The sequence below is a fragment of the Calothrix sp. CBUCES-K 9914 genome, assembly GCF_059640475.1.
Genome location: NZ_JBXXZH010000058.1, coordinates 1 through 42131, shown reverse-complemented (window position 1 = coordinate 42131; position 42131 = coordinate 1). Strand labels below are relative to the sequence as shown.

Below are 42131 nucleotides of genomic sequence, written 5' to 3'. Positions count from 1 at the left end.
GTAAGATTGAAGTTTTACTAATAGCTGATTTATTGTATCGTTATTCTTTTGTGCTAACTTATCTTGATTGGGTACATTAACCACCAGTAAATTTGGGTCAGTGTCTTGGTCTACCTTATCTTCGTAACTAAGACTTTGATAAAACTCAGTTGTAAACCGTAACCGCATCATTCGGTCGTAAGCTGCGAGTTCCAATGGTTGGAGTAATTTAAGTTCGCGAACTCCCAAAACTAATGCTGTGGTAACTAGCCAACTGATGCCAATAACACTTAAACCACTACGGAGAAATTGTTTCCAAGTGTACTGCTTACTTGCTAAGGACGGATTTGTTAATTCGTGTAAAGCTTGTAGTACTTCCGTTGCAGATTGATAGCGCGTGCGAAAGTCATAACGCACCATTTTATCGATGATATCCGCAAGCTTGTTGCTAACTTTGGCTTCATGGCGCCAAACTATCTCCCCAGTGTTAGGGTCTTCAGGCAGCTTTGAGGGACGTAACCCGGTTAGAGCTTGAATTGCTACTATTCCAAGTGCGTAAATATCGCTATTAAATCTTGGTTTACCAGCAGATTGTTCATTCGGCATGTAACCTTGAGTGCCAATTGCAACACTCATTTCCGATTGACCGGAATTTTCTACAAGCTGAATACGAATTTGTTTAACTGCACCAAAGTCTATTAAAACTAATTTACTATCACTCGCGCGCCGAATTAGGTTACTTGGTTTAACATCGCGATGAATGACTTGATGCGAGTGGACGAATTGTAAAATACCAAGAACGTCTTGCAACAGCAAAATCACTTGAGCTTCATCAAACTTAGTATGACTGTGAATTTCATCTGAGAGCGAAATGCCATCGATAAATTCCTGAACTAGGTAAAATTCCTCGTTTTCCTCAAAATATGCGAGTAGTTGAGGTATTTGCTCGTGCCGACCGAGTTCTTCAAGAATTTCTGCTTCGGTGTTGAATAGGCGCCGCGCCAGTTCCAAAAAATTTAACTCTCTGCTTGCAGGCTGGAGGTGCTTGACAACACACCTAGGGTTGCCAGGACGCCGTGTGTCTTCTGCAACATAAATGCGCCCAAATCCCCCGCCTCCAATAGCTGCGATTATTCGATAGCGTCCGTCTTGTAGACTGTTTAGCATCGCGCGCTCGTTTCAACCACGTTGAGTAGGATATTCAAAGATAAATTCAATACCTCTAATCTCATTTTCGGACTTTTGGTAGCAATAGTACAGTCATGTACACGTTAAATCTTAGTAACATTTGTAGTTTCAATTCGTAGTTATGCTTACCATAATATATACGCTATAGATTTTATCGGATTGTGCTTGTAGTTAATTAAGACTCTTTAAATAAACTAAATGTCAAATTTTGATTTAGTTCTTAGGCTATTGCTGCAACTGACTGTAATTCTGGTCACTTGCAGAGTTGTGACTATATTAGGGCGGCGCTACCTGGGGCAAACCGATGTTGTTTGTGAGATGATTGCTGGTATAATGCTTGGACCATCGCTATTTGGTTTATTGGCACCAGCATTTCAGCAATGGCTGTTTCCCAAGGCACCGCTTATCTTGGCAACAGGGGCAAAAATTCCAAACCCATCAATGTCAATTTTATTTGCCATTAGCCAAATTGGACTTGTGATCTACATGTTTCTGATTGGCTTGGAGTTTAATACCGATTTGATACGGCGGCGCCTCAAAAGCGCTTTTTTTGTCTCTTTTGCAGGAATAGCGGCGCCGTTTTGCCTGGGTGCAGCAGCAACTTTGTTTCTATACGCACGAGGTGATTTGTTTAAGTCTGGTGTTGGAGTCGGTGAAGCTGCGCTGTACTTGGGTGCGTCAATGTCAATAACCGCTTTTCCAATGCTCGCGCGAATGCTATACGAACGTGGTATCGCCAAAACTAGCTTTGGCACTTTAGCACTGGCAGCGGGTTCTATTGATGATGCCACAGCTTGGTGTTTGCTGGCGATTGTGTTAGCTAGTATCAAAGCAAGTGCGGGTATTGCTGCATTTGCGATTGGTGGTGGTATTGGTTATGTACTTGTTACTATATTTATTGGTCGTCCGGTTCTGACTATTTTTTCACGGATGTTAGCGCGTGATGGCATGACGACTCAAATTCTCACGCTTGTTTTAACAGTTTTGATGTTTTGTTCCTGGTTAACCGATGCCGCAGGTATCTATGCAGTATTTGGGGCATTTATTTTAGGAACTGCTATGCCACGGGGAGAATTTGCAAAAGAAATAAGCTCCTCCGTTGAATCTCTAACGACTGGATTTTTGCTACCAATATTCTTTGTTTATTCAGGATTAAACACACAAATTGGACTAGTAAATACTCCTGCTTTATGGGGAGTAACTACAATAATTGTTCTTTTGGCAATTTTAGGTAAAGGAATTGCTTGTATGCTTGCTGCAAAAATTGCTGGTGAGAGTTGGCGGAAAGCTGCAACTATTGGCGCCTTAATGAACGCGCGTGGGTTAATGGAGTTAATAATTCTTAATATTGGTTTAGAGCAAGGAATCATTACTCCAACATTATTTACAATAATGGTAATCATGGCAATTTTGACGACGCTGATGACATCTCCGCTGGTCGCATTTTTACTTCAAGGAACAAGCCACGAAAAAGCATTAGCTTAGGAACTTCCAAAAATTTAATTCTGTATCTCTTGTGGAATAGACACTTGTGGAATGGGCATCCTTGCCCGTTCATGTGTAAGGTGGGCAGGGATGCTCACCCCACAAGATTCCTGAGATATATAAAAATTGTCATGCATTTTAGCTTAACACATTAAAAAAAATAACAAAAAGTAAACTAAATTATTAATATAAAATTAAGCTCAAATTAATCTCGATTTTTTCCAAAACTGATAACTAATTAACTCGACATAAAAATTTATTCATGTTAGAAAGTGGACAAAGGTTAAGAATTATCAGGAAGAATTAAAACACTATGATTGTTACTCAAACGAGTAACTGATAATAGTTGACTTTACGACTGTTTTCCAGAATTATCTAAGAACACCGGATTGAAGAAGGGTGAGGTTCATATGCACGTAGTTGTTCTGGTTTTATTTGAAGTACTAATAGTGATAGGATTATCACGGTTTGTAGGGGTAGCATTCCGGTGGATTAATCAACCGTTAGTAATCGGTGAAATTGTCGCTGGTATTATGCTGGGTCCTTCACTGTTTGGTATGGTTGCTCCTGGGTTAGCGTCTGCTTTATTTCCTCCTGAAACTGTTCCTTTTTTGAATGTGCTGTCACAGGTAGGGTTGATATTTTTCATGTTTTTGATTGGGTTGGAGCTAAACCCTAAATACCTCACAGGCAACTTAGAAATAGCAATTTTGACTTCGCACGTTAGTATATTAGTCCCATTTAGTTTGGGAACGTTCTTAGCGGTAATACTGTACCCTTTAGTATCTACCAGCAGTGTACCATTTACCGCGTTTGCCTTGTTTTTAGGCGCTGCGATGTCAATTACCGCGTTTCCGGTACTAGCGCGTATTATAACCGAGAATAACTTACATCGAACGCGGTTAGGAACGTTGGCATTAACTTGTGCAGCAGTTGATGATGTAACGGCTTGGTGTGTTTTAGCAGTTGCGATAGCTGTGGCACGTAATGGTAGTATCGACCAGAAGGCGGTTTTGACTATCATTGAGAGTTTAGTTTACATCGGGTTTATGTTTACGGTCGGGCGCTGGTTTCTAAAACGTCTTTCCAATCATTATCAGCGCGCGAGACGATTAAATCAGTTGATGATGGCAATGATTTATAGTGGTGTCGTTGCGTCAGCGTTAATCACAGAATACATCGGTATTCACTTAATTTTTGGTGCATTTCTGCTAGGGGCGGTTATGCCCAAAGACGAGGGTTTAGTACGCGAACTTGCCGTTAAAACAGAAGACTTTGTTTTAATATTTTTGCTACCAGTATTCTTCGCTTACAGCGGATTGAAAACACAAATAGGTCTACTCAATAGTCCACAATTGTGGGGATTGTGCTTGCTCGTATTGGCTGTAGCAATTGTCGGAAAGTATGTAGGTACTTATATTGCTGCACGTGTTTGTGGTATCAACAACCGTGAAGCTTCTGCTCTCGGTTGGTTAATGAATACCCGTGGTTTAACTGAGTTAATAGTTCTTAATATTGGATTAGAACTGAAAGTGATTTCGCCATTACTATTTACAATGTTAGTAATTATGGCGTTAGTGACAACGTTTATGACTTCGCCGTTACTAGAATTGACATATCCTAAGCATTTGATTCGTAAAGATATTGTCGAACCTGAGAGTGAGAGCGAAGTTGGAGATACAGCAACAGTTAATATAGAATTACTCGACCCTGCCTACAGAATTTTAGTGCCCGTTGCTAACCCCAGTACTCAAAAGGGATTGTTACATCTAGCAACCGCAATTGCAATTAATCGGCACCAAAACGCAATTGTAAATCCCCTCAGCTTAATCGAACTTCCTGAAGATTATGCATTTGAAAGCACTCCTGCTGAAGCAGAGAAAATGATTAGTCAGCGTCGGCAAGAATTGGAGGAATTAATTTATCGTCTCGAACCAGCAATTCGTTCACAAGTTAAGCCAATAGTTAGAATTACCAACAATGTCGCGCGTGAAACCTCGATAATTGCAGCTATTGAACAAGCAAACTTAATACTACTTGGATGGCACCGTCCAGCCTTCAGTACAAATCGTTTAGGTGGTAGAGTCGGTCAAATACTTAGTACTGCTAACGTTGATGTTGCGGTTTATATAGACAGAGGTAAAGAAGATATAGAACGTTTATTAGTACCGTTTTCTGCTAATATTCACGACGATTTAGCTTTAATCTTAGCACTGAGATTACTCATAAATAAAGACACTTGCACTTTGAAAATACTTCAAGTTGTCACAGATAAACATGTTAAACCAGAACTAAGTTATGAAGTGCAAACAATCATGGAAAAACTGCCATCGGATATACAAGAGCGTATCCACATAGAAACCGTCGAAGCAGTTGAACCAATTCAAGCCGTAGTCGCAGCATCCGCAGGAGTTGATTTGACGATTGCAGGCACAAGTCGTACATGGGGTATTGAACGGCAAACTCTAGGTAGATATACTGACCAACTGGCTATTCATTGCCATTCTTCTCTTTTAATTACCCGTCGTTATAGCCAAGTCACAGCACATCTTGCTTCTGCACTTGCAGATATGCATTCAGAAGTAGCTTTATAGGAAAAGGTTCCATCATCATGCATGAATTTAATATCAAATCTCTAGCCTTTTATGCTGTTGCGATCAGTTCAGTTCTAATTATCTTCAAAGTTGTAACAGCTTATGGAGAAAGCAACCTTAAAGCGTCGAAACCAATAAGCGGCAAATACAATCTTGTACTCGCTGACAAATTATCCAACTGCGAAAAAAACACTTTGGTATTAAATATTCAACAATCAGGAATTTTCCTAAATGCGTCTTTGTTATCAAGTTCGACGAACAAAGAAATATCTACTAACGAAGAAAATAATCTTCTGTTAAATGGCAAACTCAACAATAATTCTCTAAGCTTATCGGGGAAAGTAGATAAAATTAACTTATGTGATGTTGAAGCAACTGCAACCCGTGCTAAAGTAACATCTCATAATCACAGTTTTGCTTTCTTGAAGTTACAAGCTAGCTTAGAGCCTCAAGGAGGGTTTTCTGGGCAAATCACTTTAAATGATTTACCAAAATCCATAAAATTTAATGCTATTCCCCAGAAACCTCAAGAACCATCAAGACAGTCATAACAATAGCGAATCGGTTTCTTTGTGATAGCAAAGGATAGTAAAATGCTAAAAATGCAGAAGACAAGTAAAAGTAAACTATTTTCAAGTTTGCGATTTGGGCGCCTCCGAAAAGTTGGCAATTGGTATCAGCGATTATTATCAATCAGCATAGTAAGCTTGTGTGTAGTGTTTGCGCTTCAAAGTATCAGTATAGCCGTTGTGCCAAATGCTCAACTTCAAAATTGGCGCTTTTCTCCCGAAATTGCACAACTCGAATTTACTCTTTCTGCTGCTTCTGCTCCAAAAGTTTCCTTTCTTTCTCAACCATCACGCTTGGTTGTAGATTTACCTGGTACTAAATTAGGGTTAGTTCCTACCCAACAAAGTTACTATGGCGCCATTCAACGTATTCGCCTTTCCCAATTTAATGCAAGCGATACACGTATTGTCATGGATTTGGCGCCAGGTACACAAATTAATCCCAACCAAGTATTTCTAGGGCAAACTTCTGCGACTGCTTGGGTACTACGTCCGTTTGTTACTAGCTATGTAAATAATGGAATAAATAACGGAATAAATAATGGGGCGCCGGGAATCTATCCACAACAGCCAAACACACAGTTCAGAGAAATCTATCCACCACAACCAAACATACAACAAGGTATTTACGCACCACAACCAAACATACAACAAGGTATTTACGCACCACAGCCAAATACACAACAAGGTATTTACGCACCACAGCCAAATACACAACAAGGAATTGCTCCATACCAGCAACCCCTACCTACACAACCTGGAACGAACTTGCCTACAGTAAATAATAATAATCCGCAACAACCGTTTGTCAGTGTACCCCCACTAACTACAAATAACCCTTCTATAAGTAATCCTTCACAAATACCTGGCGGTTCAATGCTCCCACCAGCAACCTTTCTAAATCAACCACCAGGAGGAATTATTAGTACTCCACCATTGATTTCACCTAATTTCACAGTTCCAACTTATCCTAGTAACCCAAATAACATAAACAACCCAAGTAACATAAACAACCCAAGTAACATAAACAACCCAAACAACGACAATGGTTCAGGAGTCGTTCCTTGGGGTCAAAGTTTACCAGTTCAAAGATGATTAGATTTTAGATTTTAGATTTTAGATTTTAGATTTTAGATTTTAGATTTTAGATTTTGGATTTTGGATTGAATCTAAAATCTATTCATGTCCCTATACCGGGAAAATCCAAAATTGAAATAATCCAAAACATTTAAAATCTATCCGTTTCTTGGGGTGTCCCAACTGCCCCTGGTTGTGTAAGGAAGAAGTTTTGAGCTGCTTCGTTTTGATAGATACAGCGAATATCAGGTTTTTCATTGTCCAAGTTGCCTGTAAAACCAAAAGTGTTCAAACGGTTTTTACAGTCATTAACTTGTTGAGAAGTTATAAGTTTTCTCTGCTCTAAAATAGCCCAGTTGTTTTGCCGAATAACACATCCGGGACGCATACTCGGTTGAGCAACGTAGACGTTAAATGGGTTGAGCGTTACAAACAACCGTGCGTCCATAACCATTGCGCTAGCTCCATACTGAACGCAAATCTCTGGGTTTGGCGCCTTGGTGTCAATAAATTCGCGCGATGCGACGTTCGAGGGAGTTAATGTAGTTGTCGAACTAAAAGCTATACCAATCCCAATCCCCAGCACAAATACCCCTCCCAAAATAGCAATGGTGGTGAAATTGAAAAGTGGAGATTGAAAAGCAGATGGTTTAGAAGAAGAAGTAGCCTGTCTACCAGGAGGTTTACGTCTCATTGTTACTTTATAGAAGTTTAATGTATTCGGGAGTAAATGGTTCTCCCTTTAGTATCAGTATGACTATTATTTAGCGCATTTGTGCTGAAGAATGTCTGTTTCATTAATTTTGCTCAGTCGTAGCATAGGCGTCCCGCCTGTGCAGTCATATAGTTTTTTACCACTGAGACACAAAGTACACGGAGAGGGGAATGAACCACAAAGCTTTCCCTTGAACGAAGTGAAGGGACACAAAGGGCACAAAGAAAGAGGTCAGAAGAGAGAATAGCCAAGAATTAATCACATAAACTACTACTTACTATTAGCGCCTACACACCAAAACTTTTGACTTAAATTTCCAAACAGTCTGCAGTAGTCAGGCAAGATGCCTAACATACGTTTATATTATGGTCAGGCAGGATGCCTGACCCACATTTATGTTATTAGCTTGCTACAGCCAAGGTTTTTTCCAAAGGTGTCCAACGGAAACTGCGGTCTCCTCCCCTTTCGATAATTACTTTGACTTTTGGTTCCATGCTGGGTAGCGCTGCTAAGTATTCCAACTCTTGGTCAGAGAGAATATGTCCCTCAATGATCCACAGTACTAAACCTTTCGATTTGGGTGGTAACTGTTCTATTTGATACGTCAAAATTGGTGGTAAGTAGTATACAGCACCAACTGCCGCACCCGAAGCATTACTTTTTTTACCAAGGTGTGGAGGTCTCACACCGTGGATACGAGTTAGATATGCAGCTACGTCACCCAAACCGCGCGCGGTGAAGTTAAGGGTAGTGTAACCGTTTGCGCGTATGCGGCGCCGATACCGACCCTCGAAACCTCCCTCTAGGGGTACGTAAACGCCTAGGGCGCCGTATTTCTCTAAATCGCGGATTAATCCTTTACCAGTGGTTATTAGTGCCATAGATTTTTAGTCATATCCCACTTAAATATATCTATTATCAACTCCAAACTGTTAATTTAAGTTAGGCAATAAACTTATAGTCAGCATTAGGTATTAATGATTGGGTGCGGTTGGAGAAGAAAGCCGCAAATCAGTTTCAAAAAAATCTGGCAAAAAAATCTGGACAAAAACTAATCAACAAGGTATCATATTAGATTGTGACCAAAATAAAATAAATTCAGTATATGACTTGTGCCCAAAAGTCATAGAAAAATAAGCGTGAATAAATGACTAAGATATACTATAATGTCTAGGTCACGAATTGCGGATTTGGTTGAAGCTAAAGTGAAGGCGAAAGCTAAGTGGTAGTGTTGGTTTGGAGCATTACGCAACTCTTAGTAAAAGGATACTGGAAGCGAATAGCTGTCTAAGTCCATTTGAAGGCGCCACAGAGAAGAGAGCAGTTGCAGCTTATGCTGTGTCACTGCTGTACTAAAAGCAAAGTTAATTTAGCATTGCTTGAAGCATGACGAAGGTTTACTTTGATAGTGACTCTTCATCATACTGGCGCGACCAGAGGAAGGATTTACCAAGCGTGGGCAAAGTGTTAGTAACTTAGCCCGAAAATCCGAATCAAGAGAATCAGTACAAAAGTACGTATTAAAAAGGAGAACCAGTAACTGTGTCTGTAGGTATTCTCGGCACCAAACTGGGCATGACCCAAATATTTGACGAAGCGGGAATTGCAATTCCTGTAACAGTCATTCAAGCGGGACCATGCACTGTTACACAAGTAAAGACAAAACAGACCGACGGTTACTCTGCCATTCAGGTTGGCTATCGTGAAGTGAGAGCTAAAAGTTTAAACAAACCGAAGTTGGGACATTTGGCTAAGTCAGAAGCCCCTTCGTTGCGTCACTTACGGGAATATCGCATTGAAAATTCCAGCGAGTATTCTTTAGGTCAACAGATTAAGGCAGATATTTTTAGCGCAGGTCAAATTGTAGACGTATGCGGTACTAGTATTGGTCGAGGTTTTGCGGGAAACCAAAAACGCAATAACTTCGGTCGAGGTCCCATGTCACACGGTTCTAAAAACCACCGTGAACCAGGTTCGATTGGTGCGGGTACAACCCCAGGTCGCGTTTTCCCTGGTATGCGGATGGCTGGTCGTCTTGGTGGTAAGCAGATAACTGTTAAAAAGTTAACTGTCATTAGAGTCGATAATGAACGTAATTTGTTGCTAATCAAGGGAGCTATTCCTGGCAAACCTGGAGCTTTAGTAAACGTCGTCCCAGCCAATTTAGTCGGCAGACAAAATTAACTGTCGGTTATTAGTAATTGCTTACAAAGGAAACAGAAATGTTTGAGTGTACAGTCAAAAATTGGCAAGGTGAGCAGGTCGGACAGAAGACGTTCGAGATGAAGGTTGCCAAGGAAAAAACAGCTTCGAGCATCGTGCATCGGGCTTTGGTTCGACAAATGACCAATGCTCGTTCTGGAACGGCTAATACTAAAACCCGTTCGGAAGTACGAGGTGGTGGTCGCAAACCTTGGCGCCAAAAAGGAACCGGTCGCGCGCGTGCTGGTTCGATACGTTCACCGTTGTGGCGTGGTGGTGGTGTCACTTTTGGCCCTAGACCGCGCGAATTCAACTTAGATATGAACCGCAAAGAGCGGAAGTTAGCACTGCGAACAGCATTTGCAAGCCGGATTGACGATTTAATCGTTGTAGAAGAATTCGGTGAGCAAATGTCTCGTCCCAAAACCAAAGAATTGGTGCAGGCAGTAACACGCTGGGGTTCTGAGCCAGAAAACAAAACTTTATTGATTACTTCAGAACGTAACGACAACGTATATTATTCAGCTCGTAACGTTGAAAATCTAAAGTTGTTGGCAGCAAACCAACTCAACGTTTACGATTTGCTAAACGCGGACAAAATTATTGTTACCGCCTCAGCTTTAGAAAAAATTCAGGAGGTTTACAGTGCCTAGGTTTGACACCCGTGACTTACCTGACTTAATACGTCGCCCGATTGTGACTGAGAAAGCGACTATTAATATGGAGCAAAATAAATACACGTTTGAAGTTGCTCCAAAAGCTGACAAACTGCAAATCAGAGCGGCAATCGAAAGCTTATTTGATGTCAAAGTTGTAAAAGTAAATACTGCCAATCCACCGCGTAAAAAGCGCCGTGTTGGTAAGTTTATTGGATATAAGCCCCATTACAAACGCGCGATAGTCACAGTCGCTCCTGGGGATGAAGAGAAAATCAGAAAAGTCTTATTCCCAGAAGTGTAAAGAAGCAAAACTATGGGTACTCGTTCTTTCCGTCCCTACACTCCCAGTACGCGACAAGTCACAATTTCCGACTTCGCAGAAATTACTAAAAAGGATCCTGAAAAGTCTTTAACGGTATACGTACACCGTGCGAAAGGTCGTAACAACCAAGGACGTATTACAAGTCGTCGTCGTGGTGGTGGACACAAGAGACTTTATCGGATTATCGATTTTAAACGCGACAAGCGTAATATTTCGGCAACGGTTACAGCGATTGAGTATGACCCAAATCGTAACGCTCGGATTGCTTTATTGCAATACGAAGACGGCGAGAAGCGTTATATCATTCAGCCTGCTGGTTTAAAAGTTGGAACAAATATAATTGCTGGTCCAACTTCTCCAATTGAAATTGGCAACGCTTTACCTTTAGCAAATATTCCTTTGGGTACAACTGTTCACAATGTCGAGTTGAAAGCTGGTAAAGGTGGACAAATTGTGCGTTCCGCAGGCGCCGCTGCCCAAGTAGTAGCGAAAGAAGGCGATTATGTAACTTTGAAGTTACCTTCAACTGAAGTCCGTATGATACGTCGCGAATGCTACGCAACAATTGGACAAGTAGGTAACGTCGAAGCGCGAAACCTCAGTGCTGGTAAGGCTGGGCGGAATCGTTGGAAGGGTCGTCGTCCAAGCGTTCGTGGTAGTGTAATGAACCCAGTAGACCACCCACACGGTGGTGGTGAAGGTCGGGCGCCAATCGGTCGTTCTGGACCTGTAACACCTTGGGGTAAACCAGCGTTGGGTATGAAAACCCGCAAACGTAAGAACCCAAGTTCTAAATATATTGTACGCCGCCGTCGTAAGACATCGAAACGTGGACGTGGCGGACGCGAATCGTAAAAAGAGTTAAAAGTGCTGAGTGCTGAGTGTAAAGTAAAACATCACTCAGCACTCAGCACTCAGAACTCAGCACTCAGCACTCATTACTCACTACTAAATTTTGTTATGGGTCGTTCTCTAAAAAAAGGTCCTTTTGTTGCAGACCATTTGCTCAAAAAAGTAGATAGACTAAACGCTTCCAATAGAAAAGAAGTTATTAAAACTTGGTCGCGCGCTTCAACAATTTTGCCGCAAATGGTTGGACATACAATTGCTGTACACAACGGTAGACAGCATGTTCCTGTGTTTGTAAGTGACCAAATGGTCGGTCATAAATTAGGAGAGTTTGCTCCTACACGTACCTATCGTGGTCATGCTAAGAGCGATAAGAAAGGTGGAAGATAGAATTTTGGATTTTAGTTATGGCAAATGAAGTTACGAGTCCTGAAGTAAAAGCTGTCGCACGCTATATCCGGATGTCACCTTATAAAGTGCGTCGCGTTCTCGACCAGATACGCGGTCGTTCTTACCGCGATGCTTTGGTAATTCTAGAATTTATGCCTTATCGCTCGTGTGACCCAGTTTTAAAGTTACTGCGAAGTGCCGCAGCTAACGCGGAACACAATAACGGACTTAACCGCGCGGAACTAGTAATTACTCAAGCTTTTGCTGACCAAGGTCCAGTTCTCAAGCGTTTTCAACCTAGAGCGCAAGGTCGAGCATATCAAATTCGCAAACCTACTTGTCATATTACTCTTGCTGTAGCTGCGGGTGCAGTTGCGGAATAAGTAAATGAGCGTTGATTACACAAGTAATTAAACTTCTACAGTAAGAAATTTTTAGAGGAAGTATTTGTGGGACAGAAGATTCATCCAGTAGGTTTTCGCCTAGGGATTACACAAGAACATCAATCTCGTTGGTTTGCCGACCCAAATCGTTATCCAGAGCTTTTACAGGAAGACTATAAGCTTCGTAAGTATATAGACGAAAAGTTGGGTAGATACGCACAAAACAACGCTGGGATTTCTGAAGTTCGGATTGAGCGTAAGGCTGATCAAATCGACCTTGAAGTTCGTACTGCTAGACCTGGTGTTGTTGTTGGTCGTGGTGGTCAAGGTATTGAATCACTACGAACTGGTTTACAACAGCTTTTAGGCAGCAACCGTCAAATTCGTATCAACGTTGTTGAAGTACAGCGAGTTGATGCTAATGCTTACTTGATTGCTGAGTATGTTTCACAGCAGCTCGAACGTCGGGTTTCGTTCCGTCGAGTAGTGCGTCAAGCGATTCAACGCGCGCAACGTGCTGGTGTGCAAGGTATCAAAATTCAAGTTAGTGGTCGTCTCAACGGTGCTGAAATCGCACGTACAGAGGCTTCGCGTGAAGGTAGTGTGCCTTTGCATACCTTGCGTGCTGATATCGATTACGCTTATTGCACTGCGAAAACTATTTACGGAATCCTTGGGATCAAAGTTTGGGTATTTAAGGGAGAAATTATTCCTGGACAGGAAATATCCGAAGCCCCTCCATCAGCGAACCGCGACCGTGGAGACCGTGGAGACCGTGACCAGCAACGTCGTCGAGGTGGTCAACGGCGCCGTCAGCAATTTGAAGACCGTTCAAATGAAGGATAAATCGATTTTGGGTTGGGGATTGTTTGGTACTCAATTATGTTAAGTCCAAGAAGAACTAAGTTCCGCAAACAGCAGCGCGGACGAATGAAAGGATTGGCATCGCGCGGTAGCTCTCTCTCGTTTGGAGATTTTGCGCTTCAGGCACAAGAGCCATGTTGGATAACCAGTCGGCAAATTGAAGCTTCACGTCGAGCCATGACCCGTTATATTCGTCGGGGTGGTCAAATCTGGATACGTATTTTCCCTGACAAACCTGTAACAATGCGTCCGGCAGAAACCCGGATGGGTTCTGGTAAAGGAAACCCAGAATTTTGGGTGGCTGTAGTTAAACCTGGTCGGATTTTGTTTGAAATAGCTGGTGTTAGTGAAGAAATAGCGCGCGAAGCAATGCGTTTGGCTTCTTACAAGCTGCCAATCAAAACAAAGTTTATTTCGCGTTCCCAAATCGAACCAGTTGTTGATGAAGAATCATCAGACGAACCAGTGAGTAGTGAAACGGTTGTCACCGAGGAGTAGGTAATGCCACTTTCCAAAGTTTCGGAAGCAAGAGACTTGAGCGACGACCAACTGTCAGATGAAATACTAGCTGTTAAAAAGCAATTATTTCAGTTGCGGTTGCAAAAAGCCACACGTCAGTTAGAAAAGCCTCATCAGTTTCGTCATGCTCGCCACCGTCTGTCACAGCTATTAACTGTAGAAAACGAGCGTAAACGTGCAGCAGCGAAACAAAGTCAGGAGTAATTATGGCAGTAAAAGAAAGAGTTGGTTTGGTGGTTAGCGACAAAATGCAAAAGACGGTAGTTGTTGCCGTTGAAAACCGCGCTCCCCACCCTAAGTACAAAAAAATTGTTGTGAAGACCAAGCGTTATAAAGCTCACGACGAAGAGAATCAGTGCAAAATCGGCGACCGCGTTCGTATTTCTGAAACTCGACCTTTGAGCAAAACCAAACGCTGGCAAGTCACAGAAATCCTCAAATAAATTGATTAGTCATTCAGGTAAATCGTGATTTCACGGTTTAACAAGCGAAGGAGAGCAAATCGTGATTCAGCAGCAAAGTTATTTAAATGTCGCAGATAACAGCGGCGCCCGGAAATTGATGTGCATCCGCGTACTGGGTGCAGGTAATAGTCGTTACGGTTTTATCGGCGACCGCATTATCGCAGTTGTCAAAGATGCTTCACCCAACATGGCAGTGAAAAAATCTGATGTTGTTGAAGCAGTTATCGTTCGGACTCGTCACACTATCCGTAGAGATAGCGGCATGAGTATTCGTTTTGACGATAACGCCGCAGTAATTATCAATAAAGATGGTAATCCTAGAGGTACTCGCGTTTTTGGACCAGTAGCTCGTGAACTGCGCGATAAAAGCTTTACCAAAATTGTTTCGCTGGCGCCGGAGGTGCTGTAATGGCTAAAACAAAGGAAAAGCCGAAATTTCACAAGATGCACGTCAAAACAGGTGATACCGTTCAGGTAATCTCAGGCAAAGACAAAGGCAAAGTTGGGGAAATCATCAAAGCGCTTCCTCAAGATAGCAGAGTCATTGTAAAAGGCGTGAACATCAAAACAAAACACGTCAAACCTCAAGCAGAGGGTGAGTCAGGAAAAATTGTTACCCAAGAGTATCCCATTCATAGTTCTAACGTGATGCTGTACTCCACCAAGCAAAATGTCGCTAGTCGCATTTGCTACACAACAACAGCCGAAGGGAAGAAAGTAAGGATGCTCAAGAAAACTGGGGAAATAGTTGATAAGTAGTTAGGAGTTAGGAGTTAGGAGTTAGGAGTTAAGAATTAATACTCAGCACTCAGCACTCAGCACTCAGCACTCAGCACTTATCACTCATTTACTTTCCTGACAAAGACCAGGGACTAACAAGACTATTCATCCAAGATTATGCCAAGCAAACTCAAAACTACATATCAGGAAACAATAGTTCCTAAACTGATTAAACAGTTTGAATATACGAATGTTCACCAAGTCCCCAAGGTGATTAAAGTTACTGTTAATCGAGGAATGGGAGAAGCTGCACAAAATGCAAAATCTCTCGAAGCTTCATTGGCTGAAATAGCTTTAATTACAGGACAAAAGCCCGTTGTAACGCGCGCGAAAAAAGCGATTGCTGGTTTCAAAATCCGCCAAGGGATGCCTGTTGGTATCATGGTGACATTACGTGGCGACCGGATGTACTCTTTCTTAGAAAGATTTATCAATTTGACACTGCCAAGAATCCGCGACTTTCGGGGTGTTAGCCCTAAAAGCTTTGACGGACGTGGTAACTATACCCTAGGGGTTCGTGAACAATTGATTTTTCCAGAGGTAGAGTACGATAAAATCGAACAAATTCGCGGGATGGATATTTCTATTATCACAACAGCGAATAGCGACGAAGAAGGTCGCGCATTATTAAAAGAAATGGGTATGCCGTTTCGCGAGCAGTAAGTTCATGACATTGAGGTAAAGATGGCGGCAAACGATACAGTTGCAGATATGCTCACGCGCATCCGCAATGCTAACATGGCACGGCATCAAACAACAGAAGTGCCTGCGACAAGAATGACTCGCAGTATTGCAAAAGTACTGCAAGAAGAAGGTTTTATTGGCGAGTTTGAAGAAAAAGGTGAAGGTGTAAAGAAGAACTTGGTGATTGCCCTGAAATACAAGGGTAAAGGTCGCCAACCTTTAATAACCGCTCTCAAACGAGTTAGCAGACCCGGACTGCGTGTTTATTCAAACCGGAAAGACCTACCAAGAGTTCTTGGTGGTATCGGTATTGCAATAATTTCAACGTCAAGCGGCATTATGACCGACCGCGAAGCACGCCGTCAAAATGTTGGTGGTGAAATACTTTGCTACGTATGGTAAGGGTAGGTAGGTAAACATTATGTCTCGAATTGGAAAACGTCCGATTACAGTTCCTGCTAAAGTCCAAGTCACTTTGGATGGCGCCAAAATAGTTGTCAAAGGTCCAAAAGGCGAACTTTCTCGCGAATTGCCAGTTAACATTTCAGTTGCTCAAGAAGGAGAAACGCTTAATGTTAACCGTCGCGACGAGTCGCGGACATCGCGTCAGCTACACGGTTTGTGCCGTACACTTGTCGCCAATATGGTAGAAGGTGTATCAACTGGTTTCCAACGGAGGTTGGAAATACAAGGGGTTGGTTATCGTGCTGCCCTTCAAGGTCGTAATCTTGTATTAAGCATGGGTTATAGCCATCAAGTGCAAATTCCACCTCCTGAAGGAATTCAATTTGCGGTAGAAAATCCAACAAACATTATTGTTAGCGGTTACGACAAAGAAATCGTTGGTAACACTGCCGCACGTATTCGCGCGGTTCGACCACCCGAACCCTACAAAGGTAAAGGTATCCGTTATTCGGGTGAGGTGGTTCTTCGTAAGGCTGGTAAGACTGGTAAGGGTAAGAAGTAGAATATGAAACTCACTCGCAAAGAATCGAAAACTAAGCGCCATAAACGTATTCGTGGCAAAGTGAATGGTTCTCCCGAACGTCCACGTTTATCTATCTTTCGCTCGAACGACCATATATACGCCCAGGTTATCGACGATACTGCTCAACATACTATAGTGGCAGCTTCAACCGTTGAACCCGAAATTAAAGAGAAAATTTCTTCGGGAGGAAACTGCTCTGCAAGTAGCGAAGTTGGTAAATTAATTGCCCTACGTTCACTTGAAAAAGGTATTACGAAGGTTGTATTCGACCGAGGTGGTAATCTTTATCACGGTCGCGTCAAAGCTCTCGCTGAAGCTGCGCGTGAAGCTGGTTTAGATTTTTAAAGCAGTTAGAAAGTAACAGCAAACACAGGAATATAAATATGGCTACAGGTGGTCGTCGTAAAGCGAACCGAGCGAAAAAGGAAGAAACCAACTGGCAAGAACGGGTTATTCAAATTCGCCGTGTTAGTAAAGTTGTAAAAGGTGGTAAAAAACTTAGCTTCCGTGCCATCGTTGTTGTCGGCAACGAACGCGGTCAAGTTGGTGTTGGTGTTGGTAAAGCTTCTGATGTTATCGGCGCCGTTAAAAAGGGTGTTGCTGATGGTAAGAAGCACCTTGTTGACATCCCAATGACAAAATCTAACTCTATACCTCACCCAGTTAACGGTATTGGTGGTAGTGCAAAAGTTCTAATGCGTCCAGCATCTCCAGGTACTGGTGTAATTGCAGGTGGCGCCGTGCGTACTGTTTTGGAACTAGCGGGAATTCGTAACATCCTAGCGAAACAACTCGGCTCGAACAACCCATTAAACAACGCGCGTGCCGCAGTTAACGCACTATCAACTTTGCGTACTTTCTCGGAAGTCGCTGAAGACCGAGGTGTTCCAATTGAAAATCTCTACGCGCAGTAGTAGGAATCAAAAAAAGATCAAAAAAATCTTTCTTCTCCAAGCGTAGTTGTGTAATTAAGGACTAAGTGTAAAGTCATGAGACTTAATGATGTAAAGCCGCAGGCAGGCTCAAAACAACGTGGGCGCCGTTTAGGTCGTGGTATTTCCGCAGGTCAAGGTGCGAGTTCAGGTAAGGGGATGCGGGGTCAAAACTCGCGTTCTGGTGGGGGAACTCGTCCAGGTTTTGAAGGTGGTCAGCAACCTTTATACCGTCGTTTACCCAAATTGAAGGGTTTTCCGCTCGCTCCGCGCAAAGAATACACTACGATTAATGTAGAAAAGCTAGCATCGCTCCCCGCAAATACAGAAGTAACTTTAGAGTCACTCAAACAAGCAGGGATTCTAACAGGTGGCAAAGCTCCACTGAAAATTTTGGGTAACGGGGAGTTAGGTGTTGCACTTCAAGTCAAAGCCGCAGCTTTTACAGGCTCGGCACGCAGCAAAATTGAGGCAGCTGGTGGGAGTTGTGAAGTTATAGGGTGAGCATAAGAATGCTTTTGCCTTATATTCAGGTATCCCAACGGCTCAGGCGCCTGATTCTATTTCTAGGTAACACCCGCTATGATTAGTCGAGATAAACCCCCAACCGCTCAAGAAACTTTTATGCAAATGGCACAAGCAGCAGGACTGAGAGGTCGGCTGCTTGTCACGGTCGGTATTTTAATGTTGATTCGTCTTGGTATTCATTTGCCAATTCCAGGAATCAACCGTGCGGAGTTCGCTCGTGCCGTAGCCAGTAATAATCAGATATTAAGCTTTTTGGATATCTTTTCGGGTGGCGGACTTTCAGCGTTAGGAATCTTTGCTTTAGGGATTCTGCCTTATATTAATGCTTCGATTATTATCCAACTTTTGACTGCCGCCATCCCAGCTTTAGAAAATTTACAGAAAAACGAAGGCGAAGCGGGTAGACGCAAACTATCTCAATATACACGCTATGTGTCTTTGGGATGGGGAATTCTACAAAGTGTTTTCTTGGCATCATTTTGGCTTCGACCATACGCATATGAATTTAGTCCATTCTTTGTAGCTCAAACTGCAATTGCATTGGTTGCTGGTTCGATGTTCGTAATGTGGGCTTCTGAGGTGATCACCGAACGTGGTGTGGGTAACGGCGCATCTTTATTGATTTTTGTCAACATTGTGGCAACGCTACCTAAGTCATTAGGAGACACAATTCAATTTGTTGAATCAGGTAGCCGTGAAACCGTTGGTCGTGTAATTGTGCTACTGCTGCTGTTTTTATTGACAATCGTTGGTATCGTCTTCGTTCAAGAAGGTGTTCGACGTATTCCAATTATCTCAGCACGTCGTCAAGTTGGGCGCCGAATTTTAGCAGAACAACGCAGCTACTTACCTTTACGCCTTAACCAAGGCGGTGTAATGCCAATTATTTTTGCTGCTGCCATTCTCAGTTTGCCTTTGTTGATTGCGAACTTTACCAAAAACGTTGAGTTGGCAAATATAGTCAATACTTATTTGAGTCCTGGTGGAAGCGGTTCTTGGGTTTATGCGCTTGTTTACCTTGTTTCGATTGTTTTCTTTAGTTACTTCTACTCCTCTTTAATTGTTAACCCGATTGACGTGGCGCAGAACCTGAAGAAAATGGGTTCTAGTATTCCCGGTATCCGTCCAGGTAAAGCAACAAGCGAATACATTGAGCGTGTATTAAATCGGCTAACCTTTTTAGGTGCTATCTTTTTAGGCTTGATTGCGATTATTCCTACTGCAATTGAGCGCGCGCTAGGAGTTCCTACCTTTAAAGGATTGGGTGCTACCTCGTTATTAATTCTGGTCGGCGTAGCAATTGATACTGCAAAACAGGTTCAAACCTACGTCATCTCTCAGCGCTATGAAGGAATGGTGAAACAATAGTGACGCGACTAATCTTCTTGGGGCCACCTGGAGCTGGTAAAGGAACGCAAGCTTCATCGCTTGCTGATCACTGGCAAATTCCCCACATTTCAACGGGTGACATTTTACGTCAAGCTTTAAAAGACCAAACGCCTTTAGGTATTAAAGCAAAAGGCTATATGGACAGAGGTGAGTTAGTTCCTGACCAATTAGTACAAGATATGGTGGAAGAACGGCTTACTCAACCTGATACTAAACTAGGTTGGATTCTCGATGGTTTTCCGAGAACTGTTCAGCAAGCAGGTTTTTTAGAAGCTTTGCTTGATAGGTTAGACCACGAAGGCGAAAAGGTTATCAATCTTGACGTACCCGATGAGATTGTGATTGGGCGCCTTCTTGAACGTGGACGTAAAGACGATACTGAAGATGTAATTCGGCGCCGTCTGGAAGTATACCGTTCCGAAACAGCTCCTTTAATTGACTATTACAACGGCAAACAGCAGTTAATAGTAATTAACGGTAATCAGTCCCTAGAAGAAGTCACTGTTGAAATCGACCAGGCTGTTAGCGGTTCATAGAATCAGGATATAAGTCCTTTGTTCGTGCTATCTGTGAACTCATGGTGTGAGGGAATGACAACATGAGCTATCCCTCACTCCCAAGCGCGAGCCGCTCCATAACTATCCCCTTAAGCCACTGCCAATTCACAATTAAATAAGATATATTAATAAACTGTTGATGTGTTTGACAAAAGATATGTGCTTGTAGTATGGACGATACAACAAGCGTTAAAAAAAATCCCTACCAATAGGGAATATTAATTGATTGGAAAGAGGAAATATAACTTGTCTAAGCAAGATTTAATCGAAATGGAAGGTACGGTAACAGAGTCATTGCCCAACGCCATGTTTCGCGTTGACCTGGACAATGGCTTTAACGTACTAGCTCATATTTCCGGCAAAATACGCCGTAATTACATCAAAATTTTACCTGGTGACCGAGTCAAAGTGGAGCTTACTCCCTATGATTTGTCGAAGGGTCGAATCACCTATCGTTTGCGGAAGAAGTAGGGTTTATGTAGAGGATTTTACCACAAAAATACCACAAAATTTTTTTGTCGGTAATATCTACTCGAAAACAGACCTAATATTTTTCTAAAAATGCTATAATTCAACATTTGGAGTCAAAACGATGAAAGTCAGAGCTTCAGTCAAGCGAATTTGTGAAAAGTGCAACGTTATTAAACGCCGTGGCCGAGTGATGGTGATTTGTGTAAATCCAAAACACAAACAACGTCAAGGTTAAAGTTATTTAAGCTGAATTGCACGTTCCTTAAGTACATAGTATCAGGCTGTTCAAAACACAGCGCAAAAAACAAGACAAGAAACTAACGCAAAAAAACAACGCAAAAGGGAGATATTCACAGTGGCACGTATTGCCGGAGTAGACCTTCCACGCGACAAGCGGATTGAAATTGGTCTAACTTACATTTTTGGAATTGGATTATCGCGGTCACAGGCGATATTGTCAGCGACTGGCGTTAATCCAGATACACGAGTTAAAGACTTGAGTGATGCTGATGTTACAGCGTTGCGGGGTGAAGTCGAAAGCAATTACCAAGTTGAAGGTGATTTGCGGCGCCTCGAAGCGATGAATATTAAGCGCTTAGTTGATATCGGAACATACAGAGGTCGTCGTCACCGTATGGGGCTACCAGTAAGAGGACAGCGGACTAGGACTAACGCTAGAACTCGACGTGGCAGACGTCAAACAGTAGCTGGTAAGAAGAAAGCACCAGGCAAATAAATTTCATTCTTGCGGCTAACGCAAGGTATACGCTAACTCAAATGAATTAATATGGCGCGTCAAACACCTAAAAAAGCCGGGAGCAAGAAAGCTAAACGTAACGTTCCCAATGGCATTGCTTACATTCAATCAACTTTCAACAACAGCATTGTTACTATCAGCGACCAAAACGGCGATGTAATATCGTGGGCAAGTGCCGGGTCGAGCGGCTTTAAGGGCGCCAAAAAGGGAACTCCCTTTGCAGCTCAAACCGCAGCTGAAAGTGCAGCACGACGAGCAATTGACTCTGGAATGCGTCAAGTTGAAGTCATGGTTTCGGGGCCGGGAGCAGGACGTGAAACAGCGATTCGAGCATTACAAGGGGCAGGACTAGAGATTACATTGATTCGGGACATTACTCCAATACCACATAATGGTTGTCGTCCTCCTAAGCGTCGTCGTGTATAGAGGCTGCGTCCATTGGTAGTTGCCTTCTGGGCAACATATTCGTGATTGGTTCTCCTCACTCGTTATAGTGGCCGTCCGGAAATAAGGTAAAACCGAAGGCACGTACATTCTTCGGTATAGCCCAATTAATTCGTATCGCCCATTGCTTTCTGTCGTTGAATCAAGCTCACTGTAAGTAATGATATCAACTGAATTATAAAAAGCATTAACCGGGCAACGTTTGTGAAAGAGCGAACTAGCAATCAAAACTTAAAAATTGCTGATTCAGGACTGTTATACAAGGGAGGCTGCTCCGTGGCGCAATTTCAAATTGAATGTGTAGAGTCCAATACAGAAGAAACTCGGAGCCATTACAGTAAGTTTGTCTTGGAACCTCTAGAAAGAGGACAAGGGACAACGGTTGGTAACGCCCTAAGACGAGTATTGCTCTCTAACTTAGAGGGTACGGCGGTTACTGCGGTACGGATTGCGGGCGTTACACACGAGTTTGCCACCGTTCCGGGTGTGCGAGAAGACGTTCTTGAAATCCTAATGCGGATGAAAGAAGTTATTCTTAAAAGCTATTCTTCTCAACCTCAAATTGGTCGCTTACTCGTTAATGGACCGACTAATGTTACTTCGGCGCACTTTGATTTACCTAGTGAAGTTGAAGTGATTGACCCAACTCAGTATGTCGCCACTCTTGCTGAAGGCGCCAAACTAGAGATGGAGTTTCGGATTGAGCGAGGCAAGGGTTATCGTACAGTCGAGCGCGGTCGTGAAGAAGCGACATCGTTAGATTTTTTACAGATAGACTCGGTATTTATGCCAGTGCGAAAAGTCAACTACAGTGTAGAAGAAACGCGCGGCGAAAGTAACATACCCAAAGACAGACTATTGCTTGAAGTATGGACAAACGGTAGCATTAGTCCGCAAGAAGCTCTGTCTTCAGCAGCAAGTATTTTAGTGGACTTATTTAATCCGTTAAAAGACTTCACTTATACCGAACAAGATACGGGTATTGCTGAAGATTTAGACCCAACGGCACAAATACCCATTGAAGAATTACAGCTTTCAGTGCGTGCTTACAACTGTTTGAAGCGGGCACAAGTGAACTCTGTAGCTGACTTGCTCGATTATACTCAAGAAGACCTCTTAGAAATAAAGAATTTCGGTCAGAAGTCAGCTGAGGAAGTTGTAGAAGCTTTGCAGCGACGTTTGGGTATTACTTTACCTCAAGAACGGGGTTCTAAGCATAGCTAGGTGCGCGCTTCAAACGACGGGTTGCCATCGGTAGGTAATTGGTTAACCTTTCATGGTTGATACAAGAATAATTAATAATTAGTAGTTATTCGTAGATGGTTGGTAGTTATTATGAATACGGGTAATAGCTACTAAACTATTACCCACTACCCTCTATCCCCAAACAATTAGTCAACCTTCAAATATTGATTCCATTGTATTTTTTTTCAAATCAATTATTATGCGTCACCGTTGTCGAGTTAAACAACTAAGCAAACCAGCAGACCAGCGTCGTGCCCTTTTACGCGCGCTAACAACTGAAGTAATTCGTCACGGTCGAATTACTACTACTTTAGTTCGTGCCAAAGTAGTAAAAGCTGAAGTTGACAAAATGATTACTTTAGCAAAAGATGGTTCACTTTCATCTCGGCGCCAAGCACTTGGTTACATTTATGACAAAGACCTAGTGCAAGCGTTATTTGAGCAGGCGCCAAAGCGTTACGAAAATCGTCAAGGTGGTTACACCCGCGTTTTACGTACCGTTCCACGTCGTGGTGACAATTCGCCGATGGCAATAATTGAACTAGTTTAAGAGTTCTAAAAAGTTTAATAATGCTTACGTCTCAACCCATAGAAAAACAGCGAATAGCCATAGTAATTCAATACATTGGCACTAACTTTCGTGGGTGGCAACGGCAAGCACAACACCGTACCGTACAAGAAGAAATTGAGAATGCCATCGCTGGTATTGTCGGTCATCACATTACCTTACATGGAGCCGGACGTACCGATAGTGGAGTTCATGCAGCGGCACAAGTAGCACATTTTGATGTTGCAAGTCCACTGCCACCCCATAAATGGGCGTCTGTTCTCAATAGTTACTTGGCGAATGATGTATTGATAAGAGCCTCAATAGAAGTAGATAACACTTGGCATTCACGTTTTAGCGCATTATACCGACGTTATCGTTATACGCTCTATACAGAAGCACGCCCGAATTTGTTTATCAAACCCTTTTGCTGGCATTATTATCATGCACCACTCGACGAGTCATTAATCCAAACGGCGTTAGAACTTTTAGTAGGAAAACATGACTTAAGTGCTTTTCGACGTGCCAACTCAAAGCGCGCGCACTCAATAGTAGAAGTGCAAGCAGCACAGTGTCAGCGTTCGGGTGCGTTTCTTAATATAGAAATTCAAGCAGACGGTTTTTTGTACGGTATGGTAAGGTTCATAGTCGGGATGCTAGTGCAGGTAGGGACAAAAGAAAGAACAGTTTCTAACTTTACAAATCTTTGGAAAAACCAACTCCGAGAGCAAGTGAAACATTCTGCACCTGCACAAGGCTTATGCTTATTGCGAGTAGGCTATCCAGACTTTCCATTTCCAAAAGAAATTTGGTACGACACTCAACCAAAATTTGTGTTTGAGGAATAGCCAAGAGCTAATTAATTGAACGTAACGAGCAAAGAAAAATGACAGCCCAAAAAACATATCTCCCACCAGTTGACACCTTAGTAGGTGACTGGTACGTAGTAGATGCAGCAGACCAACGTCTTGGTCGTTTGGCAAGCGAAATTGCAATGATTCTTAGAGGCAAAAACAAACCTCAATTCACCCCTCATTTAGATACGGGTGATTTTGTTATTGTCATTAACGCTGAAAAAGTTGCTGTAACAGGTAAAAAGCGTACACAAAAGCTTTATCGTCGTCACTCTGGGCGCCCAGGTGGGATGAAAACAGAAACGTTTGCTAAACTCCAAGACCGTTTGCCTGAACGCATTATTGAACAAGCGATTAAGGGTATGCTGCCTAAAAATAGTCTAGGAAAAAGTCTATTTACAAAACTCAAAGTTTACACGGGTCCAACCCATCCCCACGCAGCTCAAAAACCTAAAGAATTAAAAATTAATACAATCCCAGGAGCATAAGGTTAATGCAAGCAACCGATACAAACAGCGGTCGCGCGATGTACTTCGGTACAGGGCGCCGTAAATCAGCAGTAGCGAGAGTTCGTTTAGTTCCAGGTACTGGAAAATTAACAGTCAACGGTAAAGAAGGAGAATTGTATTTCCAATTCAACGCCAACTACCTTGGTGTTATTAAAGGTCCCCTAGAAACTCTAGGTATGGAAAACGACTACGACATCTTAGTAAAAGCCGAAGGTGGTGGACTTACAGGTCAATCAGACGCAGTACGTTTAGGTGTAGCGCGGGCATTGTGCCAACTCGACCCAGGCAACCGTCCCCCTCTCAAAACCGAAGGATACTTAACTCGTGATCCTCGTGCAAAAGAGCGTAAAAAATACGGTTTACACAAAGCTCGCAAAGCTCCTCAGTACTCGAAACGATAAAGAGTTAAAAGTGCTGAGTGCTGAGTGCTAAGTAGAGTTAAGAGTTAGGAGTTATGAGTTAGAAATAATCACTCAGCACTCAGCACTAATTACTCAGCACTCAGCACTCAAAACTCTTCATTAACTGTTATAATTCATATAGATTAACCACAACAGGAAAATGGCAAAAGAAGGTATTCATCCTCAGTGGTATCCAGAAGCAAAAGTGTATTGCAACGGAAAAGTTGTAATGACAGTAGGCTCAACCAAACCCGAATTACACGTAGACGTTTGGTCTGGAAACCACCCCTTTTACACAGGAACACAGAAGATTATTGACACTGAAGGTCGCGTAGAACGCTTCCTCCGTAAATACGGTATGTACGATACATCAGCCGCTGCTAATAAAGACGAAGACCAGAAGTAGCTGGATAGCTTTGCTTTGAACGACCCCGCACAGAGTGCCGGGTCGATTTTGTGTTCTTTGCATTTAGCTAACAAGTTATTTTTGAAGTAGCGTGAGGCACGCATCATGGCTGAACAATATTTACTAGAGAAATTAAAATCTGTCGAACAAACTTTTCAAGAGTTGACTCGGCGCCTAGCTGACCCAGATACCGCCAAAGACCAAGATGAGTATCAACAGGTTGCTAAGGCACGGTCAGGTTTAGAAGAAGTAGTAAATACTTTCGATACTTGGAAAGCTGCTACCGACGACTTGGTAGGAGCGCGTCAAATATATAAAGAGTCTGCGAGTGACCCAGAAATGCAAGAAATGGCAGGACTGGAAGTAAAAGAACTCGAAAAAAAGATTGAGTTTCTAGAGAATCGCTTAAAAATTTTACTACTACCGCGCGACCCTAACGATGATAAAAACATCATGTTAGAAATTCGTGCGGGTACTGGTGGTGATGAAGCCAGTATTTGGGCTGGCGACTTAATGCGAATGTATACTCGTTATGCTCAAACCCAAGGTTGGAAAGTCTCGTTGGTGAGTGAGTCACTGGGAGACATGGGTGGTTGGAAAGAAGTCATCCTCGAAATAAAGGGTGATGACGTGTATAGTCAATTAAAATTTGAAGCTGGAGTACATCGTGTCCAGCGCGTCCCCGTTACAGAAGCGGGTGGACGAGTACATACATCAACAGCGACAGTGGCAATAATGCCGGAAGTCGATGATGTAGAAGTACATATTGATCCCAAAGACATCGAAATGAAAACCGCGCGAAGTGGTGGTGCCGGTGGACAAAACGTCAACAAAGTAGAAACTGCTGCTGACTTATTCCACAAACCGACTGGTATCCGAATCTTCTGTACAGAAGAACGAAGCCAGTTACAAAACAAAGAACGAGCGATGCAAATCTTGCGCGCGAAATTGTACGAGATGAAACTGCAAGAACAACAAGCAGCTATCACCTCAGCAAGGCGCCTGCAAGTAGGAACAGGTTCGCGTTCTGAAAAAATTCGCACCTACAACTACAAAGACAACCGCGTTACCGACCATCGTCTCAACCAAAACTTCTCACTGAACCCAGTATTAGAAGGCGACTTAGAAACAGTAGTACAGTCCTGTATCTCCCAAGACCAACAAGACCAACTAGCCGAACTCGCCGCCAGTGCTGGAAACAACTAATATTATGTAGGTTGGGTGGAGCGCCAGCGAAACCCAACAAACCCAACATCTTACCAATACCTTCGCCAAATTTATGAACTGGTAGAACACGGATTGGCTGGGTGGATACGCCCTAAATTGGTCACTCTGTGGAAAATTTTTGCAAGTAAAACTGGGTCTGGTTTTTCGGGAAGGAGTTTTATAGTTTCCTCAACATACTTATAACCTCGGAACAGCGCTTTCATATCTGTAATGCTAAAATCTGGGTTTAATTGGCGAAAGGGAGATAGCAATACTTGGGATAAATTAACCATGAAAAAGGCAAGATTTGCAGCATTTGTTACAGCAGTTTTACCGACATTCATAAAATCTTCTAGACCCCAAAACTGTTTAGCATCGCGAAAATTAAATTCAATTTGAAATCTCAGACTGTAATAATCAATTAACTTGTCATAACTTAAATCTAAGTTAGTTGAAAATAACACAGCACGACTTTGATGAGAGGTTTTAGTATTTGTCCGTACTAAAATGACAACGTTTAATGCCTGAGAAAATTCTTTGTGAAGAAGTTGTGCTTGATAAATATCTGTACGAATATTATCGACAGTCTCAGTTTTTTTGAAAAATTGTGATGGTATAAAAGAATAGTTAATTTTATCTCCATACTTACGGCGACATTTACGGCTAGGGTCTGGATTCTCAAAAGGAATATACAATGCCGAGTCATAACGCATCTTACTAATTAGCTGTAAACCTAACTGCCGAGCCATAACCAAGGCATTATTATTTCCAAAATGACCATCCAAAACTAAGTAAGTCAGGGGTAAAAAATTACCTATTTTTTTAAGTAAGTCCTGAATTAAATGACGAATACGTAGAAGCTCTAAAGTAAAAATTACTTCTGTTTTATCTTTGTTCTTACTACCCTTTGGGCGCCCACCCTTCTTTTTCAGAGTTGCTTGATTTGGATTTGATTGAGATTTTTTATTCTGTTTTTTTGATGTCTCACTCTTTTCCACTTTTGGTTTTATTACTTGTTCAATACTAATAGGAAATGCTTTCCTTTGTTCAATGCTGACTAAAGATAATGCAAAAAATGATAATCCCAGTATCGGCTTGTCGCACAAAGATGAGAAAAATCTATCAATACCATAACTGTTATTGCCTGATTTACTAACTATTACTTCATCTCCTGCTAGTAAATATGTTTCTTTACTGCGAAATATATGTTCTTTAAAAAAGACCCAAAACAGTGCCGCCCAAGGTAATGAAGAAGCAAAAAAACGTTGTATAGTTCTATAGCTTCCCCCTTTTCCGCACCACCTTGATATACCCAGCATGGTTATTCTTCCACTCCGAAGCCAGCATTGCTGGTATGATTCGACTCCACCGTCTTAAAGTTGTTCTTGTCGTGTGTCGCTGTAGGCATTCCAATAGTGCTAATATATTTGGCATGGGCTTTCTGGGAGTGTTTGAGTTGTAGTCTGGTAAACATAACTCTACTACAGAAGGCCCTCTTTATTTTGGCGAAGGTATTGAATTATTAAGCAGGTTCGTGGTTCCATGAGTCAGCGAGCTTTTGGCAAGCTTTTGGGAGTTTCTGCTACAGCTGTTAACATGTGGGAAAAAGGTTTAAAAGTCCCAGATACCGAGAATTTAGCTCAGATTGCAGCGCACGCTGGTTACTCTATTGAACAATTACTCTCTTCCATAGAAGGTAAGCCAATACAACAAGCTTCTGATTTAAGCTTGATTTTGAGGCAAATCAAGCATATGCCTTTATCTCAGGTTGCTCAGATTGTTCAGGCAGGCGCCAGTCGATTGGCTGCTGCGGTTGAATCTTTGGAGGAACCAAAGGCTAGCTAGCGAAATTCTTTACTTTTGTTTGTAACTAATAACTTATCCGTTACATCCGTTGTATCCGTTGCAAACTCCACCTAACCTACACGGATAATGTTTTTGACATGTAGATATTTAGATTACTTGAATTTACCTGATTTAGTAATAAAAGCAGGTAAGGTATTACGCTGTTTTGTTATCTTGTATTTTTTAGATTACAGTAGAACAAATATTCTTTTTTGAGATTTTTAAAGTACTATGGTACTAAACCGGGATTAATCATAAATTAATGACTTATACAGTACATAATAACTATGATGCTAGGGTAGGAACTCGATTGCCTGTAGAGGGAGGCATGGAGAGAAGACGTGTGTTTGAGGCGCCTTCTAAATATCAGGCATCAGCAAACCAAGTATCGGCGAAACCGTTTTTGAAATGGGCTGGGGGTAAGGGGCAGCTTTTGGAGCAGATAAGTAATTATTTGCCGCCAAGCTTATCGAATGGTTCAATTAAAAGATATGTTGAGCCGTTTATAGGAGGAGGAGCGATGTTTTTTCATCTTGCTTCTTCGTGTTATCAGTCAGGTATCAATGAGTTTTTCATTTATGATATTAATCCAGAATTGATACTTGCCTATATAACGATTAAAAATGATTTATATGCTTTGATTGATGCTTTGTTGAAAATTCAATCAAAATATTGGTCTTTGTCGGATGTAGAGAAGAGTCAATATTTTTACCAGATGCGAGAGAAGTTTAATTTACAACGAAAGAAGATTGATTTTAATATATTTAGCAGTAATTGGGTAGAACGCGCGGCTCAATTAATATTCTTGAACCGTACTTGTTTTAATGGATTATTTAGAGTGAACTCCAAAGGTGAGTTCAATGTTCCTTGTGGCAAGTATAAGAAGCCTTTGATTTGTAATGTAGATAATTTGAAGGCAATATCATTAGTGTTACAAAAAACTCACATTCATCTGGGAGATTTTACGAAGTGTAAAGAATTTGTCGATGATAAGACTTTTGTTTATTTTGACCCACCGTATCGACCAATAAGTAGTACTGCTAATTTTACTAGCTATTCCGAGAATTGTTTTAGTGATAGTGAACAGTTAAGGTTGAAAGATTTTTTTGATGAGTTACATTTGAGAGGCGCCAAGCTGTTATTGAGTAATTCAGACCCGAAAAATGAGATAATCACCGATAACTTTTTTGAAGACGCTTATCGTGGATATAGAATTGAGCGAGTTAAAGCCGCGCGTAAAATTAATTGTAATGCTTCTAAACGTGGTCAAATTAGTGAGCTTTTAATTATGAATTATTAAATGTAAACCATTATATGAAAAATAGCCCAATTTTTCAAGACTTTTTAGGAAGTGCTGCTACCAAAGACGTATTTAAGCACTTCAAAAATACTTTAACTGATTCCATAGCAATATGGGATTATTTTGTAAATTGGCAAAAAGTTTTTTCTAATTTTAAAAGCGTTGAACTTCATTTGAATACTCTTAATTATTTAATCGGCAAAAGTAATATAGAACAAGAGTTTCGTGAACTGTTACAAACTTATCCAGCTATTTACAGCGCAATTCCTATTTTAATAGCTTGTCGAACAAGGAATTTTAAAATCTTAACTAGTTTTGCCAATGGAAATTTTCATTACAAAGGGTTTAATTTTAGTAGTCAGTCTCTTTTGTTTCCAGAAAATATAGAACAAGCTGTGGAGTTTGCCAAAGAAACTGGTGTTTTAGAATTGTTTGAAAACCGTACTATCAAGAGTATTCCTGATTACGTTTTAGGAATTGAAGTAGGACTTGATAGTAACGGTAGAAAAAATCGTGCAGGAGACACTATGGAGCTTATTGTTGAAGAACTTATAAAATCTATTTGTGGCGCCAATAATTTTCCATATATTAAACAAGCTAACGCTGAGAAGATTCTGACAACTTGGGATATTTTAGTTGAGGTAGATAAATCTAGTCGAAGATTCGATTTCGCAATTAATAATCATGGACTACTTTATTTGTTAGAAGTAAATTTCTACAGTGGAGGTGGTTCTAAATTGAAAGCCACAGCAGGTGAATATAAGACACTATACGATTTTTTGTCAGGACAAAATCATAAGTTTATTTGGATTACTGATGGGTTAGGCTGGAAAGAGACTCTTAAACCTCTCGAAGAAACTTTTAATTATATAGAATATACCCTGAATTTAAATATGGCTTCAAGTGGGTTACTTTCTGAAATCATTAAACAGAAGCTTTAGAATATAAATAAATCTGGTTTCTGATTGCCGCCAATTCTTTCAGCATGTTTACTCTTGTTGGCATGTGTTTGATTTTATAGGTAAATTCTTCAGCCGAACTAAAGACATTTATTGCTTCTTCAATATACGCAGTCCCAGCGCGCGCTAATGCCACTGCTAAATCTTGTAGTTCCTTTGCCTTAACAACTGGACTATTCTTTAAAAGACTTAACACTTCTTTAGCTTCATGATAACGTCCCGCTTTTGCTAAAGCTGACGCTAAGTGTTCTAATACTTCGATACGTGCGAAAGAATCTTCCTCTATAAGAAAAGCAACTTTCTTTGCTTCGTCTAAAAGTGCGGGGTTGTACTGTAAATTTTTTACAAGCGATTTATAAATAGTCATTAAAGCAGCAAATTCAGTGACTAAGTTTGAGTGGAAAAATCTCTTTTCTGATTTCATGCATCTTGATTGTATTGCGACACTACTATTTAATAGGCGCCATCAAGGGAAATTTATGCACTTTTCTAGAAATTTTTCTCTATGTAACGATTCGATGCACAGGTAGGATGCCTATGCTACGACCAATTATTATGTTATTCTGCTGCGATGCCAGTGGCAGTTAAGGCGGAATAATCAAGAGGTGACTCTTCGATGTTTTGAGTTACTGTAGCGAATGCAAAGTCATCAATACCGCGTCCAAAGGCGAACTGCAAGGAGTTGATAAGGTTTTTATTGGATAAGGTAAGGAAAATTACAACTGCTAAACAAGTTAAGGCGCCAGCAACGCCAAACATGTTACCATAGCCAACTAGTTCGGCGATAGAACCACCAAGCGGTCCTGCAATTGCAATACCCAAGTCAAACCCTGCTACACATAAAGCAAATACTCGTCCGCGTTCTTGCGGTTGTGAACGGTCTGCTATTAGTACATCCATTGTTGAAAGAAATGTACCACCTCCGGCGCCCTCAAGTATTGCTGACACGATAAATGATAAATCATTGTTTGCCTGCCATAGTAATAACATTGACAGTGTATAAGCAATCAAACCAAGGGTAACAAATAAACCTCTGCCAATTCTGTCACTTGCCCTGCTAGTAAAAAATCGTGAACTTAAGCTGGACAATGCTGCAATTGTGTAAAACAACCCGCAATCAAAGTCAATATGTATAGATTTGATAAATAGTGGGATAAAAGTATTTAACGTACCCACTGCTAACCCAATTAGTAGCATAGTTAGCGCCGGAACTCTTACCCTCGCACTCAATATCATCTGCAAAAAACTTTCGTCTTTACCAGTATCGTCTGATTGTTGAGGTACGGGAATATTTTCTATTGGCAGTATAAATAAAAGCGAGAGTAAACCTAAGATAGCGGTGGTATTAAATAATAATGTATAATTTGCATGTTCTTGGATATAAGTACCAATTGCTGGACCAAGCGCTAAACCCACTGCTCCAGTCAAAGTCATGTAACCCAAAACTTCACCGCGATTTTCAGCCGGAGCAATGTCAGAAACTAATGCTGCATAAGCTGTTGTGAAAGCTGCGATACTTATACCGTGAAACGCGCGTAACGCCATTAACCCAGGTATTGATGTAAATATTTGATAGCCTAGTGGTGCAATCGCTGCAACAAAGGCGCCAATAATTAAAACAATTTTACGGTTACGTCGGTCTGCTAGTTCTCCTAACTGAGGACGAAATATTAACAAACCAATGGCAAAACTGCCCATGACAATACCGACTTCCCCTTTAGACCCTCCCAAGTCCTCAATGTACAGTGGTAACGTTGACAATAACGCTCCAATGCTCGACCAAAATAATAAACCGGCTGCGAATAAAATCAGCATGTAATTACGTATTTTGCTGTCCAACCGTAGAAGTACTTCCAATCGTTTTACCTTATTTTTTATACTAAGTGTTTATCGTAAAAATATGTTTAATTCACCCTTTAATATGACAATTTCCGAAATGGTATAGTGTGATACTAGCCAAGCAAAAATGCTTCTTAACTGGGTATGGAGCTATTAATTTACTTCAAAAATGCAATTATTTATATATTACGATTTTTTGCGTTTAAAAAGGCTAATACTTTTTATAGATTCTTGTTGAAACAACTTGAACTAGAATATTGCCCCAAAATATACCTAAAGGTGGGAAGACAAGACTTGCGCTTCTTGTTGTAACGTGGTAAAGACGCTTCTAGGTACTAAATTTTACACATCTGCGAAAAAGTCAGGCTATAACAGGTAAAGTCTAAAATTACAGGTGCAGCCATGACATTACGTAACGAACCCGCAGATTGGCAATTAGGTGTACACGAAAGTTACATGCCTGTTTATTATAAAGGCGCCGTAGCTGGGTTTTTCAATAAAGAATATTCGGAAACGATAATCAAACACTTAAACGAAGACGAGTTATTGAAAAAAGCGCTCGCGAAAGCATGTACTGATTTACTTCGACAATCAGGTGGTGATGCTAGTCAAGTTAAAGAGCTAATTAAGAAATATCTAAAAACCAGCGAGCGTCCAAAATATGGAACGTTTGCAGTTGCAGGCTTTTTACGTGAAAGACAGCAAGAATTAGATTTAGGCGATAAGGAATTTGCCAAATTTTGCGACACGTTCAAAGTCTCACCTGTCGAACTCAACAACATTTACGCAGGAGAAGCTATTGAAGACGGATTGTTGGCGCCGCTTTCCCGCATCTTAGGCATCTCAAAAGATGAGCTACTAAAAGTCAGAGACGGCAAAGAAAACAACGATGCACCGTAGCATAGGCGTCTCGCCTGTGCAGTGTTCAGGCGATATACCACAAACCAGCAACCAAAACAAATAACTCATCAAACAAATATACAAGTATAAAAAAATATTAGTATATTTCCGTAAAAGACAAAATCAAAGTTGGTATAGATTAAGATAGTCTAGAACTACTTATCGTTTTCTTTACCAAACTTTGATCTTGAGTCGCGATTATGGCTGATGTATCAAACGTAAAACTTATAATTGGTTTCAACGACCCTGACTTGGACTTGAGAAAAACAACATTTATAAAGAGGCAGGGTTAAAAGCTATGTTTGGACAAAGCGACTTGAGGAAAACAACATTTTACTGTATGGTAGTTTTCCCGCAGGGTAGTTATGCATAAACTGATACGTATCTCTACGCATTAATAACTAATTAACAATAAACACGTTTTGAATATTACCGATTAATTTAGTCCATTAAAATGGACTTGAGCTATTAGCCTATGGGTTTTAACCCTAGGCGGGTATGAGCGTGGTGATAAAGTTGGTAATATATATTACATGTTGTCAAGAAAGTGCAAGACCCAACCTACAAGTAGAAATAAATATCAAAATTTTGTTCTGACGTTACATGTAACGTCTCTACATTCGCATTAATTTTTGTTAAGATTGGACACGAAGCGTAAACGCGCGCACTTTACCACTCATTCCCTACCTTGGAGACACTGGATGCTACGACTCGAACATATCAGTAAAATTTACCCGACTGGTGAAGTCCTCAAGGATGTTAATTGGGAGGTTAAAGCCGGTGACAGAATTGGTTTAGTTGGGGTTAACGGCGCCGGTAAGTCCACCCAACTTAAGATTATCACAGGTGAAGTTGAGCCGACTTCGGGTGAAATAATTCGTCCTTCTAGTTTACACATAGCTTACCTCAACCAAGAGTTTGAGGTAGACCCGTCACACACTGTTAACGAAGAATTTTGGACGGTATTTAAGGAAGCAAACGAAGTACAGTTGGCGTTGGCACAAGTACAGCGCGATATGGAAAGTGCCACACCCGAAGAACTTGATAAGTTAATTAATAAGTTAGATAAGTTACAGCGTCAGTTTGAAGCACTTGATGGTTACGGGTTAGACGCGCGCATTGGCAAGATTCTACCAGAAATGGGTTTTCAACTCGAAGATGGTGAGCGTTTAGTAAGTGCTTTCAGTGGTGGGTGGCAAATGCGGATGGGTTTGGGTAAGATTTTGCTGCAAGAACCTGATTTGTTACTGCTGGACGAACCTACGAACCATTTGGACTTAGAAACTATCGAGTGGTTGGAAGGTTATCTCAAGAAACTGACTACTCCAATGGTGATAGTATCTCATGACCGAGAGTTTCTTGACCGTTTATGTACTCAAATAGTCGAAACTGAACGCGGTGTTTCTTCTACATATTTAGGTAATTATTCTTCTTATCTGCAACAAAAGGCTGAAAACCAAGCTGCACAACTAAATGCTTTTGAACGTCAGCAAAAAGAACTCGAAAAGCAACAAGCGTTTGTAGAAAAATTCCGTGCTAGTGCGACTCGTAGTACTCAAGCGAAAAGCCGAGAAAAGCTACTTGATAAAATTGAACGTATTGAGGCGCCTACTGGTTCAGTACGTACTTTACACTTCCAGTTTCCTCCTGCTCCCCGCAGCGGACGCGAAGTTATAATTATCAAGGATTTAACACATACATATGATGATAAAATCCTGTTTTTAGGCGCCAACTTAATAGTTGAGCGTGGTGACAGAATAGCGTTTGTTGCTCCTAATGGTGCAGGTAAGTCTACACTGCTACGCTTAATTATGGGAATGGAGGCGCCAAGTGAAGGTACAGCGAAACTTGGGGATCACAACGTAATTCCAGGTTACTTTGAACAGAACCAAGCAGAAGCACTCGATTTAAACAAGAGTGTGATGGAAACTATCCATGACGAAGTACCTACCTGGACAAACGAAGAAGTTCGGACAATTTTAGGACGGTTTTTATTTAGCGGTGACACTGTATTTAAAAATGTATCAGCATTAAGCGGTGGTGAAAAGGCACGGTTAGCACTAGCTAAGATGTTACTGCGTCCAGCGAATTTGTTAATTTTAGATGAGCCTACAAACCACTTAGACATTCCCGCAAAGGAAATGCTCGAAGATGCCCTGCAAAATTACGAAGGTAGCGTGATTGTTGTTTCCCACGACCGTTATTTTGTTTCCCAGATAGCAAATAAAATCGTCGAAATTCGCGATGGTGAGTTTCGTGTTTACTTAGGTGACTACCATTACTATCTCAGTAAACTAGAGGAAGAAAAAGAAGCCGTGCGTCTTGCTGCTGTCGAGCAAGAAAAAGCTGCTAAGAAAGCTGCAAAATCCGCTAAAGCTGGTGCAAAGAAAAAGTAAGAATGATTTTTTTAAGCAAAATCATGTAGGGTAGGCATCTTGCCTGCCCTTTTTTGAGTTTATAAAGAACGGGCGGGACGCCCATTCCACAAGATATCTCATTCCACAAGATAAATTAATGAGAATTTTTAGCATTTATTGAAAGTTAGCTAAATACAAATTTGAAATTACTAATTGGTTACAGCAAATTGCATTAGAAAATGTAATTTGATAATGTCGAGATTATTCATGGTTCGGTTGGCGCCGATACAGTCAAGCAAGATATGAATAAACTGCATCTATTGAATGACAGTGCTGAATGTAACTATAAGTATTTAATGATTAAGAAATATCTAAAAAAACGTATATTTGTAATAAGAGAAGCTAATAAGCAAAAATTCACTTGCGATGACAGGTAGCAGTGGTATTATTCGGATATTACAAAAAGTAAAGGGCAGTTTTATTATGACCAAGGCACCTGTTGCTCCCGTGGTGCTAGTCATTTTAGACGGATGGGGCTACTGCGAAGAGACAAAAGGAAATGCAATTGCACAGGCTAAGACCCCAGTCATGAATAGCCTATGGTCGGCATATCCACACACCCTCATTCGCACGTCAGGAAAAGCCGTCGGTTTGCCAGAAGGTCAAATGGGTAACTCAGAAGTTGGTCATTTGAATATTGGCGCTGGTCGAGTGGTACCGCAAGAGTTAGTACGCATTTCAGATGCGGTAGAAGACGGTTCCATTAACTCTAACCCAGCGTTAGTAAAGATTTGTCAGGAAGTCCTGAGTCGAAATGGCAAACTGCACATGGTCGGGCTTTGTTCTGAGGGAGGTGTACACTCCCACATTAGCCACCTGTTTGGACTACTTGACTTAGCTAAAGCGCAAGGTATTTCCCAGGTTTGTATTCACGCGATCACTGATGGTCGTGATACTACACCTAAAGAAGGTGTAGAAGCAGTAGGACTAATTCAAAATTACATCGACCGTATCGGCGTTGGTAAAATAGCGACAATTAGCGGTCGCTATTACGCTATGGATAGGGATCGTCGTTGGGATCGAGTTAAACTTGCCTACGATGTGATGACTATTGATGGTGAGGGTAATGGACTCTCGGCAATGGAAACTGTCAAAGCGTCTTATGCTGCTGACATAACCGACGAGTTTATTGTTCCCGTGCGGTTAGCACCAGGAGCAGTTGAAGCTGGCGATGGTGTTATCTTTTTTAACTTCCGCCCTGACCGCGCGCGGCAGCTAACTCAAGCTTTGGTGAGTCCTAATTTTAACGGTTTTGAAAGACAATTAATTGCGCCACTGTCTTTTGTGACTTTTACTCAGTATGAACCTGAGTTACCAGTCGGTGTTGCATTTGAGCCACAAAATCTTAGTAACATTTTGGGAGAAGTAATTTCGCAACAGGGTTTAAAACAGTTCCGCACTTCGGAAACTGAAAAATACGCCCATGTAACTTATTTCTTCAACGGTGGTTTAGAAGAACCCTTCCCAGGTGAAGACCGCGAACTCGTATCGAGTCCAATGGTGGCAACTTATGATAAGGCGCCTAAAATGTCTGCTTCGTCCGTCACCGATGTAGCATTAGCTGCTATAGGGAAGCAAGTATATTCACTAGTGGTAATAAATTATGCCAATCCGGATATGGTGGGGCATACAGGTCAAATTGAAGCCACAGTGGAAGCTATTGAAACAGTAGACCGTTGTGTGGGGCGCCTGCTAGAAGGTGTAATTAAAGCAGGTGGCACGGCAATTATTACAGCTGACCACGGCAACGCAGAACATATGTTAGATGAAACGGGCAATCCTTGGACTGCTCACACTACAAACCCAGTACCCTTAATATTAGTCGAAGGCGAAGGAGCAAAAATCCCCGGACACGGTACAGAGGTTAACTTACGCTCAGATGGTAAGTTATCGGATATTGCCCCAACAATTTTAGACATTTTGCAAATTCCCCAACCTGTAGAAATGACTGGGAAATCCTTAGTACAATCTGCTGAGTACGAAGTGCGAAACAACCGCACACCTGTATCGGTGGGAATGTAGAATAGTAGACAGTTATAACGCGAGTAGGTGGGGCTTTGCCCTACTTACAAGGCTATTAACTATTAACCTTTTTTATCTAATTTTGGTTATGACCGTCACTAACATTGTTCAAGGAATCTGGACATTCTCTGCTGTTGGCTTAATTATTTTGGTATTACTTCACAGTCCCAAAGGTGATGGTATTGGCGCCATTGGTGGACAAGCTCAATTATTTAGCAGCACCAAAAGCGCTGAAAGTACTCTTAACCGTGTGACTTGGGCATTAACTGCTATATTTATGGGCTTGACCGTTGTATTAAGCGCTGGTTGGTTGCCTAAATAACCAGCAAGACATTATAGGGGAGGATAGGGCAATGGGAACGGAACAAAATTACTATAACCGTAACCCTAGACCCAATATCCTGTTTCTAGGAATATTATTAACTACTTGGCTGCTAGTTATAATCAACTCGCAGTTTATTGTCATTGGGCAAACACCTTCAATTACACATCCTTTACCATCAACACTCGCGCGTTGGCAAGACGCAAAAAATAGCGGTGATTATTTCGACGCTGTGAAACCAACGGAAGTAGGATATTTAGTCTGGTCAAATTTTCCCGTCAAGGTTTATATCGAAACGCCAAAAAATCTCAATAACAATCAAGCAGACACATGGGTAAAAGCTGTCTCATCAACAGTTCAAGAATGGAATGCTTATTTACCGTTACAGATAGTTAAGGAATCAGAGTCAGCGGATATTACGATTTTAAGAAAGGCGCCACCACTTCAAGGAAACCCACCGCGCGCGCGTTCTGCACAGACGACATATAATTTGTATACAAAAAATAATATCTTATACCATCGATTTAATATTTTATTAAGTCCCAGTCAAATGGGTGAATATCTTATTGCAGCCGTGCGGCACGAACTTGGACACGCATTAGGTATTTGGGGACATAGCCCACTACAAAGCGACGCTTTATACTTTTCCCAAGTCCGTAACCCACCATTAATCTCAACTAGGGATGTGAACACCCTAAAAAAGGTATATGAACAACCAACTAAATTAGGTTGGCAAAAATAAATTCTTGTATCTTGTGGAGCGGGCATCCCTGCCCGCCTCATTGTATAGGTATGTAAGAACGGGCAAGGATGCCCATTCCACAAGATAGTTAATTTAATTTTTAAAAGTTTTGAATTACAAAAACTCTTCTTAAAAATCAGTTAAATTTACCATCCCCAACTGCCAGGAATACCTTTAAATGGTCCTACGATATCTTTGGTTATCCAACCACCGTAGAAATTTCCTGGTTGCGGCGCCACTTTTTCACCATCTACATAACACGCATCCATTGGATGTGCATAAAAAGCTACATAATCTTTGAGAGATTCAAATTTAGGTGTGGGGTTAGGATAGAACCAGGCAACGTTTTGTAATTCTTTTTCACCTACACGCAATGTGTAATATCCTGCTGCTCCTTTCCACTCACAAAAACTAGATTGTGGCATTTTTATGAGATATTCCATCTTAATGTCCGCAGGTGGAATATAGTAAACTGGGGGATGGCTAGTTTCTAATACTCGCTTTGCATTGTGAGTATCAGCGATTATTTCACCGTTAAAAATAATCTGAATATATTTGCTCACATCTTCCAAACGTGGTGGACGTGGATAGTCCCATACTGACTCCTGTCCGGGTTGAGGTTCAATGCGTTGCGGTCTCATAAAGCTATAGTATAAGTATAATTACTCTAATTTTATATTAACAACTAAGCTTTATGACCAATAGCTAAAAAAGTAGTGATATCCCACCACACACCTTTTTCAGTAGCTAATGCTTCTATTCGTGTATCATATTCAGCTTTAATTTGCTCCCGTTGTAGATGTGGGTAACTTTAACAAAGGATTATCTTGGTAAGATATTTTCCAAATTGCTGTTGCAGAAGCGCGCGGAAGTTTCATTAGTTTTTAGATGTTGGCAAATATTGATTTGATTATTGTGTTTTTTGCGCTGTTACAAAAAATATTGATGCATCACACCAGGCGCCTTGTTCAGTTACTGGTAATGCTTGAACTTCTTTTATATATTCTGCAAAACATTCTTGCAGTTTTTCGGGCGCCAGTTGTTGTACTTGGTTGCCAAATACGTTTTTAGCGTTAACTTCCCATATTTGTTGTGCGCTATCTACGTCAGGGGTAAAATACCAGCCAAACTGCTCTTGTTGAATTGTAATATTCTGAAAACCTGCTGCTTCTAACAATTGCTGGCATTTTTGCGGTGTACCTAGTGGTGCATTTGGGTTGGGTACATTAATACCATATCTAGCTGTAACTTCTCGAAATAAAATAGAGGTTGTAAATGCATTTTCTGTCCAAGCGTTAAATACTAGTTTTCCACCTGGTTTGAGAAAACTATGCCATTTTTGTAAAGCTGTAGGAATATTAGTTAGATAACAAATTGCTAGCGAACACAATATTACATCAAAACTGTTTTGCTCAAAGTCTATTAGTTCGGCATCAGCTTCGATAAATTCTACATTTTGTAAACCAGAGGCAGCTAGTTTTTGTTTAGCATTACTTAACATCCCCGCAGAAATATCTATTCCAATTACTTTGGATTGGGTGCCTGCTTTTTCTGCTGCTGCTAAGGCTAATATTCCTGTACCTGTGGCAATGTCTAATATTGTGCGCGCGCTTTGTAGGTTTGCTACTTCTATTAATCGCTGGGCAATTGGTATGTAAAATCTACCACTGTCATAATTGGTACGAGAATTAAAGTCAGCGAGTAATTGCTGTTTGTAGTGTTTTATCTGTTCTGGTTCTGACATGGATATGCTTTTTATGTTCTCTGTTTCTCTGTGTAAGAGTGGTAATTATTTTTTTACCACAGAGGCGCAGAGGGAACAGAGGTTATATCATAATACATCAATAATGATTCTTTTGCCTGTGGATTCAGAATCAGAAAAATTATAATAAGATTCCCGACTTCTTAGAGAAGTCGGGTGTTTCCGGGGCTGTGGTTGTCAGTGGCACTGTGAATATTGCCATTCCCTAGATAGTTTATAAATAAAAATCCATACCGTAAATAATATTATTGTGCAGACCGCACGCAACAGATGCACTCATCTCAAGCTACAATCCTAAATATGAAATTAATACTCGTGGCGCCTGACTACTCGCTGTATACTGCGTTTCAACAATACTTTGCTTACTTCCCGAATGTTGAAATAGTCAATAATTACTTTGAGCAGCTAAAAGAATTTGATTGCTTGGTAAGTCCTGCTAACTCGTTTGGAATGATGGATGGTGGTATGGATGCGGCAATTATCAAGTTCTTTGGTATTTCTCTAGAAAAGAGAGTCCAGCAGCAAATACTTGAAGATTATTTGGGAGAACAACCAGTTGGTACATCATTTATTATTGAAACTGGACATCCTAAACATCCTTTTTTGGCACATACTCCTACAATGCGGGTGCCAATGACTATTAAATGTACTGATGTCCCTTATACAGCAATGTGGGCAATGCTATTGGCAATTCGACAACACAATAGAAATTCCAATCACCCAATTAATAGCGTAGCTTGTCCTGGGTTGGGAACAGGCATTGGACGAGTACCTTATTGTGAAGCAGCTAGACAGATGTCCGTTGCTTATGACCATTTTGTTTATCCATCAAAGGTTATCAACTGTTTTGTTGCAGCATCAAGGCAACTACAAATTTGGGAAGGGTCGTGAATACAAAAACCTAAAAAATACCCCCAACCCCCTTAACAAGGGGGGCTTTAATCCTCTTTTTTTCCCTTAATAATGAAACTTTAATTTCTCTTATTCCCCCCTGATCAAGGGGGAATGGCACGAAAAAAGGCAGAGGGCAGGGGGCAGAGGGCAGAAGGATGCGGAAGAATAAGGT

51 protein-coding genes and 1 pseudogene are annotated in these 42131 nt (G+C 41.2%); 44 read left to right on the top strand and 8 right to left on the bottom strand.

Annotated features, from left to right (window positions below):
• Positions 1-1146 (bottom strand): protein kinase domain-containing protein (locus AC2JBO_RS15645; RefSeq protein ID WP_496954572.1); only part of this gene is annotated, 1146 nt, incomplete at its 3' end.
• Between the two features lie 288 nt (positions 1147-1434).
• On the opposite strand from AC2JBO_RS15645, the gene AC2JBO_RS15640 reads away from it, so the two are divergent.
• The 4 genes from AC2JBO_RS15640 (at position 1435) to AC2JBO_RS15625 (ending at position 6910) form a co-directional block, all read left to right on the top strand.
• A complete protein-coding gene (locus AC2JBO_RS15640; protein ID WP_496954571.1) occupies positions 1435-2652 on the top strand; it encodes a cation:proton antiporter domain-containing protein in 1218 nt (405 codons plus the stop codon).
• A gap of 410 nt (positions 2653-3062) precedes the next feature.
• The gene (locus AC2JBO_RS15635) at positions 3063-5246 is read left to right on the top strand and encodes a cation:proton antiporter (protein ID WP_496954570.1); all 2184 of its coding nucleotides are present in this window, start codon (positions 3063-3065) and stop codon (positions 5244-5246) included.
• 17 nt (positions 5247-5263) lie between these two features.
• Positions 5264-5797, top strand: coding sequence for a hypothetical protein (locus AC2JBO_RS15630; protein ID WP_496954569.1), 534 nt, complete (start codon positions 5264-5266; stop codon positions 5795-5797).
• A gap of 51 nt (positions 5798-5848) precedes the next feature.
• Entirely contained in the window at positions 5849-6910 is a 1062-nt protein-coding gene (locus AC2JBO_RS15625; protein WP_496954568.1) for an AMIN domain-containing protein, read from the top strand.
• A 133-nt stretch (positions 6911-7043) separates the two neighbouring features.
• On the opposite strand, the gene AC2JBO_RS15620 is transcribed toward AC2JBO_RS15625, so the two are convergent.
• Positions 7044-7586: a DUF3172 domain-containing protein gene (locus AC2JBO_RS15620; protein ID WP_496954567.1), complete on the bottom strand. Its 543-nt coding sequence runs from the start codon at positions 7584-7586 to the stop codon at positions 7044-7046.
• Positions 7587-8008: 422 nt separating this feature from the next.
• Positions 8009-8488, bottom strand: coding sequence for an NAD(P)H-quinone oxidoreductase subunit N (locus tag AC2JBO_RS15615; RefSeq protein ID WP_496954566.1), 480 nt, complete (start codon positions 8486-8488; stop codon positions 8009-8011).
• Between the two features lie 661 nt (positions 8489-9149).
• On the opposite strand from AC2JBO_RS15615, the gene rplC reads away from it, so the two are divergent.
• The 31 genes from rplC (at position 9150) to prfA (ending at position 26957) form a co-directional block, all read left to right on the top strand.
• Positions 9150-9791, top strand: coding sequence for a 50S ribosomal protein L3 (rplC, locus tag AC2JBO_RS15610; protein WP_496954565.1), 642 nt, complete (start codon positions 9150-9152; stop codon positions 9789-9791).
• Between the two features lie 38 nt (positions 9792-9829).
• Entirely contained in the window at positions 9830-10462 is a 633-nt protein-coding gene (gene rplD / locus AC2JBO_RS15605) for a 50S ribosomal protein L4 (RefSeq protein WP_496954564.1), read from the top strand.
• Positions 10455-10769 (top strand): 50S ribosomal protein L23, encoded by a 315-nt coding sequence (locus AC2JBO_RS15600; protein WP_496954563.1) that lies wholly within the window; start codon positions 10455-10457, stop codon positions 10767-10769. The genes rplD and AC2JBO_RS15600 overlap by 8 nt, the downstream gene beginning before the upstream one ends.
• A gap of 12 nt (positions 10770-10781) precedes the next feature.
• The gene (gene rplB, locus AC2JBO_RS15595; protein ID WP_496954562.1) at positions 10782-11645 is read left to right on the top strand and encodes a 50S ribosomal protein L2; all 864 of its coding nucleotides are present in this window, start codon (positions 10782-10784) and stop codon (positions 11643-11645) included.
• A gap of 105 nt (positions 11646-11750) precedes the next feature.
• The gene (gene rpsS / locus AC2JBO_RS15590) at positions 11751-12029 is read left to right on the top strand and encodes a 30S ribosomal protein S19 (protein WP_019492002.1); all 279 of its coding nucleotides are present in this window, start codon (positions 11751-11753) and stop codon (positions 12027-12029) included.
• A 17-nt stretch (positions 12030-12046) separates the two neighbouring features.
• Complete coding sequence (gene rplV, locus AC2JBO_RS15585) at positions 12047-12412, top strand: 50S ribosomal protein L22 (RefSeq protein WP_496954561.1); 366 nt, start codon at positions 12047-12049, stop codon at positions 12410-12412.
• 66 nt (positions 12413-12478) lie between these two features.
• The gene (rpsC, locus tag AC2JBO_RS15580) at positions 12479-13258 is read left to right on the top strand and encodes a 30S ribosomal protein S3 (RefSeq protein WP_496954560.1); all 780 of its coding nucleotides are present in this window, start codon (positions 12479-12481) and stop codon (positions 13256-13258) included.
• 36 nt (positions 13259-13294) lie between these two features.
• Positions 13295-13774, top strand: coding sequence for a 50S ribosomal protein L16 (gene rplP, locus AC2JBO_RS15575; protein ID WP_496954559.1), 480 nt, complete (start codon positions 13295-13297; stop codon positions 13772-13774).
• A 3-nt stretch (positions 13775-13777) separates the two neighbouring features.
• The gene (rpmC, locus tag AC2JBO_RS15570) at positions 13778-13999 is read left to right on the top strand and encodes a 50S ribosomal protein L29 (protein ID WP_496954558.1); all 222 of its coding nucleotides are present in this window, start codon (positions 13778-13780) and stop codon (positions 13997-13999) included.
• 2 nt (positions 14000-14001) lie between these two features.
• Positions 14002-14238: a 30S ribosomal protein S17 gene (gene rpsQ / locus AC2JBO_RS15565; protein WP_496954557.1), complete on the top strand. Its 237-nt coding sequence runs from the start codon at positions 14002-14004 to the stop codon at positions 14236-14238.
• A 61-nt stretch (positions 14239-14299) separates the two neighbouring features.
• On the top strand, positions 14300-14668 hold the full coding sequence (rplN, locus tag AC2JBO_RS15560; RefSeq protein ID WP_019491996.1) for a 50S ribosomal protein L14: 369 nt from the start codon (positions 14300-14302) through the stop codon (positions 14666-14668).
• Entirely contained in the window at positions 14668-15018 is a 351-nt protein-coding gene (gene rplX, locus AC2JBO_RS15555) for a 50S ribosomal protein L24 (RefSeq protein ID WP_496954556.1), read from the top strand. The genes rplN and rplX overlap by 1 nt, the downstream gene beginning before the upstream one ends.
• Positions 15019-15156: 138 nt before the next feature.
• Complete coding sequence (rplE, locus tag AC2JBO_RS15550) at positions 15157-15702, top strand: 50S ribosomal protein L5 (RefSeq protein WP_496954555.1); 546 nt, start codon at positions 15157-15159, stop codon at positions 15700-15702.
• A gap of 21 nt (positions 15703-15723) precedes the next feature.
• Entirely contained in the window at positions 15724-16125 is a 402-nt protein-coding gene (gene rpsH, locus AC2JBO_RS15545) for a 30S ribosomal protein S8 (RefSeq protein ID WP_496954554.1), read from the top strand.
• A 19-nt stretch (positions 16126-16144) separates the two neighbouring features.
• A complete protein-coding gene (rplF, locus tag AC2JBO_RS15540) occupies positions 16145-16690 on the top strand; it encodes a 50S ribosomal protein L6 (RefSeq protein WP_496954553.1) in 546 nt (181 codons plus the stop codon).
• Positions 16691-16693: 3 nt separating this feature from the next.
• Positions 16694-17056: a 50S ribosomal protein L18 gene (gene rplR, locus AC2JBO_RS15535; protein WP_496954552.1), complete on the top strand. Its 363-nt coding sequence runs from the start codon at positions 16694-16696 to the stop codon at positions 17054-17056.
• Between the two features lie 38 nt (positions 17057-17094).
• Positions 17095-17625 carry a 30S ribosomal protein S5 gene (gene rpsE / locus AC2JBO_RS15530; RefSeq protein ID WP_496954551.1) on the top strand — a complete coding sequence of 177 codons (531 nt, stop codon included), beginning with the start codon at positions 17095-17097 and terminating at the stop codon, positions 17623-17625.
• 75 nt (positions 17626-17700) lie between these two features.
• Positions 17701-18147, top strand: coding sequence for a 50S ribosomal protein L15 (gene rplO, locus AC2JBO_RS15525; protein WP_496954550.1), 447 nt, complete (start codon positions 17701-17703; stop codon positions 18145-18147).
• Between the two features lie 78 nt (positions 18148-18225).
• Entirely contained in the window at positions 18226-19539 is a 1314-nt protein-coding gene (secY, locus tag AC2JBO_RS15520) for a preprotein translocase subunit SecY (RefSeq protein WP_496954549.1), read from the top strand.
• A complete protein-coding gene (locus tag AC2JBO_RS15515) occupies positions 19539-20096 on the top strand; it encodes an adenylate kinase (RefSeq protein WP_496954548.1) in 558 nt (185 codons plus the stop codon). Before secY ends, AC2JBO_RS15515 begins: the two co-directional genes overlap by 1 nt.
• Before the next feature lie 267 nt (positions 20097-20363).
• On the top strand, positions 20364-20588 hold the full coding sequence (gene infA / locus AC2JBO_RS15510; protein WP_006196724.1) for a translation initiation factor IF-1: 225 nt from the start codon (positions 20364-20366) through the stop codon (positions 20586-20588).
• Positions 20589-20709: 121 nt separating this feature from the next.
• Positions 20710-20823: a 50S ribosomal protein L36 gene (rpmJ, locus tag AC2JBO_RS15505; protein ID WP_015200862.1), complete on the top strand. Its 114-nt coding sequence runs from the start codon at positions 20710-20712 to the stop codon at positions 20821-20823.
• 120 nt (positions 20824-20943) lie between these two features.
• Entirely contained in the window at positions 20944-21324 is a 381-nt protein-coding gene (gene rpsM / locus AC2JBO_RS15500; protein ID WP_496954547.1) for a 30S ribosomal protein S13, read from the top strand.
• Positions 21325-21375: 51 nt separating this feature from the next.
• Complete coding sequence (gene rpsK, locus AC2JBO_RS15495; protein ID WP_496954546.1) at positions 21376-21771, top strand: 30S ribosomal protein S11; 396 nt, start codon at positions 21376-21378, stop codon at positions 21769-21771.
• Positions 21772-22065: 294 nt separating this feature from the next.
• Positions 22066-23013 (top strand): DNA-directed RNA polymerase subunit alpha, encoded by a 948-nt coding sequence (locus AC2JBO_RS15490; RefSeq protein ID WP_496954545.1) that lies wholly within the window; start codon positions 22066-22068, stop codon positions 23011-23013.
• Positions 23014-23233: 220 nt separating this feature from the next.
• Complete coding sequence (gene rplQ / locus AC2JBO_RS15485) at positions 23234-23584, top strand: 50S ribosomal protein L17 (protein ID WP_496954544.1); 351 nt, start codon at positions 23234-23236, stop codon at positions 23582-23584.
• A gap of 20 nt (positions 23585-23604) precedes the next feature.
• Positions 23605-24429 (top strand): tRNA pseudouridine(38-40) synthase TruA, encoded by an 825-nt coding sequence (truA, locus tag AC2JBO_RS15480; protein WP_496954543.1) that lies wholly within the window; start codon positions 23605-23607, stop codon positions 24427-24429.
• A gap of 38 nt (positions 24430-24467) precedes the next feature.
• The gene (gene rplM, locus AC2JBO_RS15475; RefSeq protein WP_496954542.1) at positions 24468-24923 is read left to right on the top strand and encodes a 50S ribosomal protein L13; all 456 of its coding nucleotides are present in this window, start codon (positions 24468-24470) and stop codon (positions 24921-24923) included.
• Between the two features lie 5 nt (positions 24924-24928).
• Positions 24929-25345 carry a 30S ribosomal protein S9 gene (gene rpsI / locus AC2JBO_RS15470; protein ID WP_496954541.1) on the top strand — a complete coding sequence of 139 codons (417 nt, stop codon included), beginning with the start codon at positions 24929-24931 and terminating at the stop codon, positions 25343-25345.
• 160 nt (positions 25346-25505) lie between these two features.
• Positions 25506-25751: a 50S ribosomal protein L31 gene (gene rpmE, locus AC2JBO_RS15465; protein ID WP_496954540.1), complete on the top strand. Its 246-nt coding sequence runs from the start codon at positions 25506-25508 to the stop codon at positions 25749-25751.
• Positions 25752-25856: 105 nt separating this feature from the next.
• The gene (gene prfA, locus AC2JBO_RS15460) at positions 25857-26957 is read left to right on the top strand and encodes a peptide chain release factor 1 (protein ID WP_496954539.1); all 1101 of its coding nucleotides are present in this window, start codon (positions 25857-25859) and stop codon (positions 26955-26957) included.
• 71 nt (positions 26958-27028) lie between these two features.
• Here the strand turns inward: prfA and AC2JBO_RS15455 are convergent.
• Positions 27029-28391 (bottom strand): annotated as a pseudogene (locus AC2JBO_RS15455) (transposase).
• 84 nt (positions 28392-28475) lie between these two features.
• Here AC2JBO_RS15455 and AC2JBO_RS15450 point away from each other — a divergent pair.
• From AC2JBO_RS15450 to AC2JBO_RS15440, 3 genes are all read left to right on the top strand, one after another.
• Positions 28476-28802, top strand: coding sequence for a helix-turn-helix domain-containing protein (locus AC2JBO_RS15450; protein WP_496954573.1), 327 nt, complete (start codon positions 28476-28478; stop codon positions 28800-28802).
• 262 nt (positions 28803-29064) lie between these two features.
• Positions 29065-30102, top strand: a complete 1038-nt coding sequence (locus AC2JBO_RS15445; protein ID WP_496954538.1) for a DNA adenine methylase — start codon at positions 29065-29067, stop codon at positions 30100-30102.
• Between the two features lie 14 nt (positions 30103-30116).
• On the top strand, positions 30117-31043 hold the full coding sequence (locus tag AC2JBO_RS15440; protein ID WP_496954537.1) for a type II restriction endonuclease: 927 nt from the start codon (positions 30117-30119) through the stop codon (positions 31041-31043).
• On the opposite strand, the gene AC2JBO_RS15435 is transcribed toward AC2JBO_RS15440, so the two are convergent.
• Together AC2JBO_RS15435 and AC2JBO_RS15430 are read right to left on the bottom strand one after the other, a co-directional pair.
• Positions 31027-31485 (bottom strand): hypothetical protein, encoded by a 459-nt coding sequence (locus tag AC2JBO_RS15435; RefSeq protein WP_496954536.1) that lies wholly within the window; start codon positions 31483-31485, stop codon positions 31027-31029. The two genes, AC2JBO_RS15440 and AC2JBO_RS15435, sit on opposite strands and share 17 nt — an antisense overlap.
• A gap of 134 nt (positions 31486-31619) precedes the next feature.
• On the bottom strand, positions 31620-32918 hold the full coding sequence (locus AC2JBO_RS15430) for an MFS transporter (RefSeq protein ID WP_496954535.1): 1299 nt from the start codon (positions 32916-32918) through the stop codon (positions 31620-31622).
• A 384-nt stretch (positions 32919-33302) separates the two neighbouring features.
• Here AC2JBO_RS15430 and AC2JBO_RS15425 point away from each other — a divergent pair, with 384 nt between their 5' ends.
• The 5 genes from AC2JBO_RS15425 to AC2JBO_RS15405 all read left to right on the top strand — a co-directional run bounded on the left by AC2JBO_RS15425 (position 33303) and on the right by AC2JBO_RS15405 (position 39303).
• On the top strand, positions 33303-33800 hold the full coding sequence (locus AC2JBO_RS15425; RefSeq protein ID WP_496954534.1) for a hypothetical protein: 498 nt from the start codon (positions 33303-33305) through the stop codon (positions 33798-33800).
• 701 nt (positions 33801-34501) lie between these two features.
• Positions 34502-36196 carry an ABC-F family ATP-binding cassette domain-containing protein gene (locus tag AC2JBO_RS15420; RefSeq protein ID WP_496954533.1) on the top strand — a complete coding sequence of 565 codons (1695 nt, stop codon included), beginning with the start codon at positions 34502-34504 and terminating at the stop codon, positions 36194-36196.
• Positions 36197-36640: 444 nt separating this feature from the next.
• Positions 36641-38239 (top strand): 2,3-bisphosphoglycerate-independent phosphoglycerate mutase, encoded by a 1599-nt coding sequence (gpmI, locus tag AC2JBO_RS15415; protein ID WP_496954532.1) that lies wholly within the window; start codon positions 36641-36643, stop codon positions 38237-38239.
• 88 nt (positions 38240-38327) lie between these two features.
• The gene (secG, locus tag AC2JBO_RS15410) at positions 38328-38561 is read left to right on the top strand and encodes a preprotein translocase subunit SecG (protein WP_096689868.1); all 234 of its coding nucleotides are present in this window, start codon (positions 38328-38330) and stop codon (positions 38559-38561) included.
• Positions 38562-38592: 31 nt separating this feature from the next.
• Positions 38593-39303 carry a peptidase gene (locus AC2JBO_RS15405; protein WP_496954531.1) on the top strand — a complete coding sequence of 237 codons (711 nt, stop codon included), beginning with the start codon at positions 38593-38595 and terminating at the stop codon, positions 39301-39303.
• A gap of 146 nt (positions 39304-39449) precedes the next feature.
• On the opposite strand, the gene AC2JBO_RS15400 is transcribed toward AC2JBO_RS15405, so the two are convergent.
• Positions 39450-39944: a DUF427 domain-containing protein gene (locus AC2JBO_RS15400; RefSeq protein WP_496954530.1), complete on the bottom strand. Its 495-nt coding sequence runs from the start codon at positions 39942-39944 to the stop codon at positions 39450-39452.
• Between the two features lie 269 nt (positions 39945-40213).
• Positions 40214-41047, bottom strand: a complete 834-nt coding sequence (locus AC2JBO_RS15395) for a class I SAM-dependent methyltransferase (RefSeq protein WP_496954529.1) — start codon at positions 41045-41047, stop codon at positions 40214-40216.
• A 318-nt stretch (positions 41048-41365) separates the two neighbouring features.
• Between AC2JBO_RS15395 and AC2JBO_RS15390 the strand changes: the two genes are divergently transcribed.
• Positions 41366-41956, top strand: a complete 591-nt coding sequence (locus tag AC2JBO_RS15390; RefSeq protein WP_496954528.1) for a macro domain-containing protein — start codon at positions 41366-41368, stop codon at positions 41954-41956.
• Positions 41957-42131: the final 175 nt, after the last annotated feature.

Bases quoted from the DNA above. Each gene is read 5' to 3' on its own strand.
- AC2JBO_RS15635 (WP_496954570.1), top strand. From the start codon at position 3,063: ATGCACGTAGTTGTTCTGGTTTTATTTGAAGTACTAATAGTGATAGGA.
- AC2JBO_RS15630 (WP_496954569.1), top strand. From the start codon at position 5,264: ATGCATGAATTTAATATCAAATCTCTAGCCTTTTATGCTGTTGCGATC.
- AC2JBO_RS15625 (WP_496954568.1), top strand. From the start codon at position 5,849: ATGCAGAAGACAAGTAAAAGTAAACTATTTTCAAGTTTGCGATTTGGG.
- AC2JBO_RS15620 (WP_496954567.1), bottom strand. From the start codon at position 7,586: ATGAGACGTAAACCTCCTGGTAGACAGGCTACTTCTTCTTCTAAACCA.
- AC2JBO_RS15615 (WP_496954566.1), bottom strand. From the start codon at position 8,488: ATGGCACTAATAACCACTGGTAAAGGATTAATCCGCGATTTAGAGAAA.
- rplD (WP_496954564.1), top strand. From the start codon at position 9,830: ATGTTTGAGTGTACAGTCAAAAATTGGCAAGGTGAGCAGGTCGGACAG.
- rplB (WP_496954562.1), top strand. From the start codon at position 10,782: ATGGGTACTCGTTCTTTCCGTCCCTACACTCCCAGTACGCGACAAGTC.
- rpsS (WP_019492002.1), top strand. From the start codon at position 11,751: ATGGGTCGTTCTCTAAAAAAAGGTCCTTTTGTTGCAGACCATTTGCTC.
- rplV (WP_496954561.1), top strand. From the start codon at position 12,047: ATGGCAAATGAAGTTACGAGTCCTGAAGTAAAAGCTGTCGCACGCTAT.
- rplP (WP_496954559.1), top strand. From the start codon at position 13,295: ATGTTAAGTCCAAGAAGAACTAAGTTCCGCAAACAGCAGCGCGGACGA.
- rpmC (WP_496954558.1), top strand. From the start codon at position 13,778: ATGCCACTTTCCAAAGTTTCGGAAGCAAGAGACTTGAGCGACGACCAA.
- rpsQ (WP_496954557.1), top strand. From the start codon at position 14,002: ATGGCAGTAAAAGAAAGAGTTGGTTTGGTGGTTAGCGACAAAATGCAA.
- rplX (WP_496954556.1), top strand. From the start codon at position 14,668: ATGGCTAAAACAAAGGAAAAGCCGAAATTTCACAAGATGCACGTCAAA.
- rplE (WP_496954555.1), top strand. From the start codon at position 15,157: ATGCCAAGCAAACTCAAAACTACATATCAGGAAACAATAGTTCCTAAA.
- rpsH (WP_496954554.1), top strand. From the start codon at position 15,724: ATGGCGGCAAACGATACAGTTGCAGATATGCTCACGCGCATCCGCAAT.
- rplF (WP_496954553.1), top strand. From the start codon at position 16,145: ATGTCTCGAATTGGAAAACGTCCGATTACAGTTCCTGCTAAAGTCCAA.
- rplR (WP_496954552.1), top strand. From the start codon at position 16,694: ATGAAACTCACTCGCAAAGAATCGAAAACTAAGCGCCATAAACGTATT.
- rpsE (WP_496954551.1), top strand. From the start codon at position 17,095: ATGGCTACAGGTGGTCGTCGTAAAGCGAACCGAGCGAAAAAGGAAGAA.
- rplO (WP_496954550.1), top strand. From the start codon at position 17,701: ATGAGACTTAATGATGTAAAGCCGCAGGCAGGCTCAAAACAACGTGGG.
- secY (WP_496954549.1), top strand. From the start codon at position 18,226: ATGATTAGTCGAGATAAACCCCCAACCGCTCAAGAAACTTTTATGCAA.
- rpmJ (WP_015200862.1), top strand. From the start codon at position 20,710: ATGAAAGTCAGAGCTTCAGTCAAGCGAATTTGTGAAAAGTGCAACGTT.
- rpsK (WP_496954546.1), top strand. From the start codon at position 21,376: ATGGCGCGTCAAACACCTAAAAAAGCCGGGAGCAAGAAAGCTAAACGT.
- rplQ (WP_496954544.1), top strand. From the start codon at position 23,234: ATGCGTCACCGTTGTCGAGTTAAACAACTAAGCAAACCAGCAGACCAG.
- truA (WP_496954543.1), top strand. From the start codon at position 23,605: ATGCTTACGTCTCAACCCATAGAAAAACAGCGAATAGCCATAGTAATT.
- rplM (WP_496954542.1), top strand. From the start codon at position 24,468: ATGACAGCCCAAAAAACATATCTCCCACCAGTTGACACCTTAGTAGGT.
- rpsI (WP_496954541.1), top strand. From the start codon at position 24,929: ATGCAAGCAACCGATACAAACAGCGGTCGCGCGATGTACTTCGGTACA.
- rpmE (WP_496954540.1), top strand. From the start codon at position 25,506: ATGGCAAAAGAAGGTATTCATCCTCAGTGGTATCCAGAAGCAAAAGTG.
- prfA (WP_496954539.1), top strand. From the start codon at position 25,857: ATGGCTGAACAATATTTACTAGAGAAATTAAAATCTGTCGAACAAACT.
- AC2JBO_RS15445 (WP_496954538.1), top strand. From the start codon at position 29,065: ATGACTTATACAGTACATAATAACTATGATGCTAGGGTAGGAACTCGA.
- AC2JBO_RS15440 (WP_496954537.1), top strand. From the start codon at position 30,117: ATGAAAAATAGCCCAATTTTTCAAGACTTTTTAGGAAGTGCTGCTACC.
- AC2JBO_RS15435 (WP_496954536.1), bottom strand. From the start codon at position 31,485: ATGAAATCAGAAAAGAGATTTTTCCACTCAAACTTAGTCACTGAATTT.
- AC2JBO_RS15425 (WP_496954534.1), top strand. From the start codon at position 33,303: ATGACATTACGTAACGAACCCGCAGATTGGCAATTAGGTGTACACGAA.
- AC2JBO_RS15420 (WP_496954533.1), top strand. From the start codon at position 34,502: ATGCTACGACTCGAACATATCAGTAAAATTTACCCGACTGGTGAAGTC.
- gpmI (WP_496954532.1), top strand. From the start codon at position 36,641: ATGACCAAGGCACCTGTTGCTCCCGTGGTGCTAGTCATTTTAGACGGA.
- secG (WP_096689868.1), top strand. From the start codon at position 38,328: ATGACCGTCACTAACATTGTTCAAGGAATCTGGACATTCTCTGCTGTT.
- AC2JBO_RS15405 (WP_496954531.1), top strand. From the start codon at position 38,593: ATGGGAACGGAACAAAATTACTATAACCGTAACCCTAGACCCAATATC.
- AC2JBO_RS15400 (WP_496954530.1), bottom strand. From the start codon at position 39,944: ATGAGACCGCAACGCATTGAACCTCAACCCGGACAGGAGTCAGTATGG.
- AC2JBO_RS15395 (WP_496954529.1), bottom strand. From the start codon at position 41,047: ATGTCAGAACCAGAACAGATAAAACACTACAAACAGCAATTACTCGCT.
- AC2JBO_RS15390 (WP_496954528.1), top strand. From the start codon at position 41,366: ATGAAATTAATACTCGTGGCGCCTGACTACTCGCTGTATACTGCGTTT.